We start from the raw sequence: 57,671 nt of genomic DNA, 5'->3' as shown, positions 1-57,671 counted from the left end.
AGTAGGTGGCAGAGTAGCAAGTGGTTTTGAAGATGGTACATTCAGACCAGGCGAAACAGTAACAAGAATGCAAGCAGCTGTATTTATTTGCAATGCAAAAGGTTTAACACCAAATGAAGCAGCAGCAAATAACTTTACAGATGCAGCTTCTATACCAGCATGGGCAAAAGGTGCAGTAGGAGCAGCAGTTGCAGCAGGTTACTTAAGCGGTTACCCTGATGGTAGCTTTGGTGGTAGCAAAGGCATGACAAGAGCAGAAGCTGTTTCTACATTAGATAGAGTATTAGGCGGCGGAAGCACAAACACACCATCAGGTGAAATTGACACAACTGATAGAGATAACACTAGCACAGAAGATAACAGAACAGCGGAAGCTGGTAACATGGTATGGACTAGCGGCGGTGGCGGCGGAAGCAGCAAAGGTTCTAGCTCTTCTAGCTCTAGCGACAAAGACAAAAAAACACACAATGTAACTATTCGTTCTCAAAAAGAAGCAAATGACTACAGCGGCAAAACATTGACAGGTACTACAGCAATTTATGTTGATGGTAGTGGTATTGATTTGCAAGATATTAAATTCAAAGGCGATGTTGATATTTATGCAGATGATACAGCAACAGCAGCAGCTTACATAGGAGAAGATACTGCAGTAGCAGCAGCAAGTAGTACAGTTGATATTTATTTTGAGGGTAAAACAAGTGTAAGCGGACAAATCACAGTAATTAGAAACAACGTAGCAGGTGCAGATAAAGTAGTAATTAGAACACGTACACCAAGAGCATTAAGTGCATCTGTATTAGCAAAAGTAGCAACGAAAATTGTTGGTTTTGAACTGAATAAAGTAGAAGCACAAGCACCTGTTGAAATTGCAGAAGGAGCAAAAGTAAATACAGTAGAAGCTGGAGATAATGCTGTTGTAGAAGTAGCAGCAGATGCTTCTGTTGATAAAGTAGATGTAACAGGTGACGCAAAAGACATCGTATTGAATGGCGAAGGTAGTACAGATGTTACTGTAAAAAACGGTGCAACAGTAGAAAATGTAAAAGTAAATGACAATGTAGCAGCAAACATTGAGTTGGAAGGCGATGCAGCAGTAACAAACACTGTATCAGTTAACGGCAATGCAAGTGCAGATGTAAAAGTAAATGACAATGCGAAAATAGAAAATGTATCTGTTAGTGATAGTGCAAATGCAGATGTAGCAGTAGCAGACAAAGCAACTGTAAACAAAGTAGAACTCAGTGATACAGCAACAGCAAAAGTTGATGTAGCACCAGAAGCAAAAGTTGATACAATTACATCTACATCATCAGGTAAAACAGAAGTAAGTGGCGAAGGAACTGTTGACAAAATAGAAGCAACAAACCCAGATACAATAGATACTTCTAATGCTGGAGAAAATATACCTGATGTAGAACAGAAAGAAGACAATGTTGTATCTACAGAAGTTAAAGTAACAGCGATTGAAATAACAGCTACTAAAAAAGTTGATGGTAAAGATGTAGTAGTAGAAAAAGGTGCTGAAGTTTCGAGAGGTGATGTAATAACTATGGCAGCAAAAGTAACACCAACAAACGCAACAAATCAAAAAGTGAATTGGGCTGTTACAACAGGTGGCAATATGGCTCAAATTGACGGTAATGGTACATTGAAGATAAAACCAGCAGCACGAGAAGCAGGTTTAAAAATTACTGTAACTGCAACAGCAACAGACGGCTCAAATATTTCAAGTGAATTTTCAGTAAGTGTAGTAAATGAAGGAGAACCAGAAAAAGAGGTATCTTCTGTTGCAGTAAAAACACCACCTGCTAAGGTAGAATATGTAGCAGGAGAAAAACTTGATTTAGCTGGATTGGTTATTACAGTAACTTATGCAGATAGTACTACAGCAGAAATTGCAGCTGCTAATTTTGCAGCTGAGGGTGTTACTACAAGCCCTGCAAATGATGCAGTTTTAACAGATACTGACAAAACAGTTACAATAACTGTAGGTGGAAAAACTGCAACAGTTAATTTAACTGTAACTGCTCCTAGTACAGATGTAGAGAAATTAGCAGCAGATAAGGCATTAATAGAAGCAGGCACATATGAAATACCAGTAGCAAGTCAAACAAACCAAGAAACAAAAACAGCATGGGTACAGGCTGCAGTTGATAAATTAATTAAATATGGAACAACAGCAGTTGTAAGTTTTGCAGATGGAAAATATAGTGTTGCTTTAACATGTGGAAATGAAACAGGTACAGCAGCAATTACTGTAACTGAAGTGGTAGCTGTAACAGGCATTACTATAGCAGCAGCTGGTAATGCTACAACAGTAGAAGCAGGTAAAACTTTACAATTTACAGAGACAGTAACTCCAGATACTGCTACAAATAAAGCTGTTACTTGGACTGCTACTGATGCTAGTGGTAATGCAATTGAAGGTGTTACTATTTCAGAAAGTGGCTTATTGAGTGTAGCAGCTACTGTAGGAAAGGATACTGCAATTCAAGTAAAAGCTACTTCTGTAGGTACTCCTACTGTATCTTCTGATGCAACTACTATTACTGTAACAGAAGCTAGTAATCCTGTAGCTGTAACAGGTATTACTATAGAAGCAGCTGATAATGCTACAACAGTAGAAGCAGGTGGAACTTTACAATTTACAGAGACAGTAACTCCAGATACTGCTACAAATAAAGCTGTTACTTGGACTGCTACTGATGCTAGTGGTAATGCAATTGAAGGTGTTACTATTTCAGAAAGTGGCTTATTGAGTGTAGCAGCTACTGTAGGAAAGGATACTGCAATTCAAGTAAAAGCTACTTCTGTAGGTACTCCTACTGTATCTTCTGATGCAACTACTATTACTGTAACAGAAGCTAGTAATCCTGTAGCTGTAACAGGTATTACTATAGAAGCAGCTGATAATGCTACAACAGTAGAAGCAGGTGGAACTTTACAATTTACAAAGACAGTAACTCCAGATACTGCTACAAATAAAGCTGTTACTTGGACTGCTACTGATGCTAGTGGTAATGCAATTGAAGGTGTTACTATTTCAGAAAGTGGCTTATTGAGTGTAGCAGCTACTGTAGGAAAGGATACTGCAATTCAAGTAAAAGCTACTTCTGTAGGTACTCCTACTGTATCTTCTGATGCAACTACTATTACTGTAACAGAAGCTAGTAATCCTGTAGCTGTAACAGGTATTACTATAGAAGCAGCTGATAATGCTACAACAATAGAAGCAGGTGGAACTTTACAATTTACAGAAACAGTAACTCCAGATACTGCTACAAATAAAGCTGTTACTTGGACTGCTACTGATGCTAGTGGTAATGCAATTGAAGGTGTTACTATTTCAGAAAGTGGCTTATTGAGTGTAGCAGCTACTGTAGGAAAGGATACTGCAATTCAAGTAAAAGCTACTTCTGTAGGTACTCCTACTGTGTCTTCTACTGCAATTAATATTACTGTAACAGAAGCTAGTAATGGTTAAGCATAACAACCCAAGCAATCGAACTGTATAGGCGGTTGATTGATATATAATTAGTAGTAGGTTTTGGCACGAGCCTGCACAACTGCTACTGCATAGGCAGAAGTGCAAAAGTCTAAAGTTGCCGCTTTAGAACATACTATTCTAATTAGAGAGAAAAAGAATAGTACAGTGCTTTAATAAAAATAAACAAAAAAATAATAAAATGATTTGTCCCAATGTTATAGAAAATTGAGCGGAAAAAAAATAATGCTTTTGCCCAAGCATTGGAAAAGAGGTATCAAAATGATACCTCTTTTTAATGTTTTGAAATAATTTACAATATTTACTATAACACACTTATTTTTTGACATAATTTGACGATATCACAATTATAACAAAAGAGAAGTAAATAAGGGAAGGTAGTGAAAATAAATATTAACTTTTGACAAAAATATAGTGATATTTGGAGGGGATTTTTATGATAGCAATTTCAAACAACGCCGCTATTTCAGCAAACTATCGTTTAACACAATTTTCTTATGCTAATACAATGAATACAAAATATGTTAGTAATGGCAGCGGTAATTGTGGGGGCGTTTTAAATACAACATCAATTTTTGCTTCTAACAATGACTACACTAAAAAAGATGCTATTATGAAACAATGGAATTTAAAAGGGAGTTTTAATATTTATGAAGAGGTAAGTGTTGACAAATTGCAACACCCTGACCCTAGTGATGAGGTTTTACAGCAATTCGAAAAGGAACTTCAAACAAATGGTATTCAAAAAGATATAAATTGGTCTTCATTATCATTTGATTTTATGGGCATTGGTTTTGATGCGAATAAACCAGCTTATACCATAAAAGAAGATGATTTTAATAGAAAAGTAGATTATTTGGCTTCTCGTTATGCTGCTGTAGAATATAAAATTAAAAATACAACTTCTGGAGATGTACAACAACAGCAGCTTGAAAAATTGCAACAAGTTTACCAAAAAGCAGCAGATAGTATTGCAGAAGGTTATGCTGGCATAGTTGGTTCTTATTTGGAACAAAAAGGCATCAGTGGGGAAACAGAAAAAATACGTACTTCAGTATTAAGTGGCATAAAAACAAAAATAGAACAATACCGTGAGGTTTTAACAGAAGATACTACATCAACTACATTGAAGCAGATAGAAAATACAGAAGATAAATGGCTTTTAGATGATGATGCTTATATTGCTTCTATATTGCGTCAAAATAGTGCAGATAGCACAACAACAGCATCACAAAAAGAAAATTCACCACAATATACATTAAAAGATTTAGAAGCATTAGGACAATATGTTTCTTCTCTTTCTGATATAGAAAAACCAAGTAATATGGAAAGTAATGTGTTTAAAATGGACGAAGCACATATTGGCTTTGATTTTGCTATGCTTGCTATGAAAACAGATATTTTATTAAAAGAGGATATGCTTAGTGATGCCATGTCAAAAACGATACAAAAAGTAATGAATAATTTTATGAATGATTTTTTAGATAGTATGGATAAAAATCTAAGTGAAAAAAGAAAGGAAAATGCTGTAGAAGGGGACAATATAGGTTTTTCTGCTTTAAACAGAGATGTAGTGTGGGACGTATATAATCAAACAATGCAGCACTATCATCAAAGTGACGATATTTTACAGGCAATGATAAAAGGTGCAGAGTATGGTGCAGAAAAGGCTTCTTCTCAATCTATATATGGTGCTTATCGTTATAAAAATAATGCTTCTTATTGGTTGAATTTTTTTGAAAAAGATACCACAAACAGCTATTTAAACGGCTATAAAGACACAGATACTACATTTCAAAAATATTTTGCTGGTCTGGTAGATTTTGAAAAAAGTTTAGTCAATGAAAAAGCAATTCATATGAATATGTCATTGCAGTCTGTAGAACACTATACAACAACAAAAGGTAATTTATTTACAAAAAATGCTTAATCATATAACATAATTAATATAAAAAGACTTAGGAATGTTCCTAAGTCTTTTTGTGTGTCATGTTAGATTTCTGTTTCTGTGTCGCTGCTGTCAGAGTTTTCTTTTGAATTAGTATCTTCTTTTGTATTAGCAACGTCATTTACATCAGTGTCATTTTTCACATCAGCAACGTCATTTGCATCAGTGTCATCTTTCACATCAGCAACATCATTTGTATCAGTGTCATCTTTCACGTCAGCAACGTCATTTGTATCAGTGTCATCTTTCACATCAGCAACATCATTTGTGTCAGTATCGTTAGTGCTATCAGTGTTATCTGTTGTATCAGCGTCACTAGCACTATCAGAAGTATCATTTGTGTCAGTATCGCTAGTGTTATCGGAGTTATCTTTTACATCAGCATTACTAGTGCTATTAGAATTGTCTTTTACCTCAGTACTGTTACTGCTGCTATTGCTTACAGTGCTATTGCTTGGTTTTATAAAATTACTTACTGCTTTTGTAACTGTGTTACTAGGATTAACGTTTTCATCAGGGGTAGGTTCAGGCTCTGGATTTGGTTCAGGCTCTGACTCAGGTGTTTGGTAGTCGCTACCAATTTGAAATTCATAACTTAAAATACCGCTACCTTCAGGAAGTAATGGCAATATAATTTCATATGTTCCTTCTGGAATTAATGTTGGTGAACCTGACATAGGTGAATTAAAGTTTAATATCATTCCTTTAATATCTGCATTAGGATTTTCTGGGTCTGCTTCTCCTGATATATATGATGACATAACTTTTTCATCTTCAAAACCAACAATTTGTATATTTTCATCATCAATAGGAATTTCCATTATATCCATTAGCTTATCAAAATATAAATAGATTTGCTGATAGTCATAATAAGCACCCTCTACAAATACTACTTTTATCTCTGTAATCTTCACTGGACTATTATCGGGATTAGTATCGTCTGGATTATCAGGGTCAGTTGCTGTTGGATAAGTTTCTATTAGTTTACCACAAACTAAATTTCCTTGTCTTTGTCCTGATGGTAATTCTGTAGCATAACAAAATCTTTGCCCTGCTGTTGCTGGAATATTTTCTAAAGTTACATAAACACTAGCTTTTAATTCTACAGGTGTACCATTTTCATAAACATCATCTGGGCTTTTTGTTGCAATATTATCAAAATCGTAGTCGTCATTATTATAAAGTTTATAATAAAGAACACCATCTTTGTCTGGTTTAAATTTTACATTGATTTTATCTTCACCAACACGCTCTATAGAAAGACTTGTTTTTAAATCTGGTACTTTAGTATCAAAATAAAATTTATTTTGTACTTTTGTTCCATTTGAAAATGTAACGTGCATAGTTAATGTGTTTCCATCATTTGGAACATATCCTACTTGTGAATATACATTATATGTTTTATCATCTATTTTTTGTACTCTACCTAAATGTAAATTGGCCTGAGCAGGACAAGTTAATTCAAAATTCTTTAATTCAAGCTTTTCTTTTACAGCTTTATCAAATGTTACTGTATACCAATAATTTTCGTCCCATAAGCCACCTTTTTCATTGAAATGTGGTACAACACTTTCTATTTCATAACTTTCTGACTCAGATGGATTACTAGGTTTTGTAGGTGGTTTTGGCTTTGCAGGAGCCTCTGCACTAATAGCAATTTGTTTTACTGGTGTTATTCTATCATCAACATCTACTGCCACATAATATAGTGTGTAAGCAGTATCTTTTTCTAATCCTGAAATATTTACTTTATTTAATCCAACTGACATATTACTTGTTGTGCCTGATGATATTAATTGTTCTGCTGATGGTTGTGTTCCATCTGGTAAAACACTTCTTGCAGAGACTTTTTCTCCTGCTTCATTTTCATAAGCTGCTAATACAGGAGTATTTTTTACTAAACCATAATATAATGTACCTGGCATATCAGAAACATAATAAAATTCTGCTGCTGTTTCGCTTGTTCTCTTTGTTTCAGTAGATGTCAATTCAGCACAGTCATATTTTACAACAAAGTCTTTATCAACATATTTTCCATCTATTGTTACCTGCAAGTTATAAGTATTATCTTTATAATATGTTGTTGTTATATCATAAACTTTATTATCTTTTGTTCTAACATTGAGTATTGTCATATTAGAGCCGCCACCTGTACAAATGATACTAAAATCACTTTGTTTTAAAGGCTGTTTTGTTGCATCGCTCAATGTTACTCTAACAAGACTGTTGCTTACTGACTCTACATTTTTAATTGTAATTTTTTTCTGTGTTGTGCTACCGCTGGAACTTCCGCCAGAGCTTCCACCACCAGATGGTCTACTTCCGCTTCCGCCACTAGAAGAAGGCTTATTTCCGCTGCTGGAAGAAGATGTCTTATTACTTGAATTACCTGCTGAAGAAGATGTTTTTGTTTGTGTGCCACCTTTTACAGTTTGACCATTTACTTTTGCTTGTGCTACAGTTTGAGCTACAGTTACATTAGTATTTGGTGTTTCTACAGAAACATTTTCCCCAGCAATTTGTACATTTTCGACTTTACCTGTACCTTTTACAACAGTATTTGCACCATTTGCAGTAATATTTACATTTTTTACTGTTGCTGTGCCTTCTGTTTGTAAATTAGCTTTTGCAGAAACTTCCATTGTTTCTATTGCTCCTCTTACTGTAACATCTGTTGGAGCAGATACAGTAACTGTATTGAAGTTTCCTTCTAATATAGATGATGTAGTGACATTTGTTTTTGTAACATTACTGCTTTCTGTCAATACTCTTACAGGTGCTGCTTTTTTTTCAATAGAAAGATTACTTACATTAGAATTTTTTAATTTTACAGTATGAATACCTCCACCTCTTACAATAAGAGAGCCTTTTACTGTAATATTTTCTAATGTAACGTCCCCTTCACCTATACCTTCTGCTAATATCAAATCTTTATCTATTACTGTATTTTCTAGTGTAACATTAGGAGTATTGATAATGACATCTTTTCCATTGCTAGAAGCACTTGTTGTATTTTCTGTTATAACATTATCTATAGAACTACTTAACAATGTTACTACTTCCGCACGAGAAATAGGGTCATTAGGGTGAAATGCTCCATCAGTAGAACCACTGACATAGCCATTTTGTTTCATGCCTAATATATATCCTTTTGCTTGACTTGAAATTTGTGCATCATCTGTAAAATTTGTACTACCTTCTACAGGTGCAATACCTAATGCTTTTGCTAACATAACAACAGCGTCTTGTCTTGCCATAGCTTCTTTTGGTCTTACTAAACCACTTGTTTCTGCTAATACTCCTGCTTTTGCCGCTTTTAGTATAGGCTCTGTGTAAAATGCTTGGTCTAGGTCTGAAAATGTATTTTGCTGTTTTTGTGTGTAATACATAATTCTATCCAGTATTACAGCCATTTCTCCTCTTGTTATGATGTCATTTGGGCGAAATAAGTCATTATAACCACTCAACACATTTCTATCACTCCATGTCATGATAGCACTTTCTGCCCAATGACCTCCTATGTCTGTGTAATTGCTTGCCCATGCAGTTGTAGTGGAAGATACCATTGCTCCTGCTAATAGGTAAGCTACCCATTTTTTCATAATAAATCACTCCTTTAATATAATGTAAAATAAAATATAGTAAAATATTACAATATTTACTCAAATTGTCAATTAAATCAAAGTAATAATACTACTTGATACTGTAAGGAAAAACTACGTTTTCCTTACAAAAACAGGCTCAGCCTGTTTTTGTATAAGTGTTCTATCATTGCCCACAAAAAACAATAATATAGCACCTGATGTTTGACAATCTGAGTAAAATATTACAATTACCACTGACTATATTTCAAAATGTGAACAATATTTTACATAGTAAATTGGGCATATTTATATACTTATTGTATAATTTATTTTTATTTTTGACAATAATAATATCGTATTTTTATGTATAAAAATAACGATTTATTAAAAAATTTTTTAATAATTTTATTTTATTTTTTAATATTTGTATAAAAATTGTGTATTAAAAATGTATACAAATAAAAACAATGTAAATTATAAACTTTTTTATAAAAATTACGATAATTATATGAAACAAGAATTTTTACTGTTTTGTGAAACAAAATTGAAACTATATTATAAAGGAGTTATATATTTATGATAAATGATGTGTTTTTAAATAGGGTAATTGATTTAAAATCAAAAATAGATAAAGAAAAAAGTTTTAATGATGGTATGAAGGCTGGTGCGAAAAATCAAAAAATAGAAATATTGATTACAATGTATAATAAAGGTTATGAATTGCAAGAAATATCAAGTGTAGTTAATATGACAGTAACTGATGTAAACAAAATAATAAAAGAATATGAATTAAGAAAAAAGTCAGGAGTAAATGTAATGCCAGTAAAGATTTAAAATATATACATTGATAATGTTTCAAATATTTACAAATATAAAAAGTAGCAAATCTATGTAAAATGAATATAATGCCACCAGTTTATTTGGTGGTATTAATTTATATATTAAATAAATATGCTTTCAATTTTAAATCTATTTTCTTTTACTTTATTTTAATTTTATTAGTTGTCTAAATTTTGTGTTATTTTTTATTAAAATTGATATTTTTTGAATTTTTCTTATAATTTTTAAATATTATTACTTTGTATAATTTGCAAATATTGTATAAAATATATTTTTATGTTATAATTTTTTAAATCATAGTAATAATAAAGGAGAGAAAATAAAATGCCAATCAATAATAATATAATGATTGATACACTCATAGAAAAAATAAAACAAACAAATAATCCTACTGTGGTAGGGTTAGACCCTCGTTTAGAATATATTCCTAATTTTATAAAACAAAAAGCGTATGACAAATTTGAAAAAACACCTGCTGGTGCTATGGAAGCATTTTGGCAGTTTAATAAGGCAATTATAGATGCTACATATGATATAATACCTGCTGTAAAGCCACAAATTGCTATGTATGAACAATACGGGGCAGAGGGAATTGCTTGTTATATTAAAACAATTGCTTATGCAAAAAAAATGGGACTTGTTGTAATTGGAGATATTAAAAGAAGTGATATAGCTTCTACAGCAGAAGCTTATTCTGATGGACACATTGGCAAAGTGAAAGTAGATAAAAAGGAATTTGAAATTTATAAAGAAGACTTTATTACATTAAATCCTTATCTTGGTTGGGACTCTATAGAACCTTATATTGAAAATTGTAAAAATTATGAGAGAGGAATATTTGTATTAGTGAAGACTTCTAATAAAAATAGTGGACAGTTACAAGATTTAGATATAGGTGGTATCAAATTATATGAAAGGGTAGGGGAGTTAACAGAACAATGGGGTATTTCTTTAAGAGGAAAATATGGGTATTCTTCTGTAGGTGCTGTTGTTGGTGCAACACATTCAAAACAGGCAAAAGAATTAAGAGAAAGATTACCTCATACGTTTTTTTTAGTACCAGGTTATGGAGCACAAGGTGGTACAGCAGAAGACTTATCTGTTTGTTTTGATAAGAATGGAATTGGTGCTATTGTAAATTCTTCTCGTGGCATTATTGCAGCATATAAAAATGAAAAATATAGTAATAATTTTTCAGAACAAGATTTTGCACAGGCATCTCGACAAGCTGTAATAGATATGCGTAATGACTTAAATCGTGTACGATAAAGGGGAAATAAAATGAAAAAAATAGAACAAGCAACAATAATAAAAAATGAATGTTATATAAATAATATTTATAATATGGTACTTTTTGCACCAGAAATTGCAAATTTAGCCAAAGCAGGACAATTTATTAATATATATACAGGAAGAAGTGAAATGATTTTACCTCGTCCTATTAGTTTATGTGAAATTAATAAAAAGGAAGGAACGCTTCGTTTATTATATCAAGTAGTGGGAAAAGGAACACAATATTTTAGTACATTAAAAGAGAAAAGTAACATTAAAATTTTAGGAGCTTTAGGGAATGGATTTTCTATTGATAAAAGTTGTAATAATCACGTTTTAATAGGAGGAGGTATTGGAGCACCACCTATGCTAGAATTAGCGAAAACATTACAAGGAAATGTACATATTTTTGTTGGTGCGAAATCAACTCCTATACTTGTAGAGGAATTTCAAAAAATAGGAGCAAATGTTACTGTGGCAACAGACGATGGAAGTCATGGTATACATGGCACTGTATTAGATGCTATACAAAAAGAACAACCAAAAGCTGATATGATATATTCGTGTGGCCCTAAAGTAATGTTAAAAGCTGTTTCTGAGTGGGCTGAGCAAGTAAAGATACCAATACAAGTATCTATGGAAGAAAGAATGGCTTGTGGTATTGGAGCATGTGTAGGCTGTGCAATTAAAATAAAAAAGAAAGATGCAAACGATTGGGAAAATTTAAAAGTTTGTAAAGATGGCCCTGTATTTTGGGGAAATGAAATAATTTGGAATGAATAATAATTTTTTTATTAATTTTATTTTATGGTAATTTATATCAAAAAAATACAAATTATGTTATTTTTGGCTCTATTTTTATTTACTGAAAAATAGAGCCATTTTTATTATTATAAAACCCGCTTTGTTAAGCGGGTTTTAATTAAAAATCTTTATTATTTTTTGTTTAAGTGAAATACACTAATAAGATGCTTTAAAACTTTTGATTGTTCACTAAGTTGTTGACTAGTAGCAGCACTTTCTTCAGCAGTAGCTGAATTTGTCTGTACTACACTTGAAATCTGATTGATTTGTTGTTGCACTTGAGAAATAGAGTCTGCTTCTTCACGAGAATTATTTGCTATAATACCAACTGTATTTATAATATTATTAGTGTCAGACACTACAGAGGAAAGCTGTTCTGCAGTTTCATTTGCAATTTTTGTACCATTTTTTACTGCTAAAACAGAACGTTCTATTAACATTGTAGTAGATTTAGAAGCATCTGCACTTTTTTCGGCTAAATTTCTTACTTCATTTGCCACAACAGCAAACCCTTTTCCAGCAGCACCAGCACGAGCTGCCTCTACAGAAGCATTTAATGCAAGTATATTTGTTTGAAAAGCAATATCTTCAATCGTTTTAATAATTTTTCCAATTTCATTGGAACTATCATTAATTTCTTCTATTGCTTGTATCATTTTTTTCATTTTTTGGTTACTTTCTTCTATTTGAATACCGATTTCATTTGCTTGTTTATTAGCAAATTCGGCATTTTTAGCACTTTCTTCTATATGACTAGAAATATTAGTGATTGTTCCTTCTAAATCTTCTATAGCACTTGCTTGTTCCACCGCTCCTTGACTTAATGAGTTAGCAGCGATTGCCATTTGCTCTGAGCCACTTGAAACCTGGTCAGCACTTTCTACAATTTGAGTCATAGTACTGTTTAAACGTTCTATAATATCATTTAATGACTGTTTTATAGAAATAAAATCTCCTATATAATTTTGTGCAGTAGCTATTGTTAAATTGCCTTTTGATAGTTCTTCCAATACAGTAGAAATTTCTCCTATGTAATCTTTTAAACGAATTCTTGTACTTTCAAAGCTATGAGCTAATATACCAATTTCGTCATGAGACTGTGTATTCAAATCTTTTTGTTCAAAATTCAATTCTCCTCGTTCCATTGTTTTTGCTACATCTGTCAATTTAGAAAGAGGATAAGAAACAGCACGCTTTAAATAAACTGTCAATATCATAATACTAATTAAAATTAGAATAAAACCAGTAATACAAGCAATTATAATTGTAATATTGAGATGTGCTTTAGCTTTTGTTTCAGGAATACCAGCAAATATAGTGCCTTGTGTTCCATCTGAATATGTAATAGGAATATAAGAACAGACGTGTTTGATACCAACTATATCAGTTGGACCAACATAAGGCTGTCTTTGTTTTATTACAGTATCAATCACTTCAGAAGCCATTTTTGTCCCTGTAACACGTTTTCCATTTTGTTCAACAGTAGTATACGCTCTCACATCACCGTCAAAAATAGTAAATTCATAACCTGTTTGTTTTTTTAAATCGTCTAATAATTTTGTTTTGTCTTCAATATCTGGTGAATTTTCTAAATAATAGGCAAGCATATTTGTTCCACCAATACATTCGTTTTGAAGCATTTCCATAGAAAGATTACGAGACATAAATGTACATAATCCAACAATAATTATAATGTTAATCACTAACATCCATGCTACTAATTTTCCAGCTTTATAGCCTATTCTCTGTATTTTATTTTCTTTTTTCTGAAAATAGCTCATTTTTTTCCCCCCCTATAGTATGAGTTACTCTCCACATCATCAGATGTTTAAAATTGATAAAATAATGTGTTTAGATTTTGACTTTTACTGCAACAAAACAATAAAACCACTAGTATATATATTATATGATTTTATACAAAATTACAAGGATAAAGTTTATTAATCTTACACAATTTTTATAAGTATTAAACTGTAAATTTAGTAAATTTCGTTTTTTAAAAATTCAATAATTATACAATGGGGTAGGGGACTAATATTATATCATAAAAAATGCTCTGTTCTAGAGTTAACAAGAACAGAGCTGAAACAATATATATTATCCTCTCCTCATTAGAGGAGCAGCAATAGAACAATATATTTGTTTTATATGTAGCATTTACTCTCGGGACAATGTAAATGCTTTGTGTGAGTAGCTTTATATTATAGGGCAAAGCTATTACCTTATCAATGTTTTGTTTTTTTAAGAAAATTTTTGTATCAATGTTTCACCATTTGGACACGAACCATTATAGTATGGTTTTATTATTCTGTAACTTCTGCACTTACTTGAATTACTAAATTTCCACTTGCATCTACTTCTACATTGCTTACTGTCACACCAGTACCAACATTAATACTATCAAAAACATTTGCTGTTTCATCAAAAACATAGCCTGTAGTTGGTGTCAATGTAATTGTTGCATAATATGTGGTACCTGTTGCAAAGCTTCCAGCATCACTTCCATTAACTGAAGTTTCTTTCCACTTAGGAGTTCCACTTAAAGTAGTATTGGTAGCTTCTGTTACATTAACTGTAGCATCACTGTCACTTGATGTTGGTACTGTTACAGCTAAATCTCCTAAATCATCTGCTCCTATTTTACCCAAAACAGTTACTTCAATATCTTTTGTAACGGGGTCTGTAGTTGGGAACTGATTTGCATCAGTATCTGTTATAGTTACTGCTGTTGATGGAATTTCTACAGTAAATGTTTCAGTTCCTTTTACTGTGTTTGTATCAGCTGTAAATGTTACTGTAATAGTAGAACCTGTTCCTGTTACTACTGCTTTTAATGCTGTTGTTGTACTAGCACCTGTACCTAATTCAGTATTACCAACTTTTACTTTTATATCAGCAATATTAGCATCTTTAACTGTTGCACCTGTTAATTCTATTGTGTATGCTTTTGTTCCAGCTGTTCCTGCTACAAGTTTAACAGTAGCATCTGCTTCTTCTGCATCACCTATTGTTATATCTGTTTTTGTTGATCCACCTTTTGTAGCAACAGTTACTGCAATATCTTTTGAAAGTCCTGCTGTTGGATATTGGTGTGTATCAGCTATAGTCAATGCTGTTTCTGGAATGTCTATTGTAAATGTTTCATTTCCTGCTACTGTACTTGCATCAGCTGTAAATGTTACTGTAATAGTAGAACCTGTTCCTGTTACTGCTGCTTTTAATGCTGTTGTTGTACTAGCATCTGTACCTAATTCAGTATTACCAACTTTTACTTTTATATCAGCAATATTAGCATCTTTAACTGTTGCACCTGTTAATTCTATTGTGTATGCTTTTGTTCCAGCTGTTCCTGCTTTAAGTTCTCCAGCACCTGCTACTGCATCTGCTGCTGTTACATCTGTTTTTATTGATCCTGTTTGTACTGTATATGCTACTTTAAATACGAACTCGTCTGCAGTACCAGAAACTTTTTCTGCTTCTGCAGCACCTTCTACTGTAGAAATAGTAGTGTTAAGAGCATAACCTTCTGCTGGTGCAAAAGTAAGTACTAAGTAAATTGTATCATTTTCTGCAAAACTATTTATATCTGAACCTTGCTCATCTTTCCAAGCACCATTTACAGTATATCCAGTATCTCCAGTTTTAACATCAAGATCTGCAATCAAATCAGCTAATGTTGCTCCTTCTTTTACATCTGCTGCTTCTGGAAGGCCTGTTACACCTATCGCTATTACTTTCTTACCATCTTGTGCTGCTACAGCATCTTCAAAAGTTTTTTGTGCTGCTGTTAAATTTTCTATTGCTTCATTTATTGCTGTATCGTCTGTACTGTTATTGTCTATTAAAGTTTGTGCCGCATCAATTACAGCTTTAAAATCAGCTTTTTGTTCTGTTGTTGCCCATTTTGTACCTACTGCTACATCTTTACCATTTCCACTTGTACTTAGTTGTGTATCGTCATGTAATGTTTTTGCAGTAGGAACCATTGCTTTTAATGCGTCTAAACCTGCTAGTTTACCAAGTTCTTTTGCATCTTCAAAAGTTTTTTGTGCTGCTGTTAAGTCACTTACTGCTGTATCTACTTCAGCTTGTGTTGCATCAGTTTTAGCAGCTACATTTTGTGCGGTTGTAATTGCGTTTTCAAAAACAGTCATAACTTCTTTTGTTACCCAGTATTGGTTTGGTGCTACATCAGAACCATCATCAGCGTCAGTTGTTATTACAGCTCCTTTTGCTTCTGTTGCAGCTGTAATTGCAGCAGTTAACTCTGTTTTGTCTACTCCTGGTGTTTCATCTGCTGCTTTTACTGTTACAGTTGCTGTAGCTGTTACAGTACCTGCTTTAGCTGTTACTGTAACTGTTCCTGCTGGTGCATTTGCAGGTATTGTTAATGTAGCTTTTGCTTTATCTGTATCATTTGCTGCAATAGTAGCACCTTTTACTGTTCCTACTTCTACAGACCATTCTATTGTAGCGTCTGCTGCAAATCCTGTTGCTGTAAATGCAACTGTTTGATCTTTTGCACTTGCTGTAATTTCTTTTGTTTCTGGTGTAATTTTTGCTGTTTCTTCTACTGGTGGTTCTGGGTCTGGTGTAGGATCTGGTGTAGGTTCAACTGGTTTTTCAGATACATCAGGGATATTATCACCAGAATTAGAAGTATCTATAGTACTCTTGTCTGTAGCTTCAATTTTGTTTACAGTACCTTCACCTGTAACTTCTGAGCCTTTAGCTGTAGATGTAGATGTAATTGTATCCACTTTTGTATCCGCTGCAACATCTACTTTAGCTGTAGCTGTATCAGAAAGTTCTACTTTTCCTACTGTAGCACTATCTTTTACAGCAACGTCAGCACTTGCACTATCGCTTACTTTTACATTGTCCACTGTAGCGTTTCCGTTTACAGCAACACTTGCTTCTACACTACCATTTACTGCTACATTTTCAACACTTGCACCGTTTCTTACAGCGATATCTGTGCTACCTTCGCCATTCAATACGATGTCTTTTGCATCGCCTGTTACATTCACTTTGTTAACGCCATCTGCATTTTCTGCAACTTCAAGGCTTGCCTCTTTACCTAATTCTACTGTGCCTACACTTGCACCTTCTGCTACTTCCAATGGAGCAGTTGCTTCAGCACTGTCTATAGTAAAGTTTTTGATTGCAGTTGCAACTTTTGCCATAACAGTTGCAGCTAATTTTCTTGGAGTGCTTGTTGTGATTACTACTTGAGAACTTGGGACATTGTTTTCTACTACTGTAATAATACCACTTACACTTGTTTTTCCTTCAAAGAAAATGTTAATTTTTGCAGTATATGCTGCAGCTACTGCCACATCACTATCAGCATAAGCACTTGCTACTACTGCATCGCTTTGTACTTTAATATCAACATCACCTTTAAATCTAATGTCATTTAATTTCAAGCCGTTATCTGGATAAATTGTTGTAGTACCTGTCAATGTTTTACCTTCGTAGTCATCTGCATCAGATTGAGAACGAATAGTTACATTGTGTGTTTTTTTGTCTTTGTCGCTAGAACTGGAGGAGCTAGAACCTTTGCTGCTTCCGCCGCCACCACCGCCGCTAGTCCATACCATGTTACCAGCGGCAGCTGTTCTGTTATCTTCTGTGCTAGTGTTATCTCTATCAGTTGTGTCAATTTCACCTGATGGTGTAGTTGTTGTGCTGCCGCCACCTAATACTCTATCTAATGTAGAAACAGCTTCTGCTCTTGTCATGCCTTTGCTACCACCAAAGCTACCATCAGGGTAACCGCTTAAGTAACCTGCTGCAACTGCTGCTCCTACTGCACCTTTTGCCCATGCTGGTATAGAAGCTGCATCTGTAAAGTTATTTGCTGATGCTTCATTTGGTGTTAAACCTTTTGCATTGCAAATAAATACTGCTGCTTGCATTCTTGTTACTGTTTCGCCTGGTCTGAATGTACCATCTTCGAAACCACTTGCTACTCTACCACCTACTACTTTTGCTACATCAGCATAGAACCAGTCACTTTCTTTTACATCACTAAAGTTAATAGATGCACTAGAAGTAAATGCTGTTGGTGCTGCACTATTTAACAATCTTACAAATTCTGCTCTTGTAATTGCTCTGTCTGGTTTGAATGTGCCGTCTTCATAACCGCCAATTCTACCCTCATTTTGCCATTTTGTAATTGTAAACTCTGCCCAGTGGCCAAAAATGTCATTAGATGCTCCAAATACAGGAGCTACACTGCTTACTGTCATTGCTGTTGACAGCAAAAATGCTACTGCTTGATACTTCTTCATTTCTAAAATTCCTCCTTAATAAAAATAAACTTTTTTAGCGTTGTAATAGAGAGTTTGCCCTCCTCTCTTTATGTAATTATAAAAATTTATGTTGTCCCAAAAGGTATACTTTTTGGAGGATTTGCCCTGCTTCCAAAAAGATACATTTGTTATAAATTTTTATGCCTATACTATAACACAATTTATTTAAAATGTCCAAGAAAATTTTTGAAAATTTACAAAAAGTGAAAAAAAACTATTTTCTCAAAAAGTATACTTTTTGGAAATTTATGTCATATAATTCACCAGAATTTCTATGTTTTTTCATATCATTTTTCAATTCAAAATTTTACTTTTTTCTTTAATTTTACTAAAATCTTTTTATTCTTTATATAACAGCATTTTTCAAACTTTTATATTCATTTTAATACTATTTTTTGTATAGTTTGTATAAACATTTCATAATATATATTAAATTATCAATAACTTTAATTTTTGAAAAGTATATAATAATTTTTATTTGAATGTTTTATTGTTGCTAGTAAGTATTATATCGTTTATAATGGAAATAAAATTAAATGGAAGTTGGTGGGGTTATTGAATACTACAGAAAAAGCAATTAATTTATTTCAATATATTAGAGAGGTATATGCTTCAAAAAATAATGTTATGATAGATATAAAAAAAGAAAGTTGGCACCAATTTTTGGACGAAATACCAATACATACTCAATATATAAAATGTCCATTTTTAGATACATCAAATACAGATGATATAGAAAAAAATGTAATATTGGAGGTAATAAAACCAGAATTAGATCCATGTCCAAAAATACCTGCTTATTTAGAACCATGGATATCTTTAGATTGGAAAGTGGCAAGTAATCAATTAACCTTTAAAGACAAAATAATACAAAATGGAAAAACAGTTACTTTTCAAGAGTTTTTTGGTAATGTAGAACATCAAAAGGAACTTTATGATTGGATGCAAAAAAGGGCAGATTGGGTAAAAGATTTGGCAAAACAAAAGAAGCCAGAAAAAGTAGATGAATTTTTTAGAAATTTGTGGAACCAATATGAATTTTTAAAACAGAATTCTCAATCATTTGAATTAATGATAGGACAGGGCATATTAGAATATCAACAAAATGAAAATAATATATTTTATCCTATATTATTAAAAAAAGTGTTAATGACATTTGATATAAAAGATAATGTAATTCGTGTGATAGATACAGATACAAAATCTCAATTAAATGTGAAACTTTTGAAAAATTTAGAAATTATGAATGAAGAAATTATAGAAACATTAGTAAAAGATTTAGATGAAAATAATTATCAACCATTAGATAAAGCAAATACGCGTTATTTTTTAGAAGATTGTCATAAATTATTTGAAGAAGCAGATACAGATTCTTTTTTAGAAAATTTGACGAAACAAATAGGTTCACCTAGTGTATATTATAAAGATATTAAACAAGTAGTTAATACAGAAAATAACATAGTAGTATATAATAGACCTGTTTTATTTATTAGAACAATAGAAAACGACATATTGCAGTCATTAGATGCAGTGATTGATGATATGGAACAAACAGGAAAAGTGCCAGATAATTTATTGGATTTAATGAAAGAAGATGTTGTTTCATCAGAAATAAAAATAGAAAAACCAACACTTTCTGAATTAAAAGGGGAAAGTGAAACAATATTGTTTTCAAAAAAGGCAAGCAAAGAACAAATGGATATTGCTAGAAATATAGAAAAGCATAATACTATATTAGTACAATCACCTCCAGGAACAGAAAAAGCACATATTATAGCAAATTTAACGGAACATTTTTTGTCACAAGGTAAAAAGGTATTAATAACAAGTCCTACACAAAAAACACTTTTAGAAATAAAACAAAAAATTGCAAAAGAATTGCAAGATTTATGTATTTCTAGTTCAGAAAATGATATAACAGAAATAGAACGTTCTATTGACACTATAATAAAATTTAGTTTAAAACATACTTCAGAAGATATGCTTGGAGAAGAAGGAATGCTTCAAAGGCAAAGAAAAGAAATATTGAGTCGCTTGAGTGAAATTAGAAATGAAATATATCATATACAACAAAGAGAATATGAAACAATTACATTAAATGGAGAAAATTATAGTGTAAGAGAGGTAGCGGATTTTGTATGTGAAAATAGAGAAGAGCTGTCTTATATACCTGGAAAAATCACATTACATAAATCACTTCCTGTTTCAAAAGAAGCATTAGAGTTTTTATACCAAACAAATGCTGTTGTTACACAGAAACAAGAGTTGGAATTGGAATTTCATTTACCGGAACCAAGAGATATAATGCCTCCAGAAGCATTTGAAAGTGTTATAACAGAACGAAATGGTTATACAGCGGAATTATTACAACTAAAAAGTAAAGTTAGAAATAGAATTAGTATTGATTTTGAACATAATATTGCTCAGATAGGTGATAGTCCACTTTATACAAGTTTAGATATTGAGAAAGTTAAACAGATAAAAAAAATATTTAGCGAATATAGTATTAGAAAATATTCACAATGGCAATTATCTGCAGTATTTGCAGGGAAAAAGAAAGATAATAGTGAAAAGAAATGGAAAGATTTAATTGAAGCAATTGAAGATGCTTATGATTATCATGATTATAGTGTAGAAAAAACACTTAGAAAAGATGTTGATATTGCTAAGGAATATATTTCTTATAAAAGTATAGAAATATTACAAAAGTTACAGGAAATGCTAAAAAAAGGTAAAAAGATAGGAGGACTTTCATTTTTTATACATAAAGATTGGAAAGAATTATATGAAACTCTTAAAGTAAATGATAAATATATTTCTAAGGCAGATGACTGTGAAGTATTAATAGCAACAATATATATGGAATTAAAAAGAAATGAAATTGAAGAATTATGGATAGAATTGATAGAAGAAGAAGGCGGAGAATTTTTTTATACACTAGGGCTAGAACCTGAAAGAAAAGGAATTGAAGTAGTAGAAAAAATAGAAGAATGTTTAAACTGGTATCAAACAGTATATCAGCCTGTTAAAAATATTGCTTTAGAATGTGGTTTATCACCTGCTTGTTTTGAAATTGCAGATGAAATAAGTTCACCTATAGAAGAAGCAAAATATGATATGGACTTAATTTATAAATTTTTACCTCAATATATTTCTATAGCTGAGTTGTTAGGTATAAAATTATCAAGTCATGTTACTATTGTAGATGAAACAATGGCATTATTACAATCTGAAAAATTTGCAAAATCTAGTATTTGTAATGCAATACTTTCTGCTTTACAAGAGAAAGATATAGAAAAATATCGTAAACATTATGAAGAATTACGTACAGCTCATAATAAGTTTGATGATTATGAAAGAAGAGGACGTATTTTAGAAAAAATTGCAGTTGATGCCTCAGAATGGGCAACTGCAATACAATATCGTACAGGTATACATGGAGCATCTGAATGTCCTGAAAATGTAGAGGGTGCTTGGAATTGGAAACAACTTTCCATTATGCTTAATGACATTATAGAACAGCCTTTTGAACAGTTACGAAAAGAAGAGAGTAGTTTAAGTGCAAAATTACAAAATGTAACTACAAAACTTATAGAAAGTAAAGCTTGGTATTCTATTTTGCTTAATTTAGAAAAGAACAAAAAACAAAAGCAATGTTTACAGCAATGGAAGCAGAGCATTGCATCTGCATCATTAGATAAAGAAGAAATAAAAAAATTGATAGTACAATATCAATATATTGTACCTGCTTGGATTATGTCTACTAATCAAGCTTTAAAGGAATTGGATATAAAACAAAATAAATTTGATATAGCTATTATTGACGAAGCAAATCAATGTGATGTGTCTTCTTTAGCAATGTTTCATGTTGCAAAAAAACTGATTATTATAGGAGATGATGAGCAAATTGGATTATATAGTAATGATGAAAACATAGCGAAAAATGAAAATTTGCTTCATTCATATATGAACGGCGAACTATTAAATGAGCATATTTATAATACAAAATATTCTTTATATGATATTGCAAAAACCACATTTAAGATACTTATGTTAAGGGAACACATTAAATGTATACAAGATATTATTGGATATAATAATCGTTTGTGTTATAATAATAAATTAGAGCTTTTAAGAGATAATTGCAATATTTTTACAAAACCACATGTTATATCACATTATGCAAAAGGAAAATGTGATGATAAAAGGAGAAATATAAAAGAAGCAAGAAATATTGTTGCATTTATGATAGCATGTATGGAACAGCCAGAATATGACAATATGACATTTGGTGCTATTTCACTATTAGGTATAGAACAAGCAAATTTAATTAGACAAATTGCTTTTCAGAAAATTTCACCTGAAACATATGAACACAGAAAAATATTATGTGGCGATGTATGTTGTTTTCAAAATAATGAAAGAGATATTGTGTTTATTTCAATGGTAGATAGTTATGATAAAGAAAACTTTGTAATTTTGCATAAAAATGATACAAATAAATCTACAAAACAAATGTATAATGTAGCGGTTAGCAGAGCAAAAAATCAATTATGGATAGTTCATTCTTTTGATGTTAAACAAGAGTTAGAAATAGATGATATAAGAAGAAATTTAATAGAGTATGCAGAAGGTATAGATAATTTTAAACATAATAATAAAGTAGAAAAGAATTCTTCTTTTGAAACTTCTGTTATAGATGCTTTAGCAAAACAAGGATATTATATTTTAAAACAATATGAAGTAGGAGGATATAGAATTGGCTTAGCAGTTGTTTATGGTGATAAAAAAGTAGCTATAGAATGTGATGGAGAAGAACAACATGAAAAAGAGATACTCTCTAATATGGAAAAAGAAGCAGTGTTAGAAAGAGTAGGATGGAATTTCATACATATTAGAAACAGTGAATATTTTAATAATCCTATAGAAACAATAAAGCATGTAATATCAAGTTTAACACAATTAGGAATTATGCCTGAACAAGATAATACAAATAAAGTGATAGAAGAAGATAAAACACTGTTGCAAAAAATACAAAAAAGAGCTGCTTTTCTAGTACATGAATGGGAAAAAGAAACTAAACAAATATAAGAGAAATAAAGGAAATTCATTTTAAACATAGTAATAGAGCATATAAATATTATATGCTCTATACTTTTAAAACAACAATAAAAAAGTTTTTAGCCAGGCGGATGAACAAACGGCAAAAAGTATGATGGTAGAACAAAATGAAGTAACAGAGGTGTACTGATATGGATGGTTTGTCTCTATGTCGAATGTTCCTTCGTATTCTTCTATCAATTCTCCATTGATGTCATAAACTTTTACCTGTCTGGGAATACCTCCAGAAACATTACTTGTAAAGTCTTTTACTACTCTTTTGCCTTTCTCTGTAGAAGAAATGTACCAGCTAAAACCCATAATGGCTAAAGCAATTACAACCTACAACCACAACCACGATTGCATTAGTGTTATAATGGAACTTATGTATAATAAATGCTGCTATAATAATTGTGATGAAAATAATAAAAATCATAATATAAACCTCCTTAGTTTTTCTTTATCTTAATAGTACACTGAACTATTTTTCATTCTTGCACTTTGTCGTTCTTTCTACCCGATTACACTTATATTACAATAAATATTATATTTAAAAATTGTATTAAATATTTTTTAAAAACCACTTCCCAAAACAAAATTCACAAACTAAAAAACACTAAACCAAAAATACTTTTATAATACACTTAAAAACGAACAAGAAACATTGAATAAAATATATTTATATGCTATAATTTAAAAACTATAGCATATAAAAGGAGAGAAAGTAATGGAAAATGACTTTTCAACATTACATAAAAACATAAAGGAACAAACACTTAAAAAAAATAAAAATTTATCAATAAATATCTCTGGTATTACTATGAAAAATCCAGTTACAACAGCATCAGGAACATTTGGTTCTGGCAAAGAATTTAAAGAATTCATAAATTTAAATAAGTTAGGAGCAATAACAGTAAAGGGTGTTGCAAGCATACCATGGAAAGGAAATGATACGCCACGAATTGCAGAAACATATGGTGGTATGTTAAATTCTGTTGGTCTACAAAATTTAGGAGCAGAATGTTTTATAGAAAATGATATCCCATTTTTACGACAATATGACACTAGAATTATTGTAAATATATGCGGACATACCATAGAACAATATTGTCAAGTAGCAGAAAAATTTTCAAATCAAGACATTGATTTACTAGAATTAAATATTTCTTGTCCAAATGTGACAGAAGGTGGTATTACTTTTGGAACAGATGCTAAAATGGTACAAAAAGTTGTTTCAGAAGTTAAAAAATATGCAAAGCAGCCTTTAATTGTAAAATTAACTCCTAATGTGACAGATATCACAGAAATTGCAAAGGCAGCTGTATATGGAGGAGCAGATGCTTTATCACTTATCAATACATTACAAGGAATGAAAATTGATATTTATAAGAGAAAAGCTGTCTTAGCAAATAAAATAGGGGGTTATTCTGGACCAGCTATTAAACCTGTAGCAGTGCGTATGGTATATCAAGTATCAAAAGCTGTTGATGTACCTATTATTGGAATGGGGGGAATTTCTAATAGCGAAGATGCTATAGAATTTATTATGGCTGGAGCGACAGCAATAGCAGTTGGAACGGCAAATTTCTCTAACCCTATGATTACTATGGAGATAATAGAAGGTATTGAAAAATATATGGAATGTCATAATATAAAAGATATAAAAGATATTAGAGGGATTATAGATTAAATAAAAAGGGGGATTAGTATGTTGACAGATACTAAAAAAGAGTTCATTGAATTTATGATAAAATCAAATGTATTGCGTTTTGGAGAATTTAAAACAAAAAGTGGACGTTTAACACCTTATTTTATAAATACAGGCAATTATAAAACAGGAAATCAAATTGCAAATTTAGGCAAATTTTACGCTAGATTAATAAAAGAAACTTGTGATAATAATTTTGATTGTATGTTTGGTCCTGCATATAAAGGCATTCCTTTAGTAACAACAACAGCAGTTTCTCTTGCAACAGAATATAATATAGATAAACCTTACTTTTTTAATAGAAAAGAAGAAAAAGACCATGGAGAAGGAGGAAACTTAGTTGGTTATCAACCAAAAGATGGAGATAATGTAATTATTATAGAAGACGTTATTACTGCTGGAACAGCAATACGTGAAACGATGCCTGTTTTAAAAAGTGCAGCAAATGTAAACGTTACTGATATGTTTATTTCTGTAAATCGTTGTGAAGTAGGAAAAATTAAAGGAAAAACTGCAATTATGGAAGTAAGCGAAGAATTTGGAATTAGAGTACATTCTATTATTTCTGTAAAAGATATTTATAATTATTTAGAAGAACAAGAAGAATATAGTAATGTATTAGAATTAATGAAGAAATATATGGCTCAATATTGTATTTTAGAATAAAAAAATTTTTTTAAAAGTTTATTTATAAATATCAAAAAATAATAAAAACTTGGAGGAATTTTTTTGAAAATAGATAAAAAAGCAATTCTTGTGATAAGCTTTGGTACAAGCTATATACACACAATGGAAAAAACAATAAAAGTTATTGAAGAAGCAGTAGCACATACTTATACAGACTATAAAGTATATCGTGCTTTTACTAGTCAATTTATTATAAATAAACTTCAAGAGAAAGAGAATATTAAAATTAATACAATAAAAGAAGCTTTAGAAGAAATTATAAAAGAAGGGTATACTACTGTCATTTGTCAGCCAACACATATTATGCCTGGTATAGAATATGAAAAAATGATAAATATGATAAAGCCTTATGAAAAATCAATTAATAATATAATATATGGAACTCCTTTATTATCTTCTTCAAAAGACTATGATAAAGTAGTAAAAGCTATTATAAAGGAGAATTCTTATTTACAAGAAAAAGATATTCTTATTTTAGTAGGACATGGTACAGAGCATTTTGCTGATGCTTCTTATGCTGCATTAGACTATCGTTTTACTGCAAATGGATATAATAATATATTAGTAGGAACGGTAGAAGGATACCCAAATGTAGAAACTATTCTTGAGAAATTAAAAACAAGATACATACATACCATTTATATTACACCATTTATGATTGTGGCAGGTGATCATGCTAATAATGATATTTGTGGAGATGGAGAAAATACATGGAAAACTAAAATACTATCTCAAGGTTATTCTGTCAAAACAATTTTAAAAGGTTTAGGAGAATATGAAGAAATTCGTAATATATTTATAGAGCATATTAAAAGTGCTATAGAAAATAAGTTTTAACTAATACATATTGATATATATTATGTTTATTTCGAAATAACATATTGCTTTTATTGATAAAATATGTTATATTTCTACAAATATATATTTAAGAAAGGAATTATTTATGAAAAAAGAAAATGTTGTGGAAACTTTAAAACAACCAAGAGTTTTAACTGGTGTCGCTATGTTTATTGCTCTTAATGTCATATTAAATTATTTTAATGTTATGATTGGAAATAGTTTAAGAATTGGTATTTCTTTTTTACCTATTGCTGTATGTGGTATGTTATATGGCTCAATGATTGGGGGTATTGCAGGAGCAGTAGGTGATATTGTAGGATTTATTACAAAACCAACAGGAGACGGATATTTCTTTGGCTTTACAATTAGTGCTTTTGTTGTAGGATATTTATTTGGATTGTTACTATATCGTAAGCCAATTACTTTAGTAAGGATTGCAGGGGCAGTATTATTATATACCATTATTATTACTTTAATATTATCTCCATTATGGCTTTCTATTTTATATGGTTCTTCTTTGTTTGTAATTCCACGTATTTATAAAGCAATTTTACAATATCCTATCAATGTGATAATGTTGTATGTTGTAACAAAATGTTTATCACAATATAATATGATTAGTAATCGTATCTATTAGTAATTGAATAAGGAAGTAAATACTTTCAAAGTATTTACTTCCTTATTTTTTTATAATATGTATTTCTTAATATACTTTAAAAATGTCAATTTCTATTTGATAATAGTTTTCTTGAAATTATACTTCAACTATCAATATATCTGTATATAAATAAGTTAATAAATATAATTGACATAAAATTATACTTGTTAATTTATTAAATGATATACATAATTATTTTATATTAGTTCTTGACAAATATTATTAGCTAGTGTAAACTTAATTTATAGTTAGCTATAAATAATATAAATTATATTGAATTTATATTTATAATAATAAAGTAATGAAAATTATCTTTGTATAAAAGGAGATGTTTAATATGCCTTTAATAATGGCTGAAATTGGTGTGATACAATTTATAAAGAAGATTAATGGAAAAGGAGATACAAAACAATTTTTAAAAAATCTAGGGTTTCAGGAAGGAAATGAAATTATAATTATATCTCGAATACATGATAATATTATTGTAAAAATAAAAGAAACTCGTGTTGCTATTGATAAATCTATAGCAAATAAAATTATAGTTTAATAATAAGGAGGAAATGGAATTTGAAAACACTGAGAGATGTAAAAATAGGTGAAACTGTTATTGTACAAAAACTAACAGGAAATAGTGTAATAAAAAGAAGAATTATGGATATGGGAATTACAAAGAATACAGAAATATTCGTTAGAAAAGTAGCACCTTTAGGTGATCCTATAGAAGTAATGGTAAGAGGATACGAGCTTTCATTAAGGAAATCAGATGCAGAAATGATTTTAATTGTATGAGTAAAAAAAGAAAGGAGAAAATAAAATGGCTATTAAAATAGCACTTGCAGGAAATCCAAATTGTGGGAAAACGACTATGTTTAATAATTTAACAGGAAGTTCTCAATATGTGGGAAACTGGCCAGGAGTTACAGTAGAAAAAAAAGAAGGAATACTAAAAGGTCATAAAAATGTTAATATTATCGACTTACCTGGTATTTATTCTCTTTCTCCATACACATTAGAAGAAGTTGTAACAAGGGACTATATTATTTATGAACATCCTGATGTTATATTAAATATAGTAGATGCTTCTAATATTGAAAGAAATCTATATTTAACAACACAGTTATTAGAAATAGGAATACCTGTTGTTATTGCTATGAATATGATGGATATTGTAAAAAAACGCGGTGATATTATTAATATTCAGGAAATAAGTAAAATACTTGGTTGCAAAATTATAGAAACATCTGCATTAAAAGGACAGGGAACAATGGAGGTAGCAAAAGCTGCGTTAGAAGCAGTAGAGCAAGATATGGAACCTGTTAAAGAAGTATTTCAAAAAAATGTTGAAAAAGTATTGAAGGATATAACATTAATTATTCAGGATGTTGTAGATAAACAACAACAAAGATGGTTTTCTATAAAATTATTTGAAAGAGATAAAAAAGTAATAGAAAGATTTTCATTTAATACTGATGTAATAGAAAAATTAGAAAGTATTATTTCTGAATGTGAGAAAGAAATGGATGATGATAGTGAAAGTATCATTACAAATGAAAGATATGAATACATAAATAATTTTGTATCAAAATTTACAAAAAAGAAAAGTACAAATAATATGACAACATCTGATAAAATTGATCGTATTATTACAAACAGATTTTTTGCACTACCATTTTTTGCAATAGTAATGTGGTTAGTATATTATATTTCAGTTTCTACGGTAGGAACAATTGCAACAGATTGGACAAATGATATATTTGTTGGAGAAATTATACAAGGAAATGTAGCTACGTTTTTAGAAAATGTAGGTACAGCAGAATGGCTTCAAAGTTTAATTGTTGATGGTATCATAGGTGGCGTTGGTGCAGTTATTGGATTTTTACCTCAAATGCTTGTATTATTCTTCTTCCTTTCCATATTAGAAGATTGTGGTTATATGGCACGTATTGCATTTATTATGGATAGAATTTTCAGAAAATTTGGATTGTCTGGAAAATCATTTATACCAATGCTGATTGGTACAGGTTGCGGCGTTCCTGGTGTTATGGCTTCTAGAACAATCGAAAATGAAAAAGATAGAAAAATGACAATTATGACAACAACATTTATTCCATGTGGAGCAAAATTACCTATTATTGCATTAATTGCAGGTGCTTTGTTCCCAGAAAGTTCTTGGGTTGGTCCATCTGCTTATTTTATTGGAATTGGAGCCGTTATTTTTTCTGGTATTTTATTAAAGAAAACAGCACTATTTGCTGGTGACTCTGCACCTTTTGTTATGGAATTACCACCTTATCATATACCAGCAGTAAAAGGTGTATTAATTCATATGTGGGATAGAGGAAAATCATTTGTAAAAAAAGCAGGTACAGTTATATTTGTTGCTTGTGGAATAATTTGGTTTTTACAATCATTTAATTGGTCTTTACAAATGGTAGATGCAAGTGAATCTATATTAGCATCTATTGGTAATATAATTGCACCTTTATTTGCACCTTTAGGCTGGGGTAATTGGAAAGCAGCTGTAGCAGCAGTAACAGGATTAGTAGCAAAAGAAAATGTTGTAGGTACATTTGGTGTATTATATGGTATGAATGAAGTTGCAGAAGATGGCATTGAAATTTGGACAAATTTACAAAGTGCTTTTACTCAAGTATCTGCATATTCTTTTTTAGCATTTAATTTATTATGTGCACCTTGTTTTGCTGCTATTGGAGCAATAAAAAGAGAAATGGGTAATTGGAAATGGACATTAATTGCTGTAGGATATCAAACAGGTTTAGCATATATTGTGTCATTATTAATCAATACAATAGGTAATACATTATTATATGGTGCAAATCCTATGCCTGCAATTATTTGTATAATAACTGTAATTATAGTTATTACATTAATTTGTATCAATGGAAACAAAAAAGAAAACATTATTCATAAAAATTTAGCAAAAACAGTAAAATAAGAAAGGAGAAAATATTATTGGCAAATATAATAATAGGTAGTATCATATTTATTCTTATAGCAATAGCAATAAAAAGTATTATTAAAAATAAAGGAGTTTGTAATTGTAGTAATAATATCTGTCATTATTGTGGTAGAAATTGCCATGATAAAAAATAAACTTTAACATTTTTCTGAATTAAATAAAAAAAGACCATTATTTTTTTAAATAACGGTCTTTTTTTATTTATTAAAATGTAAATACTACTGTATATTTTTCATCTTCTTCATTTTGTTCTTCTTTATCTGCGTCTTTGAATTCTTTTTCAACAAAATTTTGTCCAGAATAATAATTATATATAGAACCTTCTTTATAAATAGATGCAATACCAACATGGGTAAAATTTTCTCTTAACATATTAACACGATGACCGAGAGAATTAATCCATAAATCAAATGTATCTACCGCTAATTCACGTCCTGCTACAATATTTTCTCCCCATGCAATAGTATTTTTTATACCTGTTGCTAAAATTCTGTCTTTATGTGTTGTACCATCTAAAGAATTATGTGCAAAGTATCCTTTTTCTGCCATATCAATACAATGTGCTTGTGAAGATTGAACTAATAAATTATCCCATTCTAAAATTGAAATTCCGTAGTTTGTTCTAAATGTATTTAAAATATCAAAATTTTCTCTAGCTTGTGTATCTAAAAATTTTTGGGAATTATCAGCATTTTCATTTTGATAGGAAAGAAGAACTACTAAAACAGCATATATTTTATTATCGTTATTACTATCTTTATAAATTTTAATTTGTTTATCATCACTTTCACCATTGTAAACAGCATCATATTTAATTTTGTCATTTAATATAAACCCTTTTACATTAGTATAATAGCCAACAACTACATTATCTTTTACTGCAATCATAATAAATTTAGAATAATCTTGATTGTAAATATACCAGTCTAAATTATATATACTTTTATCTATACGACTTGGCTCTCCAAAATCTTTTTTTAATTCAGAAAGTTTTTGTCCAGTATAGACTTTTTTATTTGATAGTGACAATTCTATTTTTTCTAAATTATTAATTTGTTTTTGCTCGTTTGTAGTAATTAATACTGTTTTGGAAGCATCATTCCATAAAATATCTGCTCCCATACTTTCAGCAATGAAACGAATTGGTACAAATGTTTTATTATCTATAATAGTTGGAGCAGCATTTAATAGTATAGTATTACTATGTTTTGATTTAACAGTAAAGTTATCTATTTCCAATGTATATGTATCATTAATTCCATATACATCAATAGTTTTTTCATTTTCATTCCATTCAATAGTAATATTTAAAGCATCACTAATATCACGTAATGGAACTAAAGTGCTATTTTCTATAATTTGAGGAGAATGACTCATTTTTAATTGAGTACCGTTAACTTCTACAGAAATATCATTTTTTGATATGTTATCTGCATAAACTGAAACAGACCCTAATGAAAAAATAACAAATAAAATGCAAAAAAGTTGCTTTAACTTATAACTCAATATAAAAAACCTCCTTGTTATAATTTAATAAAAATATTATAATATATTCTAAGGAATTTATCAATAGAAGGTATTATTTCTTAAGAAAGGAATAAAAAGGCATGAATAAACAAAAACGATTAGAAAAACAAATTGAATTTATACTAGAGTTAGATAAAATTAAGAGTATTATAAGACAAACTTATTTAGCTAATGCAACAAGAAAAGAAAATGATGCAGAACATTCTTGGCATTTAGCAATTATGGCAATCATTTTAGAGGAGCATTTTGATAAAGATATTGATTTATTAAAAGTATTAAAAATGGTTTTAATTCATGATGTTGTAGAGATAGATGCAGGGGATACTTTTTGCTATAACAAAGATGCTAATCAAGATAAAATAATAAGAGAAGAAATGGCTGCTGAACGTATTTATAGTATATTACCAGAAAATCAATATCAACAATATAAATCATTATGGGAAGAATTTGAAGAAGGACAAACAAAAGAAGCTATTTTTGCAAATATTTTAGATAGATTACAACCAATTATGTTAAACTTTAAAACAAATGGAATGTTATGGATTGAAAATAATATTTCTTATAAACAAGTTTTAGAAAGAAATGAAAAAACATTAAAAAATGGTCCTAAAGAAATTTCTAATTATCTTATAACACTTTTAAATAAAGCTGTAGAATTAGGTTATTTACAAAAATAGGGAAGTTATTTATTGTAAGAAAGGAATATATAAATATTCGTAAAAAAAATCTTTTACGAATATATTTTTTATAAAACATATACATATATTAATATTGTATGTATATGTTTATGTATATGTCTATTTTAATTATAATTTTTCTTACCAATATCCGTTCTAAAATGTTTTTTACTAAAATTTACAAGCTCTACACCCTCATAAGCTGTTTGAATTGCTTCATCAATAGTATTTCCGATGCCAGTAATACCAAGCACACGACCACCAGAAGTTACAATTTTTCCATCTTTTTTAGCTGTGCCTGAATGAAATACAATTATATTTTCTCTTTCAGAAATTTTTTCTAATCCTGTAATTTCATATCCTTTATCATAAGAAACAGGATATCCTCCACTTGCCAACATAACACAAACTGCTGCATTATTGTACCATTCAATGTCAATTTTATCTAATGTTCCATTTGTGCAAGCTAACATAATTTGCAATAAATCTGTTTTTAATCGTGGTAATATAACCTGTGTTTCAGGGTCACCAAATCGTGCATTATACTCAATTACTTTTATACCATTCTTTGTATACATTAATCCAAAATAAATAATACCAACAAAAGGCCTATTCTCTTTTATCATTGCATCTACAGTTGGCTGAAATATCTTTTTCATACAGTCTTCTGCCATTTGTTTTGTATAAAACTTACTTGGTGAAAATGTACCCATACCACCAGTATTTAGCCCCTCATCATTATCATAAACTCTTTTATGATCTTGTGCACTTACCATAGGTATAATTGTTTTTCCATCACAAAATGACAATACAGAAACTTCTGGTCCTTCTAAAAATTCTTCTATTACTACAGTATTTCCTGCAGAACCAAATTTATGTTCTTGCATCATTTCTTTTAATCCTTGTTGTGCTTCTTCCATTGTTTTACAAATTAAGACACCTTTTCCTAATGCTAAACCATCTGCTTTTAATACAATGGGCATATTTTGCTTTTCTAAATATTTTTTTGCTTCTTCATAAGAATTAAATGTTTCATAAGCAGCCGTTGGAATATTGTATTTTTTCATTAAATTTTTTGAAAAGGCTTTACTACTTTCTAATATAGCAGCATTTTGTCTTGGACCAAATACTTTTAAATTTTCAATTTCAAAGGCGTCTACAATTCCTCCTGCTAATGGATCGTCCATACCAATAATTGTATAATCAATATCATTTTCTTTTACAAAATTGATTAATTTATTAAATTCCATTACACCAATAGGAACACATTCTGCTAATTCAGAAATTCCAGCATTTCCAGGTGCACAATAAATTTTATCTACAAGAGGACTTTGTTTCAACTTCCAAATAATTGCATGTTCTCTACCGCCACCACCTACAACTAAAATTTTCATTATGACTTTCCTCCCACAATTTAAAGTATTTTGACATGATTTTCAACTATTTTCAAACGATTATGTGCAAATAACTGTATAGCACTAGGCAATATTTCCCACTCTGCTTCTTCCATAACTCTTTTTTGTAATTGTTCTGGTGTATCATCCTCCAGAACAACTACAGGCTTTTGTATAATAATAGGACCAGCATCAGTTTCTTCAGTAACAAAATGCACAGTTGCACCAGTTATTTTTACACCTTTTTTTAATGCAGCTTCATGAACTTTTAAACCGTAATAACCATTTCCGCAAAATGAAGGAATTAAAGATGGATGAATATTTATAATTTTATCTTCAAACTCTTTAATAAATAAAGAACCAATTACAACCATAAATCCAGCCATAACAATAAGTTCTACCTCTTTAGCTTTCATATGTTGTATAAGTGCCTTTTGATACAATATATCTGTTTCAAAATCTTTTTTTCTAATACAAATAGCATTAATATCATACTTTTTTGCTCGTTCTAAAGCATAAGCATTTGGATTAGAACTAACTACTGTTACAATTTCTGTGTCTGTTAACTTTTTTGACTTAATAGCATCTACAATAGATTGAAAATTCGTTCCTCCGCCAGAAACTAAAACACCTACTTTAAGCATATGTCTACCTCTTTTTCACTAGATATTATTTTTCCTATTATATACCCATCTTCTCCCATTTCATGAAGTACATTGATGACAGTTTCTGCATTTTCTTTTGCAACAACACAAATCATACCAATTCCCATATTAAATGTATTATACATACTCATTCTATTAACATCGCCTGTTTTCTGCATTAAATCAAATATAGGAAGTATTGGCCATGTTCCCTCTTCTATGTATGCACAAAGATTTTTTCCTTTAGGAATGCATCTTGGAATATTTTCTATAAATCCACCTCCAGTAATATTACTAATTCCTTTTATTTCTACCCTTTCAATTAAACTGAGTATTTCTTTAACATAAATTTTTGTTGGTTTTAAAAGCGTTTCTCCTAATGTTTCATTTAAGGAAGTTACAAATTCTTTACAACTAGTTTCAGAAGGACGAAAAATTTTTCTAACTAAAGAATATCCATTACTATGAATACCACTAGAAGGTAAACCTATAATTACATCTCCTTCTACAATATTTTCACCAGTAATAATCTTTTCTTTATCCACTACACCTACTGCAAAACCAGCCATATCATATTCATTTTTAGCATAAAAACCAGGCATTTCCGCTGTTTCTCCACCAATTAAAGCACAACCAGCTTGACGACAACCTTCTGCTACACCACTTACAATCTCAGCAATCCTTTCAGGTACATTCTTCCCACAGGCAATATAATCCAAGAAAAACAAAGGTTGTGCACCATTACAAATAATATCATTAACACACATAGCAACACAATCAATACCAACCGTAGTATGCTTGTCTTGTATGAAAGCTAATTTTAATTTCGTTCCTACTCCATCTGTTCCAGAAATAAGTACAGGTTCTTTCATCTGTAAATTCCCAAGAGAAAACATACCACCGAACCCACCAATATCTCCCAAAACTTCTTTACGAAATGTACTTTTTACATGCTCTTTCATTAATTTCACAGATCTATATCCTGCTTCTACATCTACACCTGCATCTTTATAATCAAGCCCCATTCTTTTTCCTCCTTAATTTTTCTATACATAAAACATTCTAAAAAAGCAAAACAGATTTCATCTTTGAAACCTGTTTAAAAAAATGAAACCATATCCTTACTTTTATTTATATCATAATTCACACAAAAAAGCAATAAAAACAGTATTTTCTACAAAATCAATTATATAGAAGGCATATATGACGTTATTCGTGAAAATAATTGAGTTTGTGAATATATTGTACTCTCATTACCAATTGTACAAATATTTTGTTTTTCTATTATTTGCTCTAAAAGAGGAATATACACTTCTAATTTTTTAGTTGTAATTGCTAAAATCTCATCTCGTTCTTTTTGTTGAACTTCTGGAGTAACACCATTTAAATATCTAGCTATAGCCAAATCAGCTTTTTCTGAATTACTAAAAGGCTTATCAATATTATTAATAGTACCTAAAATATATTTTGTTAAGTCAGCTTTTGTTCTACAAAATTCTTTTAAAAAATGACTCATATTTTTATATGCAGAATATGTTTTATCTATATTAGGATCTCTATAAGAATAAAAATAAACACTACCATTTCTTAAAAAACGACTATAACAACCATATGCTCCACCTTGTACACGTACAATATTCCATAAATATTCTAAATCTAATATTGTTTTTAATACAGCTAACTCTCCATTATAAGTATATCCATAATCCATTAAATTACCAGATTGAATATTATATTGTACTTTAGAAGAACTAATCAATCCTTCCCTTATATCTTGAAATAAAAATTGATAATTTTGTTTTTTAATAGGTTTGTCTAAAAGAGAATTATATATTTTTTCTACCTCTATTTTATACTTATATAAACTAGATTTTTCACAACTAACAGCGACAAAGAGATTTTGTTTTGTAAATATATAAGAACATATTTCCCTTAATTTTAAAATTACTTTATTAATGTCTTGTTCTACTTCTTTTTCTATTTTAACAAGGGAATGAAAAAATGTAATACCTGACACTTCTTCTTTTATTTTAGAACCCATAGAAATATGGCTCATACTCCTAACAACGCCAGCTAAATGAGGTGCATTTTGAAAATAATTTTCTAATTTAGCTTTTTCTGACTTTATAATCTTTTTTAAATTATCCTTTTTATCAAATTTTGTTTCAAATAATATAGAATTTATAATATCAAAAAACTTTGATATATTTTTTTCTAATACTTTTCCGTTAATTGTTATAAAACAATTGCAATTTTGTTTTGAAGTAGAATAAATATCACTACTTAAACTAATACCGCCAGTATAAAAATTAATTTCTAATGGTAATTGCTCAAATGTATATTGTTTGGTATCTAACTTTCCTATAACACTTGTTAAAAGTCCTACATAAGGCAAAAGACTTTCTGGTACAGAAGAAATATCAAAAAGCAATTGTGAATAAATAATTCCATTTGTTTCTAATGGTGTAAAAATCATATGATATTTTTCTAAAATATGCTCCGTTGGTAAAATATCTGCATTCTTATTGATTTCACTTATTTGTAAAAACGGTATTTGTTTTATAATTTCTGCACTTTCTTCTTCCGACTGATAACTTTGCAACAATTTATTTTGTTTAATTATCTGTTCTATTTCAAATTCAGATAAGCTATTCTTTTTTTCTTGCATTTTATTAGAAAAATTATATTCTATTTTAGACTGTTTTCCTTTCTCTGGAGAAACAATTACTATACTTTTATTGTTATTTTTTAATATTAACTTTTGAATTAATTGTTCAAAAAAATCTGTCTTTAAAGCCGATTTTACTACTTGAAAGTGTTCCCAATGACATAATGACTTCATAGGACTTTCTTCATGTAACCAACTTTTCATCAATTTCATACCATAAGTTAACCCTTTTGGTCTACTACCAAAATATTCTTCTTTTAAATAAAATTCCCATCTATTTAATGTCGCTTCAATAATCTTTTTATCTATACCATTTTGAACAATATCATTTAATATACTTTCAATTGTTTCTTTAAAAATATTAACATTTTCTTTTTCTGATTTTTTAGCAATAATACTAAATACCATATCATAACTAGAAGAATCAAACCAACCTTCTGTTTCTTCGGCAATATTCAAATCTATTAACGCCTTTTTTAAAGGAGAAGCATTTGTTTCTAATAAAATATAACTTAGTATATCAAAAGAAAGTATTAATAAAGGATCTGTAGACCTTCCTATACGAACATTATAAGAAAGATAGGTGTTTTTTTCCTCTTCCTCTTCAGTCGTAACCGAAAAAGTATCTTCTAACAATACTATTTTCGAAAAATTTTCCTCTAATGGAATTTTTAAATCAAACTGCCTTTTTTTAAAATGGCTTAAATACTCTCTATCAATCCATTCCAATTTTTTTTCAATTTCCATATCACCATATAAATAAATATAGCTATTTGATGGATGATAATACTTTTTATGAAATTCTAAAAAATTCTCATATGTTAATTCAGGTATACTCTCTGGATTGCCTCCAGACTCAAATCTATATGTTGTCGAAGGAAAAAGACTTCTAGATATTGTATTACTTAATATACTTTCAGGATCAGACAATGCACCTTTCATTTCATTATATACTACTCCCTTTATTGATAACAAAGAATTTTTATCTTCTAATACATAATGCCAACCCTCCTGCATAAATATTTCCTTTTTTTCATATATACGAGGATAAAAAACAGCATCTAAATAAACATCCATCATATTTATAAAATCCTTCTCATTTTTACTAGCAATAGGATACATTGTCTTATCAGCATAAGTTAAAGCATTCAAATAAGTATTAAGAGAACCTTTAGCTAATTCATTAAACGGGTCTTTTGCTTGATATTTTCTAGAACCACAAAGTACAGAATGCTCTAAAATATGAGGTATACCACAATCATCTGATGGAGGTGTTTTAAAAGAAATAAAAAACACTTTATTATCATCTCTATTTTTTACATAGAATAATTTTGCTCCACTTTGGATATGCTCAAATAAATAACCTTTAGAACGAATATCACCTAGTTCTTCACACTCTTTTAAACAAAAACCATAATAATGCTTTCCAATTTGAAAATCTATCATAAAAATCTCCTTTCAAATAAATACATAAATAGTTTATTTAAACTATTTATTAAGTAGTTTAACACATTTTAACAGAAATTGAAAATCATTTTATAAAAAAAGGTTGACAAGATCAAAAATGTAATTTATAATTATTATCAGTTAACAATAGTTAATAAATATTGTTATTTTTATATTCAATTTAAGGAGGATTTTATTATGAAAAAATTTGTTTGTTCCGTATGTGGTTATGTACACGAAGGTGACTCTGCTCCAGCGCAGTGTCCAATTTGTAAAGCAAGTGCTGACAAATTTACAGAACAAGTTGGTGAAATGACATGGGCTTCTGAACACGTAATTGGAGTTGCAAAAGGTTCCAGTGAAGATATTATGGCTGATTTAAGAGCAAATTTTGAAGGAGAATGTACAGAAGTTGGTATGTATCTTGCTATGGCTCGTGTTGCTCATAGAGAAGGTTACCCAGAAGTTGGCTTATACTATGAAAAAGCTGCTTGGGAAGAAGCTGAACACGCTTGCAAATTTGCTGAATTATTAGGAGAAGTTGTAACAGACTCTACAAAGAAAAATCTTGAACTTCGTATTGCTGCTGAAAATGGTGCAACAGCTGGTAAAACAGATCTTGCAAAACGTGCAAAAGCTGCTAACTTAGATGCAATTCATGACACAGTACACGAAATGGCTAGAGATGAAGCTAGACATGGAAAAGCGTTCCAAGGACTTTACAATAGATATTTCAAATAAAAAAGTAAAGTAAAGAAGCTAGTACTATTGCTAGCTTCTTTATTTTTATTCTCCTATTACTTTCAATAATTTTGTACTGGATACTCTAAATTTTCTTTTTTTATTTGGTATAATACTTCTTCTAAAAACTTGCAACATTCTATTTTAGTAATTTCTAAGTTATGGTCTAAATAATTACCACACATATAAGATTTTGCTGCTGGAATTTCTCCTGTAAAATTAGTCATATATTCAAAAGACTGCGTAATAATTTTAATAACATCTTTTGAGTTTAAATCTCCTTTAAAAATAACATACATACCTGTTCGACACCCCATAGGGCCAACATAAATTGTTTTATCTGCCCATTCTTGATGACCTCTAAAAAATGTTGCCATAAGATGTTCAATAGTATGCATCACAGAAGTATCCATTACCATTTCTCTATTAGGCTCTTTCATTCTAACATCAAATGTTGTTAAAATACCATTTTCAACTGTATCTTTTCTAGAAACATAAATACCTCTTAATAATTTGTCATGGTTAATTCCAAAACTTGTAACATCCATAAAATTCTCTCCTTTAACATCAATCAATATAGTATATTTTATACTTTATTATATCAAAATACAATATTAATTTTATAAAATATGCAAATATCCTATTATATATTGCATAATACTTTCATTTCTTTTATACTAAGTAAAAAGTAATATAAATAGAAAGAGGGAATTAAAATGAGTATTACTAGAGAAGAAGCATGGAATTTATTAAATGAATTCAATAAAGAAAATTTTCATATTCGCCATGCTGAAGTAGTAGAAGGAATTATGAGATATTTCGCAAAAGAATTAGGATATGGTGATGATGAAGAATTTTGGGGTATTGTTGGATTACTACATGATTTAGACTTTGAGCAATACCCAGAACAACATTGTATAAAAGAACAAGAAATTATGAGAGAAAGAGGTATTGATGAAAAAATCATTCATGCAGTAGCAAGTCATGGTTATGGTCTCGTAGCAGACATTAAACCAGAGCATGAAATGGAAAAAGTTCTTTTTGCAGTAGATGAATTATCTGGTTTATTAGGTGCAGCAGCAAAAATGCGTCCTTCTAAAAGTGTAAAAGATATGGAATTAAAATCTGCTAAGAAAAAATTTAAAGATAAAACTTTTGCAGCTGGATGTTCTAGAGATGTTATTCGTAAAGGAGCTGAAATGTTAGGTTGGGAATTGGATGACCTAATTAGCAAAACAATTGTAGCTATGAGAGAAGATCCTCAAAATTAATATTAAAATACCTCCTATTAAAAATGATAGGAGGTATTATTTTAATTAACGTTTTTTATTGTTTACTTAAAATTATTTTTATTCTTCTTCACTTAATATAAATGAAATAAGAAGCTCTTCTTGACTTACTTTATCTCCTTCCTTAATATAGATTTTATCTACTACACCATCTACTTTAGACAATACAGATGTTTCCATTTTCATAGCTTCTACAGTCATTAATACCATATTTTTACTTACTTCATCTCCTTCTTTTACAAATATTTTACCAACTGTACCAGGTATAGTAGAACCTAAATGACAAGGATTATTTTTATCTGCTTTTAATATTCTGTTTGTATTAACCTCTAAGTTTTTATCTTGAATTTTTACTTCTCTCATAACACCATTAATTTCAAATGTTAAAGAACGCATTCCTTCTTCATTTGCTTCAGAAATATCAACATATTTAATGAGCAAATCTTTTCCCTCTCCAATATTAATACTTGTTTCTTCACCTTTTGATAAACCATAAAAGAAAATATGACTTTCCAATTGAGAAACATCATTATAATATTCTTGATAATCACAATAATCATCATATACTTTAGGATATAAAGCATAGCTAATAATATTTTTATCATTAATTTGTTTCATAGCATGAGATTTTGTAAGGTGATTTCTAATTACATCAAAATCTTCTTCTGGTAACAATTTTCCGGGACGTTCTGAAATTGCTTCTTTTCCTTTTAACACAATTTTTTGTAACTCCTTAGGAAAACCTCCATCTGGCTGACCAATGTTACCAGAAAAATAGCCTACAATAGAATCAGGATAAGATAAGTCTTTTCCTTCTATCAATATATTATCTTTATTTAAACCATTCTTTGACATAAATATTGCCATATCTCCTACAACTTTAGAAGATGGTGTTACTTTTACAATATTTCCAAGTAAATCATTTGCTTGTTTATAAAGCTGCTTAATTTCTTCAAAATTATCTCCAGATCCCATTGACTTTACTTGTGCTAATAGATTGGAATACTGACCACCTGGAATTTCATATTTATAAATTTCTGTATTTGGAGTATTCATTTCGCTTTCAAAACCTTTGTATACTTGTCTTACTCCTGCATAATATCTACTTAATTCGTTTAACTCATCAATATCTAAGCCTGTATCTCTTTCTGTACCACGCAACGCTTCTACTACTGCATTCATAGATGGCTGACTTGTTAAAGAACTCATGGATTGTATTGCAAGATCAACAATATTTACACCTGCTTCTGCCGCCATAAGCACAGTGCTAACACCATTTCCAGTCGTATCATGTGTATGCAAATGTAATGGAATATTTAATTCAGATTTTAAAGCAGTAAATAATTCCTTCGCAGCATATGGTTTTAATAAACCAGCCATATCTTTAATAGCAAAAATATGACAACCCATATTTTGCAGTTCTTTTGCCTTTTTTAAATAATAATCAATAGTATATTTCTTTTCTTTTGGGTCTAATATATCCCCTGTATAGCAGATTGTACCTTCTACAATTTTTCCCGTTTTCAGTGCTTCTTCAATAGGCATTTTCATGTTTTCAATCCAATTTAAACTATCAAAAATTCTAAATACATCAATACCTGTTTTAGCAGAAACTTGAATAAATTTTTGTACAACATTGTCAGGATAATTAGCATATCCAACAGCATTTGACGCTCTCAAAAGCATCTGTATTAATGTATTTGGCATACATTTACGTAAGGTTTCTAAACGAACCCAAGGAGACTCTTTTAAAAAGCGATAAGCAACATCAAAAGTTGCACCTCCCCATGCCTCTACAGAAAAGGCATTCATCATAGCTTTATTTGTTGCTGGTGCTGCTTTTACAAGATCTGTTGTTCTAAAACGAGTTGCTACTAAAGATTGATGGGCATCTCTCATTGTGCTATCTGTTATAAACAGTCTTTTTTCATTCATTAGTCTTTGCGTATACTCTTTTGCACCTAACTTCAAAAAGTTGTCTCTTGCTCCAACTATTGTTTCATTTTGTCCTTGTCCAAATGTAGGAACATGAATTGGGTCTAATTCAGGTTTTCTTCCATGTGCTTCGTTTACAATTTGATTACCTATAAACTCTGCAATTTTTGTAGCCCTATCTTGTCCTAATGTAATATTAAACAGTTCAGGAGTTTGTTCAATAAATGTTGTAGTACATTTTCCTTCCACAAATGTTTTACTTTGTAATACATTTATCAAAAAAGGAATATTTGTTTTAATTCCCCTAATTCTTGTTTCCTTTAATGCTCTAACTGCTTTTTTAGTAGCTTTTTGAAAATCTCTATCATAAGCAATTATTTTTACTAATAAACTATCATAATAAGGTGTAATTTCACCACCTGTATAGGCAGTACCACCATCTAATCTAATACCATTACCTGCAGCAGAACGATAAACAGAAATTTTTCCTGTATCAGGTAAGAAATTATTAGAAGGGTCTTCTGTTGTAATTCTCATTTGTATAGCATGACCATTACAATGAATACTTTCCTGAGAAGGAATATTAATCTCTGGAGAATGAAGAGGATATCCCTCTTCAATTAAAATTTGAGCTTGTACAATATCAATACCTGTTATTTCTTCTGTAACAGTATGTTCTACTTGAATACGAGGGTTCATTTCAATAAAGTAATAATTTTCATCTGCATCTACTAAAAATTCCAATGTACCTGCATTTTTATATCCTACATATTTTGCAATTTTGATAGCATCTGAAAATATTTTTTCTCTTGTTGTTGTACTAATAGTAGAAGCAGGAGCATACTCAACTACCTTTTGATGTCTTCTTTGAACAGAACAATCTCTATCAAAAAGATGTATTACATTTCCATATTTATCACCTAATATTTGTACTTCAATATGCTTAGGATTTCTTAAATATTTTTCAATAAATATTTTATCATCACCAAATGCCTTTTTTGCTTCATTTCTTGCTTCCTCAAATTCTTTAGGCATCTCTGAAGCACTATTAACAATACGCATACCTCGTCCGCCGCCACCATTAGAAGCTTTCAACATAACAGGATAACCAACTTTTTCTGCAATTTCCATAACTTCCTTTTCTGATTTTACTGCATGATCAACACCTGGAATAATAGGAACTTCACATTTAATAGCGATTTGTTTAGAAGAAATTTTATCACCCATAGCATACATTACTTCTTTATCTGGACCTATAAAAGCAATACCTGCTTTTTCACAAGCTGCTACAAATTCTGGATTTTCTGACAAAAATCCGTATCCTGGATGGATAGCATCTGCTCCCTTCGCTTTTGCAATACGAATAATTTCTTTGATATCTAAATAAGCATCAATAGGCCCTTTCTCCTTATTTAACATATAAGCTTCATCTGTTTTAGTTCTAAATAAAGAATATTTATCTTCTTTTGAAAATACACCTATTGTTTGAATACCTAGTTCATTTAATGCTCTGTAAATACGAATTGCAATTTCACCCCTATTTGCCACAAGCACCTTTTTAAACTTATTAATTTTTACCTCTTGCACAAATAATCCTCCTTTATTTTATTGATTATAGTATAGTATTATAATATAAATTCATTCATTCGTAAACTGCATTGTTAAAAATTTATTTTTTACCTATACAATAGGTAATTACTTGCATTAAAGTTTTACATTCTATGACTTCAATATTTTGAAACATTATTTTTCTCATACAGTTTTGAGGAACAAAAACTTTTACAAACCCCATTCTATCTAATTCTTTTACACGATGCTCTATAGAAGGTACTTTTTTTAGCTCTCCTGTCAATCCTACATCAGCAATAAAAGCATAGTCCCAAGGAATTGGCTTATTATACACCGAAGAAGCAATACACATAATTACTGCTAAATTTACAGCTTGTTCTTTTAATTTAATGCCTCCTGTCGTTTTAATAACAACATTTTTATCATACAATGAAATTTTTCCCCTTTGCTCTAATACAGAAATCAATGTATTCATTTGATCTTTTTTCATTGCTTCACAAATACGCGAAGGATATGGTGTAAAAGAATTTGAAACAAGGCTTTCTATTTCTGAAATGACAGGACGAGAACCTTCTTTTATTACAGTAATTGTACTTCCAGAAACTAACTCCCCTTTTTCTCTTTTTGTAATAAAATATTCCGAAGGATTGTCAATTGAAATCAGTCCTTTTTCTGTCATAGTAAAAAAACCCATTTCCCCTGTGCTTCCAAACCTATTTTTTGTAGCAACAATACTCCTTAATTCTTCCTCATGATTTCCTTCCATAAACAAAACTGTATCTACTAAATGTTCTAATGAACGTAATCCTGCCATTTCATCATTTTTATTCATTTGACCTATCAATATAATTGCTCTTTGTCTTTCTTTATTTTTTGCGCATTGTACTAACGCATTAGCACATTCCATTGTCTGAGTAGGATTACCTGCTCTTGCTGGTAAAAATTCGTCAAGCGTAAATGTTTGTATACTATCTACAATAATTAAGTCAGCATCTATTTCTATAATAGCATCTAATACACTATTTAAACTGGTATCTGCAATAATCCAAATATTTTCATGAATTTGTTCCAATATACGGTTAGCTCTATTTTTAATTTGACTATCACTTTCTTCTCCAGTAGCATAAAGCACCTTTTTTCCTTGTTTCGCAACTTCACCTGAAATAGCTAATGTTAATGTAGACTTTCCTCCGCCAGGAGGAGAAGTTAATATTGTTACAGAATCTTTTACAATTCCTCCTCCCATAACTCTATCAAATTCATGTATCCCTGTTAAAATTCTTTGATTTTTTCCTACTTCCACATTTGTCAGCTTTAATACTTTAGAGGAAACATTTTTTGTTCTATTCAACATACTTTTTTTATTCTCGTTATTATCAAAACTATTCATCTCCTCCAAACTGTTCCAAGTACCACACTCTGTACAACGTCCCATCCATTTTAATGACTCATAACCACACTGCATACATTTATAGATTATTTTCTTTCTCAAAGTTTATACCACCTATTCTTCATGAATAAAAAATGGACTGCTGTTTACAGTCCATAATTTTTTTATTAGCATCAATTTAATTTTTTATTTCTATTGTTTTTGTTACATTTTGTTGCATTTCAACACTAAAATTTACTTTTCCTGCCATATTTGTTTTCATTTTACTCACATTGACACTATCTATTAAAATTTTATATTCCATTTCAGGTTCTAATTCTAATGTTAACTGTAAGTCTTCTGTTCCTTCTACCAAGAAGTTTACTCCTTTTTCAGTCATATTAAAATTATGTATTGTTGCTCCTGGAACTGTTTCTAATATCATTTTACCATCTTTCTCTAGTTTTGTAATCTCTTTAAATGTTTTTACTTTATACAAATTTCCATTTACTTCAAAATCTAATACTTTCTTTTTAGAATCTAATAAATAGTTTCCAAAACTAATTGTTCCATTATCTTCCTGTCTAATTAACTCTTCTATTACACTCATGTTCTTTGCCTCCTGATTATAAAATACAGATGCCTAATCCTATTTTCTACTTAAAGATATAACTTACTATTTTAAAAATATTATACCATAAAAAAGAAGCTTGGTATACTAAAAATTCAAAATTACAACTAAAAACATTATATTTTTAGATATTTAAACAAATAACGAAAAGTTCCCATAAAATAGAGAACTTCTCATTATTTAACCCCCAAAATTAGTTATCTTTAGTTATTCTTTGTAAAACAAAATTCTCATTTTCTACATCTATTTGTACTGCATCACCTTTTTGAAAATTTCCTTCTAAATATTGCTCAGCAAAAAAATTCTCAATTTTTGATTGTATTGCTCTACGTAACGGCCTTGCTCCATAAGCTTGATCATATCCTTCTGTAGCAATTAAAGAAATAGCATTTTCTGAAAAGGATAAATCAATTTGCATATTCTCTTTTGCTCTTGCAATAACAGTTTTAGTCATAAGTGACACAATTTGTTTTATATTTTCTTGACTTAACGTATGAAATACAATAATATCATCAATGCGATTTAAAAACTCAGGTTTAAAAATTTGTTTTACTTCGTCCATGACACCTTTTTTCATCGTTTCATAATTTTGCTTTTCATTATCCAAAGTTACAAAACCAAGTCTTTTGGGAGCAGCAATACTTCTTGCACCTGCATTAGATGTCATAATAATTACAGTATTTTTAAAATCTATTTTTCTTCCATGTCCATCTGTAATATGCCCATCATCTAATACTTGTAATAATACATTAAACACGTCAGAAGATGCTTTCTCTATTTCATCAAATAACACCACTGAATAAGGATTTCTACGAACTTTTTCACTCAATTGTCCCCCTTCTTCATATCCAACATATCCTGGAGGAGAACCTATCATTCTAGAAACGCTATGTTTTTCCATATATTCAGACATATCAATACGTATCATAGCCGTTTCATCACCAAATAAAACTTCTGCCAGTGCTTTTGATAGTTCAGTTTTACCAACACCTGTTGGACCTAAAAATAAAAAAGAACCAATAGGACGATTAGGATCTTTTAATCCAACACGACCACGACGTACTGCTTTTGAAATTGCAGAAACTGCTTCCTCCTGTCCTATTACTCTTTTATGCAGTTCTTGTTCCATACAAAGTAATCTTTGACTTTCTTCTTCTTGCAAACTTTTGACAGGAATACCTGTCCATTTTGCAATTACATCTGCAATATCTTCTTTTATTACCGTTTGTCCACTTTGTTTATTTTCCTGTTGCCATATTCTTTTTGCTTCTTCTAACTGCTTTTTCAATTCTGTTTGTTGTTTTTTCACCTCTCCAGCTTTTTCAAATTCTTCCGTCTTAATGGCTTCTTCTTTTTCTTTTTCTAGTTCTTCTAATTTTCCTTCTAACTCTTTTATGTCTAAAGGCATTGTTACTGTTTTTAATCGTAAACTAGAAGCAGCTTCATCAATTAAGTCAATTGCTTTATCTGGCAAAAATCTATCTGGTAAATAACGAACAGACATTTTTACAGCTGCTTCAATTGCTTCATCTGTTATAGTAACATTATGATGAACTTCATAGCGATCTTTTAATCCCTTTAACATACTAATTGCTTTTTCCTCTTCTGGTTCTTCTACTTTAACAGGTTGAAATCTTCTCTCAAAAGCTGCATCTTTTTCAATATATTTTCTATATTCTTCTAAAGTAGTAGCACCAATTAACTGTATCTCTCCTCTTGCTAATAAAGGTTTTAATATATTTGAAGCATCAATAGCCCCTTCTGCTGCCCCTGCACCAATAATTGTATGAATTTCATCTATAAATAATATAATATTTCCATCATTTTGTACTTCTTTTAATGACTTTTTCATACGTTCTTCAAATTCCCCACGATATTTAGAGCCTGCTACCATAGAGGATAAATCAAGACTAATAATTTTTTTATCTCTCAATGTAGCTGGAATATTTCCGTCTGCAATTTTCTGGGCCAAACCCTCGACAATAGCAGTTTTACCTACACCAGGGTCACCTACGAGACAAGGACTATTTTTTGTTCTTCTGCTTAATATTTGTATAATTCTTTCAATCTCTCTTTCTCGTCCAATGATAGGGTCAAATTTATTATCTCTTGCTAATTCTGTAAAATTTCTACCATATTTATCTAAACTCTCTGTAGTCGATTTTTCAGAAGATACTTCAGAGTGATGTCCCATACCTGGTACTATTTGGCTTTCACTTTCTCCTAACATCATCATAATATCTTCATATAACTTCTGTGCATTCACTCCCATTATTATTAATATTTTTACAGCAATACTGTCGGTTTCTTTCATTAGAGATAAAAGTAAATGCTCTGTTCCTACATATCCTGTTCCCATATGTTGTGCCTCTTGATTACTAAATTCCAATACTCGTTTTGCACCAGGAGTAAAATCTTGTGGAACATAAGATATAGTACTATGACTCATTAAAGTAGCAATCTTTTCAAATATACCATCTGATGTAACGCCTTGTTCTTCTAATGCTTTGCATGCTACACTATCTCTAACCAATGTTAGTCCTAATAATATATGCTCTGTTCCAATAAAACGATTTCCTAATTTTAAAGCAGATTCTTGTGCTAGTTGTAAAACAGCTTGTGCTTTTTTTGTATATTTTCTTTGCATATGTAACCCTCCTTTTGGGTTATTTAAAATATTGTTAGCCAATAGCTTTTATGATTGCTAATATTTCTTCAAAAGAAAAGAACAAAATTGTTCTTTTCCTACAAATTATTATAATACAAAGCTTAAAAAATACAACAACAGAATAATTACAAATTCATTCAAAAATTGTAAATCTAAAAAAAGGATCATTTTCAGGAAAATATTTTAATAACATATCTTCGTTTGTTATAGGGTGCTTAAATGTTAACTGATAAGCCCATAATGCTATTATATTTCCCCTTTGCCATTTTTGTAACACATTATATTTAGTATCACCCCAAATTGGGATACCTGCATAAGAAAGTTGTACTCTAATTTGATGATGACGTCCTGTTAATAATGTTATCTTTAATAAAGAATAATATTTTTCCTCTTCCTTTATCATTTGCAATTTTTCATATGTTAATACAGATTTTTTTGCATTTTTTATTTTTTTATCTACAACACAAGATAAATTTGTTTTTCCATTTTTTAATAAGTAATTTTCTAATGTATCTTTTTGCTTTGCATCTCCACAAACAACAGATAAGTAATCTTTTTTTATTTCATTTTTTAGTAACATCTGAGATAATTTATAATCTATATTCTTTTTTTTTGAAAAAATCAATATTCCTCCTACTGGTCTATCCAAACGATGAATTAAACCAATATATGAATTTTTACATTGTCCTTTATCCAAATACTGATTTAAAAAAGTCACCATATCCATATCACCAGTTTTATCTGGTTGCGTAGGAATGCCTGCTGGTTTTATTGCACAAATTAGAAACTCATCTTCATACAATATAATAGGTTGTTTTATCATGAATTTTTACCTCTTTTTATTTCTTTTAATATAACACTACTATAAGGTTTTAAAGATAAATTTAGTTTACCTCTTTTTACTTTATAAGAAATAACATTTACAGAAAATCCAATTTCTGTTGAAGTTAATATTGCCTGCATTTCACCCTGCGAAGAAATACCCATTTGCCAAATAGGTATTTCTATTTGTTTTTCTTCTTCAGTATTATTTAATGCTACAACTATTTTATTTTTTTTATCAAATCGTCCATAACTTAATAAACCATATCCCATATATAAAAACATAAGAGAACCTGTTTTTAATGCACTATACTGTTTGTGTATTTTTATAACTGCTTTATGAAATTCTAACAAATCTATATCTTCTTTTCCCCAAGGATATGTTCTTCTATTATCGGGGTCTGTCCAACCAGCAACGCCTACTTCATCTCCATAATAGATTGTAGGTGCTCCAGGCCATGTCATTTGTATCACCACAGCTTCCTTCATAATTCCTTTATTAATTCCATTATTAGCAGCTTCATATCCTAAAGTATGAAGCCTACCAACAGTTTTATTTGTTCTTGTTAAAAACCTTGAATGGTCATGGTTAGAAAGCTCATTCATAGATATTTGTATAGACTGTTTAGAAAGTTTTGCCATTTGATACAACATTGTATCTCTAAAAACTATACTATTATTCAATAAGTCTTTTTTAAAATCTTCACTATGCTTTTCCATTCCTGTTAAAAACCATGAAACAGGTTCCATAAATGCGTCGTAATTCATAATGGTATCCCATTGATCACCTTGTAACCATGAAGAAGCATCTCCATAATGTTCTGCTAATATAATTGCATTAGGATTTGCCTTTTTTACAGCATCTCTAAACTTTTTCCAGAAATAATGATTAAAATTAGGATTTATTCCTAAATCTGCTGCTACATCTAGTCGCCAACCATCAGCATTAAAAGGTGGTGATACCCATTTTTGAGCAATACTCATTATATATTGAAATAACTCTGGCGACTCAAAATTTAATTTAGGGTGATTTGGATGCCCCCACCAACCATCATATGTTCCATTTTCTTTCCAATAAAAATAATTGTGATAGATACTATTGTTTTCTATAAAAGCACCAGCAGGATACTTTCCAGTAGATTCATAAAAATTTTCTCTATCCATCCATTTATGAAAAGCACCACAATGATTAAACACTCCATCAAGTATTATTTTAATATTTCTTTTATGAGCCTCTTCTACAACTTTACAAAAAAGAGCATTACTCGCTTCTAAATTTTCCAACGCTGTTGTCCTTTGAATATACATAGTAGCATGATTATTATTAAATTTTTCAAATACTAATGGAGATCCTCCATCTTCTACAACAATACCAATATGAGGGTCAATATAATCATAATCTTGTGTATCATATTTATGGTTACTTGGAGAAACAAAAAGAGGATTAAAATATATAACATCTACACCTAATTGTTGTAAATAATCTAATTTATCTAACACACCCTGTAAATCTCCACCATAAAAACGCCTAAAATCCTCTATTGCAGGCATTTCATTCCACTCAGCTGCTTCAACAGGTTTTCCTAAATAAATATATTCATTAGTTTTTACATCATTTGTTGTATCTCCATTACAAAAGCGGTCTACATATATTTGGTACATAACAGCACCTTTTGCCCAATCAGGTATTTTAAAATTTCTGATTACAGTAAACCATGTTCCTTCCTCTAAGTGTTGATGCAAACCACTTTTCGTATAATAATAAGAACTATTTCCTTGCACTAATTCAAAATAATAAGATTTTGTTTCATTCGTTGGTGGTAAAAATCCTTCGTAAAAATCAAAAAAACTCTCTTGTTTGCATATTTTCATAGGTATTTTTTCTCCGTCACAACACAAAAAAACAGCATCCATATTTCCTCTTCCTGTTCGTATTAATACTTGAACAGTATCAGTACTAGTTGGTTCTGAAGGTATTCTAAAGTTTTCTGTTTCATCACTAAAAATAGATTCAATACTTAAAATGTCTTTACTTAATTCTGCGTTACAAAGTATTTTTCCAGCAATACTCAGTTCTTTATATGGTACTGAAAGATTCATTCTAATTCTCCTATCCCAAATATACAATTATTTATTCTTTTTTTACTTCACATAATTTCATTATAAATGTCAATGGAAATCATGTCAAATTTATTTTAACACATGAAAAAAGACTACCTGCCGATGATAGTCTTTTTCCACAAAGAGAAGGTATTTCTTATTGGGATCGCAGCTTATAAGCTGCCTCGTGAAAATATTGGGGAGTTTTCACATTTTTATTATAGCACCACTTATATCATCTGTCTACTAAATTTTAAAAAATACAATGAATTTTTTTTGATACAATTATTATTTTTTGTTTAAAATACCCCAAATACTTTCTTAACTGGTATAATCTGACAAAATTTTTGATAAATTTTCATCACCTATAACAGAAATTCCCTCTAACAATCTTTCCTGTTCTTCTAACGGCAACGCAGAAAGAGGTGTATTCGTAATTTCATGTAATATAATTCCATGCTGTGCCTCTTTATAGTACACAGCAATATATCCGTTTTTTTCTCCTATAATATATTGCTCATTACTTTTTGCTTCTAATGTTTTTCTCATTACTACTTCTTCAGCAGAAAAAGATATGATTTTCCAATCTGTATACACTTTTTTCATATCTTCTAATGTCATATCCAATAAAAAGTAAGGAGGAACATCTTCTAACGTTTGTGTAACACCATCTCCCGTATAATAATATTCATATACCATTTTAGTAGAAGGTGTAATTCTTGCTGTTTCAGTTATAACAGTTACACTATCTTCCTGTTTTTGAATTTCAGCTGAAGATAGTGCTTGTATTTTTTTTTCATATACTTTAGTAGTAATTATACAACTTACTATACCAACAATACAACAAATTAAAAATATCCACATTATTTCGTTCTTTTTCATAATATCCCTCCTGCACTATCATGTAAATAGTATGTACAGGAGTTTCCAAATTTATACAAATAAACAAAAAATAAAAATACCTACATAGGAATAATAGGTATTTTTATTTTTTACATTTCATTTGTAAATTCACCATATTTGCGAAAACGTTGATAACGCTGATTTAATAATTCTTCTGTCGTTAAATCACTTAATATGTTTAGTTCTTCTATTAACGCTTTTTTTAATATTACTGTTGTATATTCTAAATTTTCTGCTAATCCATTTTCTGCTTCTGGTATTATTTTTTCAATTACACCATTCTTTAATAAATCTGGAGCAGTTAATTTCATAAGTTCTGCTGCATCTGCTGAGCGTTCTGGAGAACGCCATAATATACTAGCAAAACCTTCTGGAGATAATACAGCATACATTCCATTATCTAACATCCATACTCTATCTGCTAGAGCAAGTGCTAAAGCACCACCACTTCCGCCTTCTCCTATAAAAATACTAATAATTGGTACAGTTAACCCAGCCATTTCAATTAAATTTCTAGCTATAGCTTCACCTTGTCCTCTTTCTTCTGCTCCAATACCACAATAAGCACCAGAAGTATTTACAAAAAGTATTACAGGTCTATTAAATTTTTCAGCTTGTTTCATTAAACGTAATTGTTTTCTATATCCTTCTGGATTTGGCGAACCAAAACTTCTTTTTACATTTTCTTCTATAGTATGACCTTTTTGTACGCCAATAACAGTAACTGGCTGCTCTTCTAATAAAGCAATACCTCCTACAATAGCTTTATCATCTGCAAAGTATCTATCACCATGTAATTCTATAAAATCAGTAAATATATGCTGTATAAATTCCAACGTAGTAGGTCTTGATACCATTCTGGATTTTTTTACAACTTCCATAGCTATATTATCCATTTTCAAAGACCTCCTCTTTTTGATAATGTAATTTTAAAATTTGTATTAACATATCTCTCATATCTGTCCTAGTTACAATTTTATCTAAAAACCCATGTTCAAGTTGAAATTCAGCTGTTTGAAATTCATCAGGTAATTTCTCATTAATTGTACCTTCAATTACCCTTCTACCTGCGAAACCAATTGTTGCATTAGGTTCTGAAAGTATAATATCTCCTAAACTAGCAAAACTAGCGGAAACTCCTCCAGTTGTAGGATCCGTTATAACAGAAATATATAATAAACCTGCTTTTCCATGACGATTTAATGCAGAACTTGTTTTTGCCATTTGCATAAGAGAAATAATTCCTTCCTGCATTCTAGCTCCACCAGAGGCAGTAAATATAATAATAGGCAATTTTTTTTCTGTTGCTATTTCTATCGCTCTTGTAATTTTTTCTCCTACTACAGAACCCATAGATGCCATCATAAAATGACTATCCATTACAGCTAAAATAGAATGATATCCTCCAATTTCACAATATCCTGTTATTACAGCATCTTTTAATTCTGTTTTTGATTGTGCTTTTTTTATAATTTTATCATAATCAGGATAATCCATAGGATTTTTTGCCTGCATATTACTATCAAATTCTTTAAAAGAATTTTCATCAGCAGTTAAAAGAATTCTTTCCTTCGCAGTTAAGCGAAAGTGATATCCACAATTTGGACAAATTTTATATTTATTAATTTCTTTTGTATAAATTATTTTATCACAATGATTACATTTTATCCAAAGTCCATCTGGTATACTAGGAGTTTCTATTTCTGTTGTAGAAATGGCTTCAGGAGGATTCATTCTAATATAATTCTTTTTTTTAAATAATTTCATGAATAATTCCCTCCAATAATTATTTTATAATTTCTTCTGCTATAAAAGAAGTATCAAAATCTCCCTTCATATATTTTTCATTTGTCAAAATTTCTTCCATAAATTCAATATTAGTTGTTACACCTTCAATAACAAATTCATGTAAACAACGTCTCATTTTTTCAATAGCTTCTATTCTATTTTTGCCATGAACAATTACCTTTGCTAACATAGAATCATAAAAAGGTGGAATATCACAGCCTGCGTAAATAGCACTATCTATTCTTGTTCCCATACCTCCTGGCATAAGTAAAAAATCAATATGTCCTGGAGAAGGTGCAAAATTAAGTTTAGGATTTTCTGCATTAATTCTGCATTCAATGGCGTGACCATTTATTACAATTTCATCTTGTTTTAATTCCAATTTTTCCCCAGAAGCGATTTTTAATTGTTCTTTTACAATATCTATATCTGTAATCATTTCTGTGACTGGATGTTCTACTTGTATACGAGTATTCATTTCCATAAAATAAAAATTTTCTTCTTTATCATATAAAAATTCTATTGTACCAGCATTTTCATATCCTACAATTCTTGCAGCTCTAATAGCAGCTTCTCCCATTTTTTTTCTTGTTTCATTAGAAATAGCAATAGATGGTGCTTCTTCTAACACTTTTTGATTTCTTCTTTGTAAAGAGCAATCTCTTTCTCCTAAATGTACTATATTTCCAAAACGATCACCTAAAATTTGTATTTCTATATGTCTAGCATGTTCAATTACTTTTTCCATATACATATTATCATCGCCAAATGCTGCAATTGCTTCACTTTTAGCAGATTGATATGCTTGTGGTAGTTCTTTTTCTTCTTTAATAATACGAATACCTTTACCACCACCGCCTGCTGATGCCTTAATCATAACAGGATAACCTATTTTTTTTGCTATTTTAATGGCATCATCTAATGTGTTTACAGTACCATCACTACCTGGTACAACAGGTACATTTGCTTTTTTCATCATTTCTCTAGCATTTGCTTTATTTCCCATTTTATCAATTACTTCTGCAGAAGGACCTATGAATTGTATATTACATTCATGACACATTGTTGCAAATGTACTATTTTCTGCTAAAAATCCAAAACCTGGATGAATTGCTTGCACTTTTTTGGCTACAGCTGCACTAATAATATTTTCCATATTTAAATAACTATCTATTCCTTTTGCAGGACCAATACAAATAGCTTCATCTGCTAATTGTGTATGAAGTGCATCTCTATCTGGTTCTGAAAAAACTGCAACAGTAGCAATACCCATTTCTCTGCAGGCTCTTATGATACGAACAGCAATTTCTCCTCTATTTGCAATTAATACTTTATGAAACACTCAAAACACCTCCATAGGAGAATTTAACCTATTAAAAATGTAAACTCACCCTCAGCAGCTTTTTTATCTCCAACATATGCTACACCTTTTCCAATGCCTGCATTTTTTTTCAATTTTATAATACTTACTTCTAAACGCAACACATCACCAGGTACAACTTGCTTTCTAAACTTTGCTTTATCAATCGCACCAAATAATGCAGTTTTTCCCTTATATTCTTCCATAGATAATATTGCAACAGCACCAGCTTGTGCCATAGCTTCAATAATTAATACACCAGGCATAACTGGTCTATTAGGAAAATGTCCTTGAAAAAATTCTTCGTTCATTGTCACATTTTTTACTGCAACAACTTTTTCTCCAGGTATAATTTCTTCTATTTTATCAATCAATAAAAAAGGATATCTATGAGGTATAATAGCCATAATTTCTTCTATATTCATTTTTTTATTTCCTCCACTGTTCTTTTTACTTAATCCTGAACAAAGGTTGTCCATATTCTACTAATTCCTCATTTGAAACATAAATTTCTGCAATCTCTCCTATATATGGACTTGTAATTTCATTCATAATTTTCATAGCCTCTACAATACAAAGAATATCACCTTCTTGTACTTTATCTCCTACCTTTACAAAACTTGGTTTATCGCTACCAGGAGCAGCATAAAATGTTCCTACAATAGGCGATTTTACAATATTGCCACTCAGTTCTACTATTGTTTCTGGAGTAGTAGGTATTGTAATTTCTGTTGTTTGCATTTGTATAGGAGATGTTTCTACATTAGAATTAGATACAGTATGTTGTGTTGTTATTTGAGAAGTAACTGTTTCCTTATTTTTACTCATTTTAACAGAAACATTATCCATGTTTAATTCAAAATTTGTTAAAGCTGAACTATTTATGATAGAAATCAATTCTTTTACTTCTGCATAGGTCATATTCAATCCTCCCACTTTTTAAAGCAAAGTACACCATTATGTCCACCAAAGCCTAATGAATTAGACAAAGCATATTTTATATTAGATTTTCTTCCTACATTTGGAATATAATCTAAATCACAAAGTTCATCTTTTTCTTCATATCCTATAGTAGGTGGTAAAAATCCTTCCTCTAATGCTTTGATACAAGCAATTGCTTCAATCGCTCCTGCAGCACCTAATAAATGACCTGTCATAGATTTTGTAGAACTAACTGGGATTTGATAAGCATAGTCACCTAATGCACGTTTAATTGCTGCTGTTTCTCCTGCATCATTTGCTTCTGTGCTAGTACCATGTGCATTAATATAACCTAAATCTTTTGGGCTAATTGCAGCTTCATCTATAGCCATTTTAATAGCATTTGCTGCACCTTCTCCATCAGGACATGGAGCAGTAATATGATATGCATCGCAAGTTGAACCATATCCTATAATTTCTCCATAAATTTTGGCTCCTCTATTTAAAGCGTGCTCTAATTCTTCCAACAATAATATACCAGCACCATCTCCCATAACAAAGCCGCTTCTATTTTTATCAAAAGGTCTGCAAGCTTTTTTAGGGTCATCACACGTTGTTAATGCTGTTAAATTACTAAAACCAGATAATCCAATTTTTGTAATAGAATACTCTGCACCTCCTGCAAAGCACACATCTAAATATCCATGTTTTATATTTCTATAAGCCTCACCAATAGAATTTGTTCCTGTTGCACAAGCTGTTACAATAGATTCACAAGTACCTTTTGCTCCAAATTTTAATGCAATATTTCCTGCTGCCATATTGCCAATTGCCATTGGTATAAATAAAGGAGATACCTTAGAAGGCCCTCTTTCATTAAGTTTAATAATTTGTTCTTCTATTGTCCATAAACCTCCAATACCAGAACCAACAATTGTACCAAAACGAATTGGCTCAACATCTCCTTCTTTTAAAC

General features: G+C 30.2%; 40 protein-coding genes (2 of these 40 running past the window's edge). 17 read left to right on the top strand and 23 right to left on the bottom strand.

The features are described 5' to 3' along the window. Together C820_RS10710 and C820_RS10705 are read left to right on the top strand one after the other, a co-directional pair. Positions 1 to 3,484, top strand: partial view of an S-layer homology domain-containing protein gene (locus tag C820_RS10710; protein WP_251855593.1) — the 3' portion only. It extends 308 nt beyond the left edge of the window; 3,484 of the gene's 3,792 nt are visible here — the last part of the coding sequence; the start codon falls outside the window, past its left edge; its stop codon occupies positions 3,482 to 3,484. 457 nt (positions 3,485 to 3,941) lie between these two features. After that, the gene (locus C820_RS10705; RefSeq protein ID WP_004034017.1) at positions 3,942 to 5,435 is read left to right on the top strand and encodes a hypothetical protein; all 1,494 of its coding nucleotides are present in this window, start codon (positions 3,942 to 3,944) and stop codon (positions 5,433 to 5,435) included. Positions 5,436 to 5,497: 62 nt separating this feature from the next. On the opposite strand, the gene C820_RS10700 is transcribed toward C820_RS10705, so the two are convergent. Then, the gene (locus C820_RS10700; protein ID WP_004034019.1) at positions 5,498 to 9,055 is read right to left on the bottom strand and encodes an S-layer homology domain-containing protein; all 3,558 of its coding nucleotides are present in this window, start codon (positions 9,053 to 9,055) and stop codon (positions 5,498 to 5,500) included. 558 nt (positions 9,056 to 9,613) lie between these two features. Between C820_RS10700 and C820_RS10695 the strand changes: the two genes are divergently transcribed. The 3 genes from C820_RS10695 (at position 9,614) to C820_RS10685 (ending at position 11,932) form a co-directional block, all read left to right on the top strand. Next, a complete protein-coding gene (locus C820_RS10695; protein WP_004034021.1) occupies positions 9,614 to 9,871 on the top strand; it encodes a hypothetical protein in 258 nt (85 codons plus the stop codon). Positions 9,872 to 10,201: 330 nt separating this feature from the next. Then, positions 10,202 to 11,146, top strand: coding sequence for an orotidine-5'-phosphate decarboxylase (gene pyrF / locus C820_RS10690; RefSeq protein WP_004034023.1), 945 nt, complete (start codon positions 10,202 to 10,204; stop codon positions 11,144 to 11,146). Between the two features lie 12 nt (positions 11,147 to 11,158). Continuing rightward, positions 11,159 to 11,932, top strand: coding sequence for a dihydroorotate dehydrogenase electron transfer subunit (locus tag C820_RS10685; protein WP_004034025.1), 774 nt, complete (start codon positions 11,159 to 11,161; stop codon positions 11,930 to 11,932). Between the two features lie 152 nt (positions 11,933 to 12,084). Here the strand turns inward: C820_RS10685 and C820_RS10680 are convergent, their stop codons facing one another. Both C820_RS10680 and C820_RS10675 read right to left on the bottom strand, forming a co-directional pair. Continuing rightward, positions 12,085 to 13,734: a methyl-accepting chemotaxis protein gene (locus C820_RS10680; RefSeq protein ID WP_004034027.1), complete on the bottom strand. Its 1,650-nt coding sequence runs from the start codon at positions 13,732 to 13,734 to the stop codon at positions 12,085 to 12,087. Between the two features lie 522 nt (positions 13,735 to 14,256). Next, positions 14,257 to 18,249, bottom strand: coding sequence for an S-layer homology domain-containing protein (locus C820_RS10675; RefSeq protein WP_251855592.1), 3,993 nt, complete (start codon positions 18,247 to 18,249; stop codon positions 14,257 to 14,259). 576 nt (positions 18,250 to 18,825) lie between these two features. Between C820_RS10675 and C820_RS10670 the strand changes: the two genes are divergently transcribed. After that, on the top strand, positions 18,826 to 23,361 hold the full coding sequence (locus C820_RS10670) for a PDDEXK-like endonuclease domain-containing protein (RefSeq protein WP_004034031.1): 4,536 nt from the start codon (positions 18,826 to 18,828) through the stop codon (positions 23,359 to 23,361). A 66-nt stretch (positions 23,362 to 23,427) separates the two neighbouring features. Here C820_RS10670 and C820_RS10665 read toward each other — a convergent pair whose 3' ends face one another. Then, on the bottom strand, positions 23,428 to 23,691 hold the full coding sequence (locus C820_RS10665) for a hypothetical protein (protein ID WP_156801385.1): 264 nt from the start codon (positions 23,689 to 23,691) through the stop codon (positions 23,428 to 23,430). A 406-nt stretch (positions 23,692 to 24,097) separates the two neighbouring features. On the opposite strand from C820_RS10665, the gene C820_RS10660 reads away from it, so the two are divergent. The 8 genes from C820_RS10660 to C820_RS10625 all read left to right on the top strand — a co-directional run bounded on the left by C820_RS10660 (position 24,098) and on the right by C820_RS10625 (position 30,377). Further along, positions 24,098 to 25,060, top strand: coding sequence for a dihydroorotate dehydrogenase (locus tag C820_RS10660; RefSeq protein ID WP_004034033.1), 963 nt, complete (start codon positions 24,098 to 24,100; stop codon positions 25,058 to 25,060). Positions 25,061 to 25,078: 18 nt separating this feature from the next. Further along, complete coding sequence (gene pyrE / locus C820_RS10655) at positions 25,079 to 25,744, top strand: orotate phosphoribosyltransferase (protein WP_004034034.1); 666 nt, start codon at positions 25,079 to 25,081, stop codon at positions 25,742 to 25,744. A gap of 63 nt (positions 25,745 to 25,807) precedes the next feature. After that, positions 25,808 to 26,602: a sirohydrochlorin cobaltochelatase gene (locus C820_RS10650; RefSeq protein WP_004034035.1), complete on the top strand. Its 795-nt coding sequence runs from the start codon at positions 25,808 to 25,810 to the stop codon at positions 26,600 to 26,602. 106 nt (positions 26,603 to 26,708) lie between these two features. Further along, positions 26,709 to 27,242, top strand: a complete 534-nt coding sequence (locus C820_RS10645) for a folate family ECF transporter S component (protein WP_004034036.1) — start codon at positions 26,709 to 26,711, stop codon at positions 27,240 to 27,242. 358 nt (positions 27,243 to 27,600) lie between these two features. Further along, the gene (locus C820_RS10640) at positions 27,601 to 27,810 is read left to right on the top strand and encodes a FeoA family protein (protein WP_004034037.1); all 210 of its coding nucleotides are present in this window, start codon (positions 27,601 to 27,603) and stop codon (positions 27,808 to 27,810) included. Positions 27,811 to 27,830: 20 nt separating this feature from the next. After that, complete coding sequence (locus tag C820_RS10635; protein ID WP_004034038.1) at positions 27,831 to 28,052, top strand: FeoA family protein; 222 nt, start codon at positions 27,831 to 27,833, stop codon at positions 28,050 to 28,052. Between the two features lie 25 nt (positions 28,053 to 28,077). Then, a complete protein-coding gene (feoB, locus tag C820_RS10630; RefSeq protein WP_004034039.1) occupies positions 28,078 to 30,219 on the top strand; it encodes a ferrous iron transport protein B in 2,142 nt (713 codons plus the stop codon). A 17-nt stretch (positions 30,220 to 30,236) separates the two neighbouring features. Further along, complete coding sequence (locus C820_RS10625) at positions 30,237 to 30,377, top strand: FeoB-associated Cys-rich membrane protein (RefSeq protein WP_156801386.1); 141 nt, start codon at positions 30,237 to 30,239, stop codon at positions 30,375 to 30,377. 70 nt (positions 30,378 to 30,447) lie between these two features. Here the strand turns inward: C820_RS10625 and C820_RS10620 are convergent, their stop codons facing one another. Then, positions 30,448 to 31,749: a stalk domain-containing protein gene (locus C820_RS10620; protein ID WP_004034040.1), complete on the bottom strand. Its 1,302-nt coding sequence runs from the start codon at positions 31,747 to 31,749 to the stop codon at positions 30,448 to 30,450. 101 nt (positions 31,750 to 31,850) lie between these two features. On the opposite strand from C820_RS10620, the gene C820_RS10615 reads away from it, so the two are divergent. After that, on the top strand, positions 31,851 to 32,447 hold the full coding sequence (locus C820_RS10615) for an HD domain-containing protein (protein WP_004034041.1): 597 nt from the start codon (positions 31,851 to 31,853) through the stop codon (positions 32,445 to 32,447). A 125-nt stretch (positions 32,448 to 32,572) separates the two neighbouring features. Here C820_RS10615 and purD read toward each other — a convergent pair whose 3' ends face one another. The 4 genes from purD to C820_RS10595 form a co-directional block, all read right to left on the bottom strand. Next, positions 32,573 to 33,841: a phosphoribosylamine--glycine ligase gene (purD, locus tag C820_RS10610; protein ID WP_004034042.1), complete on the bottom strand. Its 1,269-nt coding sequence runs from the start codon at positions 33,839 to 33,841 to the stop codon at positions 32,573 to 32,575. A 20-nt stretch (positions 33,842 to 33,861) separates the two neighbouring features. Beyond that, positions 33,862 to 34,485 carry a phosphoribosylglycinamide formyltransferase gene (gene purN / locus C820_RS10605; RefSeq protein ID WP_004034050.1) on the bottom strand — a complete coding sequence of 208 codons (624 nt, stop codon included), beginning with the start codon at positions 34,483 to 34,485 and terminating at the stop codon, positions 33,862 to 33,864. Further along, positions 34,473 to 35,510, bottom strand: coding sequence for a phosphoribosylformylglycinamidine cyclo-ligase (purM, locus tag C820_RS10600; protein ID WP_004034052.1), 1,038 nt, complete (start codon positions 35,508 to 35,510; stop codon positions 34,473 to 34,475). The genes purN and purM overlap by 13 nt, the downstream gene beginning before the upstream one ends. A gap of 161 nt (positions 35,511 to 35,671) precedes the next feature. Beyond that, positions 35,672 to 38,599, bottom strand: a complete 2,928-nt coding sequence (locus tag C820_RS10595) for an insulinase family protein (protein WP_004034054.1) — start codon at positions 38,597 to 38,599, stop codon at positions 35,672 to 35,674. 198 nt (positions 38,600 to 38,797) lie between these two features. Here C820_RS10595 and C820_RS10590 point away from each other — a divergent pair, with 198 nt between their 5' ends. Beyond that, a complete protein-coding gene (locus tag C820_RS10590) occupies positions 38,798 to 39,340 on the top strand; it encodes an NADH peroxidase (protein ID WP_004034056.1) in 543 nt (180 codons plus the stop codon). A gap of 62 nt (positions 39,341 to 39,402) precedes the next feature. Here the strand turns inward: C820_RS10590 and C820_RS10585 are convergent, their stop codons facing one another. Next, on the bottom strand, positions 39,403 to 39,888 hold the full coding sequence (locus C820_RS10585) for an S-ribosylhomocysteine lyase (protein WP_004034057.1): 486 nt from the start codon (positions 39,886 to 39,888) through the stop codon (positions 39,403 to 39,405). Between the two features lie 168 nt (positions 39,889 to 40,056). Here C820_RS10585 and C820_RS10580 point away from each other — a divergent pair, with 168 nt between their 5' ends. Then, positions 40,057 to 40,611 (top strand): hypothetical protein, encoded by a 555-nt coding sequence (locus C820_RS10580; RefSeq protein WP_004034058.1) that lies wholly within the window; start codon positions 40,057 to 40,059, stop codon positions 40,609 to 40,611. A gap of 78 nt (positions 40,612 to 40,689) precedes the next feature. On the opposite strand, the gene C820_RS10575 is transcribed toward C820_RS10580, so the two are convergent. The 13 genes from C820_RS10575 to fabF form a co-directional block, all read right to left on the bottom strand. Further along, the gene (locus C820_RS10575) at positions 40,690 to 44,136 is read right to left on the bottom strand and encodes a pyruvate carboxylase (protein WP_156801399.1); all 3,447 of its coding nucleotides are present in this window, start codon (positions 44,134 to 44,136) and stop codon (positions 40,690 to 40,692) included. A gap of 97 nt (positions 44,137 to 44,233) precedes the next feature. Then, complete coding sequence (gene radA / locus C820_RS10570) at positions 44,234 to 45,625, bottom strand: DNA repair protein RadA (protein WP_004034060.1); 1,392 nt, start codon at positions 45,623 to 45,625, stop codon at positions 44,234 to 44,236. 76 nt (positions 45,626 to 45,701) lie between these two features. Next, on the bottom strand, positions 45,702 to 46,112 hold the full coding sequence (locus C820_RS10565) for a hypothetical protein (RefSeq protein WP_004034061.1): 411 nt from the start codon (positions 46,110 to 46,112) through the stop codon (positions 45,702 to 45,704). Between the two features lie 214 nt (positions 46,113 to 46,326). Beyond that, positions 46,327 to 48,780 carry an ATP-dependent Clp protease ATP-binding subunit gene (locus C820_RS10560; RefSeq protein ID WP_004034073.1) on the bottom strand — a complete coding sequence of 818 codons (2,454 nt, stop codon included), beginning with the start codon at positions 48,778 to 48,780 and terminating at the stop codon, positions 46,327 to 46,329. Between the two features lie 154 nt (positions 48,781 to 48,934). Further along, positions 48,935 to 49,624 (bottom strand): RluA family pseudouridine synthase, encoded by a 690-nt coding sequence (locus C820_RS10555; protein WP_004034074.1) that lies wholly within the window; start codon positions 49,622 to 49,624, stop codon positions 48,935 to 48,937. Then, a complete protein-coding gene (locus tag C820_RS10550; RefSeq protein ID WP_004034075.1) occupies positions 49,621 to 51,723 on the bottom strand; it encodes a glycoside hydrolase family 13 protein in 2,103 nt (700 codons plus the stop codon). Before C820_RS10550 ends, C820_RS10555 begins: the two co-directional genes overlap by 4 nt. Positions 51,724 to 52,044: 321 nt before the next feature. Next, on the bottom strand, positions 52,045 to 52,605 hold the full coding sequence (locus tag C820_RS10545; RefSeq protein ID WP_004034076.1) for a hypothetical protein: 561 nt from the start codon (positions 52,603 to 52,605) through the stop codon (positions 52,045 to 52,047). Positions 52,606 to 52,715: 110 nt separating this feature from the next. Beyond that, complete coding sequence (locus tag C820_RS10540) at positions 52,716 to 53,522, bottom strand: acetyl-CoA carboxylase carboxyltransferase subunit alpha (RefSeq protein WP_004034077.1); 807 nt, start codon at positions 53,520 to 53,522, stop codon at positions 52,716 to 52,718. After that, complete coding sequence (accD, locus tag C820_RS10535) at positions 53,515 to 54,393, bottom strand: acetyl-CoA carboxylase, carboxyltransferase subunit beta (protein ID WP_004034078.1); 879 nt, start codon at positions 54,391 to 54,393, stop codon at positions 53,515 to 53,517. Before accD ends, C820_RS10540 begins: the two co-directional genes overlap by 8 nt. A 19-nt stretch (positions 54,394 to 54,412) precedes the next feature. Then, on the bottom strand, positions 54,413 to 55,756 hold the full coding sequence (locus C820_RS10530; RefSeq protein WP_004034079.1) for an acetyl-CoA carboxylase biotin carboxylase subunit: 1,344 nt from the start codon (positions 55,754 to 55,756) through the stop codon (positions 54,413 to 54,415). Between the two features lie 23 nt (positions 55,757 to 55,779). Further along, the gene (gene fabZ / locus C820_RS10525; protein ID WP_035295518.1) at positions 55,780 to 56,199 is read right to left on the bottom strand and encodes a 3-hydroxyacyl-ACP dehydratase FabZ; all 420 of its coding nucleotides are present in this window, start codon (positions 56,197 to 56,199) and stop codon (positions 55,780 to 55,782) included. 25 nt (positions 56,200 to 56,224) lie between these two features. Then, complete coding sequence (accB, locus tag C820_RS10520; protein ID WP_004034081.1) at positions 56,225 to 56,695, bottom strand: acetyl-CoA carboxylase biotin carboxyl carrier protein; 471 nt, start codon at positions 56,693 to 56,695, stop codon at positions 56,225 to 56,227. Positions 56,696 to 56,697: 2 nt separating this feature from the next. After that, on the bottom strand, positions 56,698 to 57,671 hold the 3' portion of the coding sequence (gene fabF / locus C820_RS10515; RefSeq protein ID WP_156801387.1) for a beta-ketoacyl-ACP synthase II. Its footprint extends 265 nt past the window's final position; 974 of the gene's 1,239 nt are visible here — the last part of the coding sequence; its start codon lies off the right edge, out of view — the gene reads right to left on this strand; its stop codon occupies positions 56,698 to 56,700.

The sequence above is a fragment of the Clostridium sp. MD294 genome (assembly GCF_000364165.2).
Lineage (GTDB): Bacteria > Bacillota > Clostridia > Lachnospirales > Anaerotignaceae > Coprocola.
This window is presented reverse-complemented; position numbering and strand designations above follow the sequence as displayed.

Excerpts from the sequence above, each read along its gene's own strand:
- accB (WP_004034081.1), bottom strand. The coding sequence starts at position 56,695 with ATGACCTATGCAGAAGTAAAAGAATTGATTTCTATCATAAATAGTTCA.
- C820_RS10545 (WP_004034076.1), bottom strand. The coding sequence starts at position 52,605 with ATGAAAAAGAACGAAATAATGTGGATATTTTTAATTTGTTGTATTGTT.
- C820_RS10665 (WP_156801385.1), bottom strand. The coding sequence starts at position 23,691 with ATGGGTTTTAGCTGGTACATTTCTTCTACAGAGAAAGGCAAAAGAGTA.
- C820_RS10580 (WP_004034058.1), top strand. The coding sequence starts at position 40,057 with ATGAGTATTACTAGAGAAGAAGCATGGAATTTATTAAATGAATTCAAT.
- C820_RS10660 (WP_004034033.1), top strand. The coding sequence starts at position 24,098 with ATGGAAAATGACTTTTCAACATTACATAAAAACATAAAGGAACAAACA.
- C820_RS10595 (WP_004034054.1), bottom strand. The coding sequence starts at position 38,599 with ATGATAGATTTTCAAATTGGAAAGCATTATTATGGTTTTTGTTTAAAA.
- C820_RS10705 (WP_004034017.1), top strand. The coding sequence starts at position 3,942 with ATGATAGCAATTTCAAACAACGCCGCTATTTCAGCAAACTATCGTTTA.
- accD (WP_004034078.1), bottom strand. The coding sequence starts at position 54,393 with ATGAAATTATTTAAAAAAAAGAATTATATTAGAATGAATCCTCCTGAA.
- C820_RS10675 (WP_251855592.1), bottom strand. The coding sequence starts at position 18,249 with ATGAAGAAGTATCAAGCAGTAGCATTTTTGCTGTCAACAGCAATGACA.
- C820_RS10640 (WP_004034037.1), top strand. The coding sequence starts at position 27,601 with ATGCCTTTAATAATGGCTGAAATTGGTGTGATACAATTTATAAAGAAG.
- fabZ (WP_035295518.1), bottom strand. The coding sequence starts at position 56,199 with ATGAATATAGAAGAAATTATGGCTATTATACCTCATAGATATCCTTTT.
- feoB (WP_004034039.1), top strand. The coding sequence starts at position 28,078 with ATGGCTATTAAAATAGCACTTGCAGGAAATCCAAATTGTGGGAAAACG.
- purD (WP_004034042.1), bottom strand. The coding sequence starts at position 33,841 with ATGAAAATTTTAGTTGTAGGTGGTGGCGGTAGAGAACATGCAATTATT.
- C820_RS10585 (WP_004034057.1), bottom strand. The coding sequence starts at position 39,888 with ATGGATGTTACAAGTTTTGGAATTAACCATGACAAATTATTAAGAGGT.
- C820_RS10615 (WP_004034041.1), top strand. The coding sequence starts at position 31,851 with ATGAATAAACAAAAACGATTAGAAAAACAAATTGAATTTATACTAGAG.
- purN (WP_004034050.1), bottom strand. The coding sequence starts at position 34,485 with ATGCTTAAAGTAGGTGTTTTAGTTTCTGGCGGAGGAACGAATTTTCAA.
- C820_RS10700 (WP_004034019.1), bottom strand. The coding sequence starts at position 9,055 with ATGAAAAAATGGGTAGCTTACCTATTAGCAGGAGCAATGGTATCTTCC.
- C820_RS10565 (WP_004034061.1), bottom strand. The coding sequence starts at position 46,112 with ATGAGTGTAATAGAAGAGTTAATTAGACAGGAAGATAATGGAACAATT.
- C820_RS10555 (WP_004034074.1), bottom strand. The coding sequence starts at position 49,624 with ATGATAAAACAACCTATTATATTGTATGAAGATGAGTTTCTAATTTGT.
- C820_RS10645 (WP_004034036.1), top strand. The coding sequence starts at position 26,709 with ATGAAAAAAGAAAATGTTGTGGAAACTTTAAAACAACCAAGAGTTTTA.
- C820_RS10680 (WP_004034027.1), bottom strand. The coding sequence starts at position 13,734 with ATGAGCTATTTTCAGAAAAAAGAAAATAAAATACAGAGAATAGGCTAT.
- purM (WP_004034052.1), bottom strand. The coding sequence starts at position 35,510 with ATGGGGCTTGATTATAAAGATGCAGGTGTAGATGTAGAAGCAGGATAT.
- C820_RS10550 (WP_004034075.1), bottom strand. The coding sequence starts at position 51,723 with ATGAATCTTTCAGTACCATATAAAGAACTGAGTATTGCTGGAAAAATA.
- pyrE (WP_004034034.1), top strand. The coding sequence starts at position 25,079 with ATGTTGACAGATACTAAAAAAGAGTTCATTGAATTTATGATAAAATCA.
- C820_RS10560 (WP_004034073.1), bottom strand. The coding sequence starts at position 48,780 with ATGCAAAGAAAATATACAAAAAAAGCACAAGCTGTTTTACAACTAGCA.
- C820_RS10590 (WP_004034056.1), top strand. The coding sequence starts at position 38,798 with ATGAAAAAATTTGTTTGTTCCGTATGTGGTTATGTACACGAAGGTGAC.
- pyrF (WP_004034023.1), top strand. The coding sequence starts at position 10,202 with ATGCCAATCAATAATAATATAATGATTGATACACTCATAGAAAAAATA.
- C820_RS10540 (WP_004034077.1), bottom strand. The coding sequence starts at position 53,522 with ATGGATAATATAGCTATGGAAGTTGTAAAAAAATCCAGAATGGTATCA.
- C820_RS10685 (WP_004034025.1), top strand. The coding sequence starts at position 11,159 with ATGAAAAAAATAGAACAAGCAACAATAATAAAAAATGAATGTTATATA.
- C820_RS10695 (WP_004034021.1), top strand. The coding sequence starts at position 9,614 with ATGATAAATGATGTGTTTTTAAATAGGGTAATTGATTTAAAATCAAAA.